Origin of the sequence: Flavobacterium terrigena (assembly GCF_900108955.1) — a bacterium.
GTDB classification, from domain to species: Bacteria; Bacteroidota; Bacteroidia; order Flavobacteriales; family Flavobacteriaceae; genus Flavobacterium; species Flavobacterium terrigena.
The window spans coordinates 1-57,671 of the sequence record NZ_FNYA01000005.1; the positions used below are offsets into that span (position 1 = coordinate 1).

The 57,671-nt window shown below is 32.5% G+C and carries 46 protein-coding genes (1 of these 46 running past the window's edge); 8 read left to right on the forward strand and 38 right to left on the reverse strand.

Features of this window, described 5'->3' with window-relative positions; translation table 11 throughout:
- On the reverse strand, nucleotides 1-2,567 hold a 2,567-nt coding region (locus BMX42_RS09090; protein ID WP_177169151.1), incomplete at its 3' end, for a choice-of-anchor L domain-containing protein.
- A 129-nt stretch (nucleotides 2,568-2,696) separates the two neighbouring features.
- Between BMX42_RS09090 and BMX42_RS09095 the strand changes: the two genes are divergently transcribed.
- Complete coding sequence (locus BMX42_RS09095) at nucleotides 2,697-3,593, forward strand: NifU family protein (RefSeq protein WP_091312673.1); 897 nt, start codon at nucleotides 2,697-2,699, stop codon at nucleotides 3,591-3,593.
- A 158-nt stretch (nucleotides 3,594-3,751) separates the two neighbouring features.
- Here the strand turns inward: BMX42_RS09095 and BMX42_RS09100 are convergent, their stop codons facing one another.
- On the reverse strand, nucleotides 3,752-4,363 hold the full coding sequence (locus tag BMX42_RS09100; protein WP_091312678.1) for a hypothetical protein: 612 nt from the start codon (nucleotides 4,361-4,363) through the stop codon (nucleotides 3,752-3,754).
- A gap of 188 nt (nucleotides 4,364-4,551) precedes the next feature.
- Between BMX42_RS09100 and BMX42_RS09105 the strand changes: the two genes are divergently transcribed.
- A complete protein-coding gene (locus tag BMX42_RS09105; RefSeq protein WP_091312681.1) occupies nucleotides 4,552-5,313 on the forward strand; it encodes a mechanosensitive ion channel family protein in 762 nt (253 codons plus the stop codon).
- Here BMX42_RS09105 and tsaB read toward each other — a convergent pair.
- From tsaB to BMX42_RS09120, 3 genes are all read right to left on the reverse strand, one after another.
- A complete protein-coding gene (gene tsaB, locus BMX42_RS09110) occupies nucleotides 5,310-5,978 on the reverse strand; it encodes a tRNA (adenosine(37)-N6)-threonylcarbamoyltransferase complex dimerization subunit type 1 TsaB (protein ID WP_091312685.1) in 669 nt (222 codons plus the stop codon). The two genes, BMX42_RS09105 and tsaB, sit on opposite strands and share 4 nt — an antisense overlap.
- Before the next feature lie 81 nt (nucleotides 5,979-6,059).
- Nucleotides 6,060-7,385: an efflux RND transporter periplasmic adaptor subunit gene (locus BMX42_RS09115; protein WP_091312688.1), complete on the reverse strand. Its 1,326-nt coding sequence runs from the start codon at nucleotides 7,383-7,385 to the stop codon at nucleotides 6,060-6,062.
- A gap of 4 nt (nucleotides 7,386-7,389) precedes the next feature.
- Complete coding sequence (locus tag BMX42_RS09120) at nucleotides 7,390-8,757, reverse strand: TolC family protein (RefSeq protein ID WP_091312690.1); 1,368 nt, start codon at nucleotides 8,755-8,757, stop codon at nucleotides 7,390-7,392.
- Between the two features lie 159 nt (nucleotides 8,758-8,916).
- Between BMX42_RS09120 and BMX42_RS09125 the strand changes: the two genes are divergently transcribed.
- A complete protein-coding gene (locus BMX42_RS09125; RefSeq protein WP_091312693.1) occupies nucleotides 8,917-10,308 on the forward strand; it encodes a DUF4403 family protein in 1,392 nt (463 codons plus the stop codon).
- 70 nt (nucleotides 10,309-10,378) lie between these two features.
- On the opposite strand, the gene BMX42_RS09130 is transcribed toward BMX42_RS09125, so the two are convergent.
- The 19 genes from BMX42_RS09130 to ruvB all read right to left on the reverse strand — a co-directional run bounded on the left by BMX42_RS09130 (nucleotide 10,379) and on the right by ruvB (nucleotide 35,860).
- Nucleotides 10,379-10,627, reverse strand: coding sequence for a hypothetical protein (locus BMX42_RS09130; RefSeq protein WP_245748280.1), 249 nt, complete (start codon nucleotides 10,625-10,627; stop codon nucleotides 10,379-10,381).
- Complete coding sequence (locus BMX42_RS09135; protein ID WP_091312696.1) at nucleotides 10,617-11,198, reverse strand: DUF420 domain-containing protein; 582 nt, start codon at nucleotides 11,196-11,198, stop codon at nucleotides 10,617-10,619. The genes BMX42_RS09130 and BMX42_RS09135 overlap by 11 nt, the downstream gene beginning before the upstream one ends.
- A gap of 70 nt (nucleotides 11,199-11,268) precedes the next feature.
- A complete protein-coding gene (locus tag BMX42_RS09140; RefSeq protein WP_177169152.1) occupies nucleotides 11,269-11,898 on the reverse strand; it encodes an SCO family protein in 630 nt (209 codons plus the stop codon).
- A gap of 48 nt (nucleotides 11,899-11,946) precedes the next feature.
- Nucleotides 11,947-12,642 (reverse strand): hypothetical protein, encoded by a 696-nt coding sequence (locus BMX42_RS09145; RefSeq protein ID WP_091312702.1) that lies wholly within the window; start codon nucleotides 12,640-12,642, stop codon nucleotides 11,947-11,949.
- Between the two features lie 77 nt (nucleotides 12,643-12,719).
- Complete coding sequence (locus BMX42_RS09150; RefSeq protein ID WP_091312705.1) at nucleotides 12,720-13,070, reverse strand: cytochrome C oxidase subunit IV family protein; 351 nt, start codon at nucleotides 13,068-13,070, stop codon at nucleotides 12,720-12,722.
- Nucleotides 13,071-13,092: 22 nt separating this feature from the next.
- Nucleotides 13,093-14,073, reverse strand: a complete 981-nt coding sequence (locus tag BMX42_RS09155; RefSeq protein WP_091312707.1) for a cytochrome c oxidase subunit 3 — start codon at nucleotides 14,071-14,073, stop codon at nucleotides 13,093-13,095.
- Nucleotides 14,074-14,117: 44 nt separating this feature from the next.
- Nucleotides 14,118-14,702, reverse strand: coding sequence for a cytochrome c oxidase subunit 3 (locus BMX42_RS09160; protein WP_091312711.1), 585 nt, complete (start codon nucleotides 14,700-14,702; stop codon nucleotides 14,118-14,120).
- 27 nt (nucleotides 14,703-14,729) lie between these two features.
- Complete coding sequence (cyoE, locus tag BMX42_RS09165) at nucleotides 14,730-15,623, reverse strand: heme o synthase (RefSeq protein ID WP_245748281.1); 894 nt, start codon at nucleotides 15,621-15,623, stop codon at nucleotides 14,730-14,732.
- A 144-nt stretch (nucleotides 15,624-15,767) separates the two neighbouring features.
- Nucleotides 15,768-17,447 (reverse strand): S8 family serine peptidase, encoded by a 1,680-nt coding sequence (locus BMX42_RS09170; protein WP_091312716.1) that lies wholly within the window; start codon nucleotides 17,445-17,447, stop codon nucleotides 15,768-15,770.
- 658 nt (nucleotides 17,448-18,105) lie between these two features.
- Complete coding sequence (locus BMX42_RS09175; RefSeq protein WP_091312719.1) at nucleotides 18,106-18,837, reverse strand: hypothetical protein; 732 nt, start codon at nucleotides 18,835-18,837, stop codon at nucleotides 18,106-18,108.
- A gap of 282 nt (nucleotides 18,838-19,119) precedes the next feature.
- On the reverse strand, nucleotides 19,120-20,043 hold the full coding sequence (locus tag BMX42_RS09180) for an AlbA family DNA-binding domain-containing protein (RefSeq protein WP_091312723.1): 924 nt from the start codon (nucleotides 20,041-20,043) through the stop codon (nucleotides 19,120-19,122).
- A gap of 489 nt (nucleotides 20,044-20,532) precedes the next feature.
- A complete protein-coding gene (locus tag BMX42_RS09185; protein WP_091312726.1) occupies nucleotides 20,533-22,617 on the reverse strand; it encodes a gliding motility protein RemB in 2,085 nt (694 codons plus the stop codon).
- Nucleotides 22,618-22,744: 127 nt separating this feature from the next.
- Complete coding sequence (gene deoC, locus BMX42_RS09190; RefSeq protein ID WP_091312729.1) at nucleotides 22,745-23,488, reverse strand: deoxyribose-phosphate aldolase; 744 nt, start codon at nucleotides 23,486-23,488, stop codon at nucleotides 22,745-22,747.
- A gap of 52 nt (nucleotides 23,489-23,540) precedes the next feature.
- Nucleotides 23,541-23,918: a VanZ family protein gene (locus BMX42_RS14660; protein ID WP_091312733.1), complete on the reverse strand. Its 378-nt coding sequence runs from the start codon at nucleotides 23,916-23,918 to the stop codon at nucleotides 23,541-23,543.
- Nucleotides 23,887-24,267 (reverse strand): glycine cleavage system protein GcvH, encoded by a 381-nt coding sequence (gene gcvH, locus BMX42_RS09200; protein ID WP_091312736.1) that lies wholly within the window; start codon nucleotides 24,265-24,267, stop codon nucleotides 23,887-23,889. The genes BMX42_RS14660 and gcvH overlap by 32 nt, the downstream gene beginning before the upstream one ends.
- 166 nt (nucleotides 24,268-24,433) lie before the next feature.
- Nucleotides 24,434-31,606, reverse strand: coding sequence for a T9SS outer membrane translocon Sov/SprA (gene sov / locus BMX42_RS09205; protein WP_091313382.1), 7,173 nt, complete (start codon nucleotides 31,604-31,606; stop codon nucleotides 24,434-24,436).
- Nucleotides 31,607-31,658: 52 nt separating this feature from the next.
- Nucleotides 31,659-32,240 (reverse strand): Holliday junction branch migration protein RuvA, encoded by a 582-nt coding sequence (ruvA, locus tag BMX42_RS09210; RefSeq protein WP_091312739.1) that lies wholly within the window; start codon nucleotides 32,238-32,240, stop codon nucleotides 31,659-31,661.
- A 129-nt stretch (nucleotides 32,241-32,369) separates the two neighbouring features.
- Nucleotides 32,370-34,670 (reverse strand): NADP-dependent malic enzyme, encoded by a 2,301-nt coding sequence (locus tag BMX42_RS09215; protein WP_091312742.1) that lies wholly within the window; start codon nucleotides 34,668-34,670, stop codon nucleotides 32,370-32,372.
- Between the two features lie 167 nt (nucleotides 34,671-34,837).
- Nucleotides 34,838-35,860 (reverse strand): Holliday junction branch migration DNA helicase RuvB, encoded by a 1,023-nt coding sequence (gene ruvB / locus BMX42_RS09220; protein WP_091312745.1) that lies wholly within the window; start codon nucleotides 35,858-35,860, stop codon nucleotides 34,838-34,840.
- A 422-nt stretch (nucleotides 35,861-36,282) separates the two neighbouring features.
- Here ruvB and BMX42_RS09230 point away from each other — a divergent pair, with 422 nt between their 5' ends.
- The 3 genes from BMX42_RS09230 to mgtE all read left to right on the forward strand — a co-directional run bounded on the left by BMX42_RS09230 (nucleotide 36,283) and on the right by mgtE (nucleotide 38,803).
- The gene (locus BMX42_RS09230) at nucleotides 36,283-36,609 is read left to right on the forward strand and encodes a DUF4286 family protein (protein WP_091312752.1); all 327 of its coding nucleotides are present in this window, start codon (nucleotides 36,283-36,285) and stop codon (nucleotides 36,607-36,609) included.
- A gap of 75 nt (nucleotides 36,610-36,684) precedes the next feature.
- Nucleotides 36,685-37,461, forward strand: coding sequence for a 16S rRNA (adenine(1518)-N(6)/adenine(1519)-N(6))-dimethyltransferase RsmA (gene rsmA / locus BMX42_RS09235; RefSeq protein WP_091312757.1), 777 nt, complete (start codon nucleotides 36,685-36,687; stop codon nucleotides 37,459-37,461).
- Nucleotides 37,451-38,803, forward strand: coding sequence for a magnesium transporter (gene mgtE, locus BMX42_RS09240; RefSeq protein WP_091312759.1), 1,353 nt, complete (start codon nucleotides 37,451-37,453; stop codon nucleotides 38,801-38,803). The genes rsmA and mgtE overlap by 11 nt, the downstream gene beginning before the upstream one ends.
- Nucleotides 38,804-38,924: 121 nt before the next feature.
- Here the strand turns inward: mgtE and BMX42_RS09245 are convergent, their stop codons facing one another.
- The 9 genes from BMX42_RS09245 to BMX42_RS09285 form a co-directional block, all read right to left on the reverse strand.
- On the reverse strand, nucleotides 38,925-39,320 hold the full coding sequence (locus BMX42_RS09245) for a hypothetical protein (protein WP_091312762.1): 396 nt from the start codon (nucleotides 39,318-39,320) through the stop codon (nucleotides 38,925-38,927).
- A gap of 189 nt (nucleotides 39,321-39,509) precedes the next feature.
- Nucleotides 39,510-41,276: a cytochrome c oxidase subunit I gene (locus BMX42_RS09250; protein WP_091312764.1), complete on the reverse strand. Its 1,767-nt coding sequence runs from the start codon at nucleotides 41,274-41,276 to the stop codon at nucleotides 39,510-39,512.
- A gap of 29 nt (nucleotides 41,277-41,305) precedes the next feature.
- Nucleotides 41,306-42,472 (reverse strand): cytochrome c oxidase subunit II, encoded by a 1,167-nt coding sequence (locus BMX42_RS09255; protein WP_091312767.1) that lies wholly within the window; start codon nucleotides 42,470-42,472, stop codon nucleotides 41,306-41,308.
- A 23-nt stretch (nucleotides 42,473-42,495) separates the two neighbouring features.
- A complete protein-coding gene (locus tag BMX42_RS09260; RefSeq protein WP_091312770.1) occupies nucleotides 42,496-44,061 on the reverse strand; it encodes a quinol:cytochrome C oxidoreductase in 1,566 nt (521 codons plus the stop codon).
- A gap of 27 nt (nucleotides 44,062-44,088) precedes the next feature.
- Entirely contained in the window at nucleotides 44,089-44,649 is a 561-nt protein-coding gene (locus BMX42_RS09265; protein ID WP_091312773.1) for a c-type cytochrome, read from the reverse strand.
- Between the two features lie 6 nt (nucleotides 44,650-44,655).
- On the reverse strand, nucleotides 44,656-45,180 hold the full coding sequence (locus BMX42_RS09270) for a DUF3341 domain-containing protein (protein ID WP_091312777.1): 525 nt from the start codon (nucleotides 45,178-45,180) through the stop codon (nucleotides 44,656-44,658).
- An 11-nt stretch (nucleotides 45,181-45,191) separates the two neighbouring features.
- Nucleotides 45,192-46,631 (reverse strand): NrfD/PsrC family molybdoenzyme membrane anchor subunit, encoded by a 1,440-nt coding sequence (nrfD, locus tag BMX42_RS09275; RefSeq protein ID WP_091312780.1) that lies wholly within the window; start codon nucleotides 46,629-46,631, stop codon nucleotides 45,192-45,194.
- A gap of 26 nt (nucleotides 46,632-46,657) precedes the next feature.
- Entirely contained in the window at nucleotides 46,658-49,723 is a 3,066-nt protein-coding gene (locus BMX42_RS09280) for a TAT-variant-translocated molybdopterin oxidoreductase (RefSeq protein ID WP_091312784.1), read from the reverse strand.
- 31 nt (nucleotides 49,724-49,754) lie between these two features.
- Entirely contained in the window at nucleotides 49,755-51,098 is a 1,344-nt protein-coding gene (locus BMX42_RS09285) for a c-type cytochrome (protein ID WP_091312786.1), read from the reverse strand.
- Nucleotides 51,099-51,305: 207 nt separating this feature from the next.
- Between BMX42_RS09285 and BMX42_RS09290 the strand changes: the two genes are divergently transcribed.
- Nucleotides 51,306-51,698, forward strand: coding sequence for an SPOR domain-containing protein (locus tag BMX42_RS09290; RefSeq protein ID WP_143055626.1), 393 nt, complete (start codon nucleotides 51,306-51,308; stop codon nucleotides 51,696-51,698).
- Between the two features lie 56 nt (nucleotides 51,699-51,754).
- On the forward strand, nucleotides 51,755-53,962 hold the full coding sequence (locus BMX42_RS09295) for a TonB-dependent receptor plug domain-containing protein (protein WP_091312789.1): 2,208 nt from the start codon (nucleotides 51,755-51,757) through the stop codon (nucleotides 53,960-53,962).
- Between the two features lie 78 nt (nucleotides 53,963-54,040).
- Here BMX42_RS09295 and BMX42_RS09300 read toward each other — a convergent pair whose 3' ends face one another.
- From BMX42_RS09300 to BMX42_RS09320, 5 genes are all read right to left on the reverse strand, one after another.
- Nucleotides 54,041-54,331 (reverse strand): chaperone modulator CbpM, encoded by a 291-nt coding sequence (locus BMX42_RS09300; RefSeq protein ID WP_091312792.1) that lies wholly within the window; start codon nucleotides 54,329-54,331, stop codon nucleotides 54,041-54,043.
- A gap of 7 nt (nucleotides 54,332-54,338) precedes the next feature.
- On the reverse strand, nucleotides 54,339-55,232 hold the full coding sequence (locus BMX42_RS09305; protein WP_091312795.1) for a DnaJ C-terminal domain-containing protein: 894 nt from the start codon (nucleotides 55,230-55,232) through the stop codon (nucleotides 54,339-54,341).
- Between the two features lie 96 nt (nucleotides 55,233-55,328).
- A complete protein-coding gene (locus BMX42_RS09310; protein WP_091312798.1) occupies nucleotides 55,329-56,075 on the reverse strand; it encodes a maleate cis-trans isomerase family protein in 747 nt (248 codons plus the stop codon).
- 64 nt (nucleotides 56,076-56,139) lie between these two features.
- Complete coding sequence (locus BMX42_RS09315; protein ID WP_091312801.1) at nucleotides 56,140-57,048, reverse strand: fumarylacetoacetate hydrolase family protein; 909 nt, start codon at nucleotides 57,046-57,048, stop codon at nucleotides 56,140-56,142.
- 51 nt (nucleotides 57,049-57,099) lie between these two features.
- Nucleotides 57,100-57,671, reverse strand: partial view of a cupin domain-containing protein gene (locus BMX42_RS09320; RefSeq protein ID WP_091312804.1) — the 3' portion only. Its footprint extends 535 nt past the window's final position; the window shows 572 of its 1,107 coding nt (coding positions 536-1,107); the start codon falls outside the window, past its right edge — the gene reads right to left on this strand; it ends in the stop codon at nucleotides 57,100-57,102.

Consider the following 57,671-nt stretch of genomic DNA (forward strand, 5'->3'; position numbering starts at 1 on the left):
GGCGTTCCAATTCCTGTTGCTCCTGTTGTAGTATGAGTAATAGGTGTTAACAAAGTATTCTCACATAATGTTGGAGTTGATGAAGCTGCTGTAACAGTATTAATTGGATTAACAGTAATAGTAACACTTCCTGATGCAGGATTTGTACAACCTGGAGTTCCAGTTGTAGCAATACTTACCAAACTATATGTTGTAGGCACAGTTGGAGATACTGTAACTGTTGCACTTCCTGTCGCCCCTAACAGCACTCCAGGTTGAGTAGTTGTACCATCTGTATATGTAATTGTTGCATTTGGTGTTCCTACAAAATTTAAATTAGTTGAATCACCAATACAAATCGCAGTAGTTCCTGTAAAACTAGTTACAACAGGTTGAGCAACAACATGAAGTTGAAATGATTTACTAGTATCAAAAACAGAACTATCAGAATTTTTTACAGCTCTTATATATATTGTTTGTGGATTTGAAATATTAGGATATGCATTATTAGGTGTAATTGGAAAAGCCCCACTTATTGCATCTGCGCTACTCACATGATAAGATATCGTATAATCAGTACTACTCAAAGAACCTAAAACAGTTGCATTTTGAGATGATAAATCAAAAATCTCTATACCATTGTTACTACTATCGTCACAAAGAAACATGTCTGGTGGCGTTTGCACACCACAAACCGCAGCAATATTAACATTTAATAAACTAAAATCTACAGGACAACTAACACTAGAACTCACAGTATATTGAAGAACATAATTTGCTGGAGCATTATTAGAAGAAATAGTACCCGCAGTTAAATCTACGTTTGCGCCTGAACCAGACACAATTGTCCAAGTTCCACCAGCTTGCTCACCAGTAATATAATCAAACAGATTGAATACAGTTGTATCCGTCATACAGAAATTCAAATCCCCATCTGCACCTGCAATATTTGATTGATTTGCTTGAAGCGAAAACTGAGTAAATTGTTTATTTAATGGCACAGCATTTTCCCAATACCTTACATATATTTCTTCTGGATTTGAAGTAAGTATATAAGCATTCTCTGGAGTAATTGGAGCAGTTCCAGCTACAGCAGAAGGCATATCATGGTGAAAACTAATAGAATATTTTGTAGGATCAAAACCATTAAGTATAATTGGTTTTCTTGTTGTTAAATCGAAAACTGCAGAACTAGGATTTGGGCTACAAACAAGATCATCACAGTTAACAAATTTTAATTTAAACTCCATCACAGAGCGACAAACATTACCTGTTAAAATTATATTAGATACACCTAAAAATATAGATTGATTATCAACACCTGTAAAATTATGCCAAGTTGCAGGCGAAATAACATTTGTATTTGCTATCGCATCTTCTTTTGTATGAAAGAAACCCAATTCTTCATAATCAGAATTATAACCTGGAACTATATTATTAATTTGCATATTTAAATCAAAAGAACCAGTTGCTGTTGCAGGAGTATCTGAACACAAGGTCAATGGTGGCGCTACGTTTAAAACAGGCCCATATTGATACTGAATAGTAATTTCATCTTGAAAAGTACAATTTTGTGCAGGATAAGGTTTAACAATAACTTTTAATATTCCATCGGTGCATGTTGGATTAATAAAATCAAAAACGTTGGAAGTTGTAGAAGTATAAATTAAAGAACCATTAAAGTACCAATCATGTACTGCACCAGGATAATTAGTTGGATTAAAAGGAGTACTAAAATGTAATATTTCACCACAACAAGCCTTACTTGGCCCTACCATGTCACCACCTAAATCTACTCTAGGAACTGAGAAACTACCTTCTTTAAAAAAAACAGCTGAATCAAATGCTGAATCGCCAACATCTGCTAAGGCTAACTTTATATGATAGGTTTGCCCACATTGTACTTCAGATTTAGCCGTTAAAACTGTAGTAAACCCATCATATTGAATGGATGTTCCTCCAGCATTACTTACATAGTAAGAACTATTTAAACCACCGTTAACATTATTAATCGATATTGGCGTTGTAGTATTTGGTATTAAAGCGATATTTTTTGCTCCATTAAATGGACCACTAACACCTGGACCACTTAGAAAGAATCCAAACACATCATTAAAAGTTGAACCAACATATTCTGGATATTCTTCAGAAGCAAAAACATATTCAAATTTAACTTCAGGTCCTAAAGGAATAAAATCGAATTCTAAAATACAAATATTATTTATTGACAAAGGGGTAATCATTGCCAAATCTGGATCACCATTTTGAGGACTTGTTGAAGTTGTAGTACTTCCACTTGCATTATTTGGACCAATAGCACCAGTAGCAGAACCATTTGTCATTAATAACCCACTTGAAAGTCCTAAATTAGTAGGAGTTACACCTGTTGTATAAAACCCTAATTGATTATTTGTAATCAAAGCATTAGGAGCACTTCCATTATATTTCACATTTGAAACCGAAACACCTTGACCAATTAATTTACTTAAAACTAAATCCGCTGGAGAATAAAGCGTATTGTTTACATTTAATTGTGCATTCGTTATCAATGAAAATAATAAAATAAAAGATAAAGTAATTTTTTTCATTTTTATGTTTATTTAGTAGTTGTTTGATTTTGCGTTAACTAATTTAATCTTGTGTTAACAAAATTATAATGTTCAAATATATAACTTTACTTAATGTAATGTTTGTATCTTTGCGAAAAAAGGATCAAAATGGGCAAAATATCGATAAAAATCACAAATAATATTTCAATTGTTAAATTTGAACTAGACGAGTTTATCACTAGAAATCAAAACTTTGAGTTTAAAAACATTGACGAAACCGCTAATTCTCCATTAGCGAAACAGTTATTCTATCTTCCGTTTGTAAAATCGGTTTACATCTCTGGAAATTTCATTGCTGTTGAAAAATTTTCAATTGTGGAATGGGAAGATGTACAAGATGATGTAGCAAAACAAATTGAAGACTTTATTGAAAAAGGCGGTAAAATTATTTTGGAGGAAACTACAACTAAGAAAAATCCAATCACAATTTACGCAGAATCTACACCAAATCCAGCCGTAACTAAGTTTGTAGCGAACAAAAAACTTACAAACACAGCTGTTGAATGTAAGAACATTGACGAAACGAAAGCATCGCCATTAGCTAAAGATTTATTTAGTTTCCCATTCGTAAAAGAAGTATTTATTGATGAAAATTACATTTCAATTACGAAATACGACATTGCAGAATGGAACGAAATTACGTTAGAATTACGTACATTTTTAAAACAATATTTAGAGCAAACCGATGTAGTTGTTGACGAAAGTTTAATTGAAAAAACAGATAACTTCAAAATTAAACAAGAAGAGTTTTTTGATAATTTAGATGTTACTTCACAAGAAATTATCAATATTTTAGAAGAATATGTAAAACCAGCCGTTCAAAGTGATGGTGGAAATATAACTTTTAATTCATACGATGAAACAACTAATGTGGTAAAAGTAACTTTACAAGGTGCTTGTAGCGGTTGCCCTTCATCAACATTCACATTGAAAAATGGTATTGAGAATATGCTACGTCAAATGCTTAGCAACAATACAATTGTTGTGGAAGCAATGAACGGATAATAGTAATTTAAAGTTAAATTAATCAATAAAAATTAGTTAAAAAGCGTTCATAATAATGAGCGCTTTTTTATTTTAGAATATTATATAAAATAAGAGAGCTGTTATAACCCAATACAGCTCTCTTAACATCCTAACCAATCAAAGTATTATAACGAGAGTTAAAATAAGAATTTTACTCCAAGTCTTAAACCACCCACGCTTCTTGAACCTGGATTTAAATCAAATGGATTTGCGTTAAAACTGAAGTCGCTTGTACTATCTCCAACATTTGGATTTCTTGTTGTAGAAGTTACATTTATTAATGAAAATGAAGTCTCAACTGTCATCCATTTGTTAACTATAAAATCAAATCCTGGCGCAACATCTAAACCAACTGTACTCGTTTTATCACTTGACAATTTGTCTTCACCAAAAGTTAATGGTAAAGAAGCCTGTCCGAAAAAGAAAAATTTCCCTCCAATTCCCCAATATTTTCTTACTAATGGTTGAATAATTACAGCAGAAGATTCATCTGTTGTAGCACCACCCAAATTTGTAGTAGTTGTAGAATTAATTACACCTACACCTAAACCTATTGTTGTTGTTGGTGCAATAAAATACCCAACTACTGGAACAATTGTGTTTGATTTTGTTTCACTTACTCCATTATCTGTTGTTGAAAATGCTAATTGACCAGCAACCCAAAAAGTTCCTTCTAATCCCTTGTTTTCTTCTTGCGCGTTTGCGTTAAGTCCTAATAATGCAATACTTGCTAAAAATAATTTTTTCATAATAAGTTTTGTTTTAAAATTATAAGGCAAATTTATTAGCATAAAACAAGAAAAAAACTGACATAAATCATAGTTCAGTTTTTTTATTTGTCAGATTTAATAGCTTTTATTAAAAGCTAGAAGAAATATTTTTTTTCTAAAAGAACACCAATAAAGGGAACACTTCTTTATTTTTGCAAAAAAAAGTTATGGAATTTCAAAACTATTTAGAGACTATAAAAAATCTAATATTCGATTATTCGCCAAAAATTGCCACCGCATTAATTATCTTATTTGGTGGATTATGGTTTACGAGTTTTATTACCAAAACAGCAAAAAAAATAATGATAAAAAGAAACGTTGAAATTACGTTAACTAACTTTTTAGGAAACATTATTTTTTGGACGTTAAGAATAATGCTTTTCATCACTGTAATTTCAAAATTAGGCGTAGAAACTTCTTCTTTTGTGGCTATTTTAGGAGCGGCTGGTTTAGCCGTTGGTTTGTCATTACAAGGCTCATTATCTAATTTTGCTGGTGGAATTTTAATTATTTTATTCAAACCTTTCCGAGTTAGCGATACGATTGAAGTTCAAGGTGAACAAGGAAAAGTTGCCGAAATTTTAATTTTTTCAACCAAAATCATAACTTCAAACAATCAAGTAGTTTACATTCCGAATGGAATTTTATCAAACGGAAAAATCAAAAATTTCAGTCAGTTAAGCACAAGACGTGTAGATATTGAAATTATTACGAATTATACTTCTGACGTTACTGATATTAAAAGTAAAATCGGAAAGATCATTAATCAACATCCATTAGTTTTGAAAGACCCAAAAGCGGATGTGTATATTAATAATTTCACAGAAACTTCCATTCATTTTAGCGCTAGAGTTTGGACAGAAAGCGCACATCACATGCAAGTGAAATCAGATATTTTAGAACAAAGTAAGAGCTTGGTGAGTATTTAGGACTTCTTCGTAAGCATCACAAAATCTTTCAAGTAGAAAGGTTCAAAATATGCCACATCTTCCAATTGGTTGTTTTGGAATTTTTGGAAAGAAACTTGTGCCATTTCGTTAGAAGAAGGAAATTCAATTTCTGGATAATAGTGAAATTTCGCATCTGTTAACACCTCTTTGAATTTCATTGCACCATCACCAATTAAATGCATCGTTTCAGAAATATCTTGATAACTGGTTTCATCAATGACTTCCGCTTTAGTTTCTCCTATTTTATTGTAATTACTATCGAAAAAAGCACAGAAAACTTCCATTCTACGTGCATCAATCATTGGAACGATAATACCATCTGTAATTGAAATTTTTCTCGCTAATAATTCTAAAGTATCAACCGAAATTAACGGAACGGATAAAGCATAACACAAGCCTTTTGCTGCCGAAACGCCAATTCGTAAACCGGTATAAGAACCTGGTCCTTGACTAACAGCTATCGCATTTAAATCTTGTAATTTCAAATGGGTTTCTGCAAAAAGCTCTTCAATAAAAACGTGCAACTTTTCAGCATGAGAAAAATTTTGCGTTGCAATTTCTCTTATCGCTAACGTTTTCCCATCTTTCGCTAATGCAACTGAACAATTTTTAGTCGCAGTTTCTATATTCAGAATTAATGCCATTTTTAATAGTAATTTATTACGCAAAGAAACAAAAAAAGACACAATTGCTTGTGTCTTTTTTAAATCAAAATCAATTCATAACTAACTTTTTTCCTCTTTAGCCTTTTTGTCTTTATCCGATTTTGTTTCCAATCGAACTTTGTCATTAGGCATCAACTCTTTTGATACTAAAGTATAAGGACCAGTAATTATTTCGTCACCTTTTTTCAATCCTGATAAAATTTCAATATTTGTATCGTCTTGAATTCCAGTTTTTACCACTCTAATTTTAGCTTTATCGCCAACTTTAACAAAAACACATTCGAATTTTACATCCTTTTTAGGTGCTTTTCCTTTTTTCTCTGCTTCTTCTTTTTCTAATTCAGCAACTATATCTTTTTTAGTTGAAGTCGTGTCATCTTTAATTACAATCGCACTAATTGGCACTCCTAAAACATTCGTACTTCTTTTTGTTTCAATATCAACTGTAGCCGTCATTCCTGGACGGAAAGGTGAATAACTTACAGGTTTTCCATCTAATAAATCTTGATACGATTCTTTTACTAATCTTACTTTTACTTTAAAATTAGTTACTTGATCTGCAGTTAAACCTGTTGTTGCCGAGTTAGAAATACTCGTAACCACTCCGTCAAATTTTCTTTTTAAATACGCGTCAACTTCAATTTTAGCCGAATCACCAATGCTTACTTTTACGATATCGTTTTCATTTACATCCACTTCAACTTCCATATTGTTTAAGTTGGCAATACGCATCATTTCTGTCCCGGCCATTTGTTGTTGCCCTAAAACTCTTTCTCCTAATTCTACATCTAACTTAGAAATTGTTCCATCTGCTGGCGCGAAAATTGTCGTTCTTTTTAAATTATCACTTGCTTCTGTTACGTTAGCTGATGCAGATTTCATTTGGTAATATGCAGATTGTTTACTCGCAACAGCAACTTCATAAGCTGAAACAATTTTGTCCCATTCTGAACGAGAAATTACACCTTTGTCAAATAATTTTTTATTTCTATCGTAATTCGCTTTTGCTTCTTTTACTTGAGCATCAGCCTGACTTACACCAGCTTTTGAAGTTGATAAAGACGCAACCGTTCTATCTACACCAGAAGTATAAATATCTGGGTTGATTTTCACCAATAATTGTCCTTTTTTAACTTCTTGACCTTCTTTTACATTTAAGGCAATAATTTCACCTGAAACTTCTGGCATAATTTTAATTTCAACTTCTGGTTGAATTTTTCCAGTTGCCGAAACCGTTTCAACAATTGTCATTGTTTCTGCTTTAGAAACTTCAACTACTTTACCGTCGTCGCTATTTCCAATTTTTCCTGATTTTTTCAGAACAATTAATAGTGCAATTACTGCAACTACACTTCCTAAAATGATAAATAATTTCTTTTTTGACATGGTTTTATTGTTTTTCTATAAGTGGAATTCCGAAATAAAATTCTAAAATTTTAATTCTAAAAATATAATCATACTTGGTTCTTAATACTTCTGATTGTGCGTTTACATAAGCCGTTTGAGATTGGTTGTAATCGAAAATATTCATCATACCAATTTCGTATCTGTCTTTTGCATATTGCATAGCTAATTCACGTGCTTTTTCAATTTGTAAAGCCGCTTCATAACTTTCTTTAGCTGCTTTTGTATCGGTATAAGCTGTAAAAACATTACGCTCAATATCTAATTCTTGTTGTGAAACGTTCAGTTTTACTTTTTCATAGTTAACTTTATTTCTTTGCACATTATTTCGAGTGGCAAATCCGTTGAAAATTGGAATATTTAATGACAATCCAATATTTTGTCCGAAATTATTATTCATTTGTTCAAAAAACGGACTGGCTCTGTTGTAGTCAATCTGACCTGTCGATTCATTAAAACTTGGGATTTTATTATAACTAATATTAGAGTTTAAACCGTAATTAACACTCAATGAAGGCTGATAAGCACCTTTAGCAATTTGAACGTCTTTATTTGCAATTTCTAAATTAGCCTTTGCTAATTTCAACTCAGTTCTACTTTCTTTTGCTTTAGCAATTACTGCTTCTGCCGATTCGTTTAAGATAGCTGACAACATAGTCGGCATATCTTCATTTGAAACATCAAAGTTTTGAAAATCTTGAATTTGAAGCAATTGTGCTAAACTTAATTTAGACAACATTAAGGCATTTTCTGCTACAATTTCACGTTGTTTTCCAGATGCCATCGTTGCTTGAATATCTAACAAATCGCCTTTTGGTACATTACCAGCATCTACTAATTCTACCGTTCTGTCATATTGCTTTTTATCCAATATATTTTGTTCTTTTTGGACTTTTAAATTCTCTTTATTGAACAAAATTTGCAAATAGGCATTGGCAACATTTAACGCCACATCTTCTTGCATTTTTGTCAATTGATATTGAGAAGCAATAATTGATAATTTTGCTTTTCTAAATTGATTTACATTTTGTAATCCTTTATAAATATCCATACCACCGTTTAAACCAAAACTAGAAAACTGATTGGTTTGATTGGTTCTATCGTTAGTAATTGGGTTAATACTAAATCCAAAATTCCATCCGTGAGAAGCACTTCCGTTTAAAGTTGGCAAAAAATTACCAATTGCATCTTTTTTAGTAATGGCTGTGGTTTGTAAATCTAATTCCGATTGTTTTATAGAAATATTATTTTTAATCGCGTGATTGATACACTCTTTTAATGTCCATTTTTTTTCTTGGGCAAAAGAAGTAACACTCACAAAAAATAATACAAATACTAGTTGTACTGACTTCATTATTATAATTGTTTTCCTATTTGACCAATTTTTAAAAAAAATGTTACACTTTACAATTAAAATTTTACTTTTATGCCTGAAAAACGCTGAATCTAAAGATTTTTTAAAAACAATATTTTGAATTTCTTAGCGTTGTCATCGTAATATATTTTTAACAACATGAATTTAAAAATTAAAATTTTGCTTTTCGGAATCTTAAATATCGGACTTTTTAGTTGCAGTTCCACTAAAAGAATTGACACGATAAAACCGGAACCAACCGATAATGCACCAATTGTTTATAGCAACAAAACTTCCTTAATTTCCATGCCAATGGAAGTGAGTATGAAAGAAATCGAATACCATTTAAATAAAAACTTAAAAGGTTTAATTTACAACGATTCCATTTTAAATGACGACAAAACCGAAATGAAAATTTGGAAGACATCCGATATTAAATTAGTTGAGAAAAATGGCGAAATTGTTTCTGTAATTCCATTAAAAATTTGGGCTAAGATTAAATACGGAACAGAGTTTATGGGTTTAAACGATACGAGGGAAATTAATTTAAACGGAACGATTACGTTAAACAGTAAAGCCAATTTTGCGAATTGGAAATTAAACACCACTTCTAAAATTGAAGATTTTGAATGGAGCGAAAGTCCAAGTATTCTAGTTTCAGGAAGAAATGTCCCGATTACTTACATTATCAATCCGACGCTATCAATTTTTAAAGGAAAAGTTGCTAAAATGATTGACGAAGCAATTAATAAAAGTTGTGATTTTAAAGAACAAGTTTTACAAGTTTTAGAAACGCTTTCTACTCCATTTATGGCTAATGAAGCTTATGAAACATGGTTTAAATTAGTGCCAACCGAAATTTATAGCACGAATGCGGTTTTGAGTAATTCGAAAATTACCATGAATTTAGGCATGAAATGTCAGATGCAAACTTTAATCGGACAGAAACCTAAAAACGGATTTGATAAAACTAAAATTGTTTCAAAAGCGGTAAGTAAAATCCCATCTGATTTTAACGCTTCTGTTGCAGCGGTTTCTACATACGAAAGTGCAAGCCGAATTATGACGAAGAATTTTTTGGGTCAGGAATTTGGTTCTGGAAAAAGAAAAATCACCGTTCAGAAAGTCGATTTATGGTATAAAGATGGCAAAATGATTATTGCTTTAGACATGTTAGGTTCGGTAAACGGAACTATTTATTTAGCTGGAATTCCGAAATACAATTCGGAAACAAAAGAAATTTATTTTGACGAGTTGGATTATGTTTTAAACACAAAAGGCATTTTGACAAGAACAGCCAATTGGTTGTTACAAGGTATGATTTTAAATAAAATTAAAGAAAGTTGTAAATATTCTATCAAGCCAAATTTAGATGACGGTAAGAAAAACATGTTGCCTTATTTGACGAATTATTCACCAATGAAAGGTGTTTTTGTAAACGGAAAATTGAACGATTTTGTATTTGAGAAAATGGAACTTACTGAAAAAGGAATTGTAGCGTTTATCACTTCTTCTGGAACGATGAAAATTACAATTGACGGAATGGAATAATCTTAGTAAAAAGTGAATAGTAGTTAGTGAATAGCAAAATCCCGTTCCGATAATTCGGAACGGGATTTTTTTATACTGTAGTAACTTTTTCTTTCTTCTTTTGTTTTAATCTATAAACGGCGTAAAAAACACCAGCAACTAAAATGTAAGGTATTGCCATTAAATAAACAATTCCGTCGTTTACACCTTCTGCAGCGGCTTTATTCGCTTCGTTTTGAAGCGAAGCACGACACATAGCGCATTGTCCAATTGAAGCAAAAGGCATAAGGTAAAAGGCAAAAGCTAAAACTATAATTTTATTTGAAACTTTACTTAACATAATATGGAGAAATCATTACATATACTAAAACTCCTGTAATGGCTACATATAACCAAATAGGGAATGTAATTTTTGCTATTTTTTTGTGCTTATCAAATCGTTGTGATAAAGCTTTCACATAAGTAATTAACACTAATGGGATAATAATTACAGAAAGTGCAATGTGTGTAAACAAGATAACTAAATAGCTAGATCTCGTATTCCCAACTGCCAATTTTTCTGTTTCTTCTAAAATTGAATTATGGTTAGCATCACCATACACAGCTGAAATAGATGTCATATGATACGCAACATACATCACTAAAAAAGCTATTGAACAGGCAATTGCCGTTTTCATTAAGTTTTCGTGTAGTTTTCTTTTACCATTTTTAATTGCTAAAACCGCTGCAACCAATAAAACTGCAGTAATTCCGTTTATAGTAGCATAAATTGGAGGCAAGAAATTTAATGGTTCTACATCATAACCTAACTTTCTTAAATTGACTCCAAACAAAGCGGCAACCGCTAATGGAATAATGATTGATACGGCTGTAATTAACTTATTGTATTTTGTTTCTATGTTGTTTTCCATTTTAATAATTGTTTTTTTGGGCACGCAGATAAAACGGATGCTTCGCATCGCGGATTAAACTGATTTAAATTTATTCTTCTAATAATAATTTGATATCTTCTTTGATGGCGTCAATACCTGATTGTTCTAAACCATCATAATATAAAATTGGATTGCCAAATTTGTCTTTTCTACAACGGATATTCCCTTCTTTATCCACTAAAGCGAATAAACCTGAATGTTCAAATCCGCCTTGAACCTTATCATTTTTTCCTGCAAATATATTAAATCCTTTGTTGGCTAAATTCATAATATATTCGTAATCACCAGTTAGGAAATGCCAATTAGAATGTTTTACACCTAATTTTTTCGCGTGTTCTTTTAATGCGTCTGATGTGTCGTTTTCTGGATCAATAGTTATAGAAGCAATTCCGAAATTTAAATCGCCATAAAACTCTTCTTGTAGTTGCAACATGTTTTGATTCATTCTCGGACAAATAGTTGGGCAAGATGAAAAGAAAAACTCTACCACATATACTTTTCCTTCGTAGGTTTTGTTCGATATTTTTTTACCATTTTGATCTGTCAATTCAAACGAAGGCACTTTTTTATCTAGGTTCACTAGACCATTATCTTTGAATTTTTCGGTTAACTCTTTCACTGTCCAGATTCCGAACAATAAAATAATAAATGATATTCCGATGTATGAGTTTTTTTTCATTATATATTTTGTTTTACACTTAACTGAATACTAAAAACTGCTAACTTATTACTTCTTCTTAATTACTTCTTGTTCAATTTTATCCCTGAATTCATCTTTACGTTTGTTCTTTTTTAAAGCTAAACGGTATTCACGAAGTAGAATTTTTACATCATCCGACATTTCGTTGTGTAATTCGGCAGCAGAAATGGTATTGTAACATTCTCTGTATTCTACTTTCCCTTTGATTTTTTGACCTTTTCGTCCACGTACACTTTTTTCTTTATCAATAATGTACACGAAAGAAGTTCCTGATTTATCGTTTAAAGTATTTTTAAAATGGAAAGAATTAAAATAGGTTACGATGTCTTCCGGTTTTCCGAAAAGGAAATGCCAGTTTTTTAGGTCGTTAGACAATCTCCTGAACTCTAACATGATGGCTTTGATTTTTTCTTGATTTCCATCAGGTAAAATCATTACCATTTGAAAATCTTTGAAACCGCCGTATTTATTGTAAATTTTCTGATTCAAGTTGAATAAATTCGCTTTCACTTCTTCGATATCACTTCCAGGAAAGCCTAAAACCGTAATATTTTTATCTAAAGTAATTTTCTCATTGTTTAATGAAACGAATTGACTTGGAATATCAGAGTGGTTTTTTGAAATAATCGGTAGAAAAAGTGAGTTATGAGATGCGGTTGCGAAAAACATATAAGCCACTATAGGCAAGATGAATAGGACTGATAATACTAAATATTTTTTCACTATGATAAGATTAAATTTCGAAAACAAAGGTAAAAAAAAATCCCGACGTTAGTCGGGATTGATTTATATAAATTTTGTTAAAAAATCCATGTATAATAAGAGTTATTAAACACTTCAAAAATATAGTCAGCTTCTACTAAAACGATGAAGCATAAGTATAAAATTAAGAATACTAATGGAGCAACAATAGACCAGCGTAAACTTTTCTTTTCACCTTCTAAGTGCATAAATGCCCACATAATGTAGTATGCCTTAATAACTGTTAAGATGATGAATATCCAGTTAAGGAAACTCATACTTAATAATGTTTCTTTAAATAAGAAGTCTGGTTTAGTAATACCTAAATAAACCTCAACTGTTGTTATGATAGATAAGATTCCGAAAACCGTCCAGATTCTTTTCATGTTAGATTCATGTGCGTGTGCCATAATATTTTCTTTTTACTAAAAATTAAACTAAATAGAAGAATGTAAATACAAACACCCATACTAAATCGACAAAGTGCCAATATAAACCAACTTTCTCAATCATTTCATAACTTTTTCTTCTTTCGTAAGTACCTAATAATACATTAAAGAAAACTAAGATATTAAGCATTACTCCTGAGAATACGTGGAATCCGTGGAATCCAGTAATAAAGAAGAAGAAATCTGCAAATAATTTATGACCGTATTCGTTTCTAATTAAACTTGCACCTTCTACAACAAGAACACCATCGTTTAATTTTTTAACAGACTCTTCACGAGAAAGAACTGTTTTTTCTTTGTCTTTGATAAACTCTGTTCTTACTAAAACTTCAGGATGTGCTGCAAAACCAGCTTTTACTTCTTCAATTGAATAAGTAGGAATAGAAGACTCTTCCATGAACCAAACACCTTTGTCTCTAGTTAATTGCTCTCTTACTTCTGGTAAAGTTGCCGCAAATTCTTCTAATTTCACTCTTGCATATCCGTTCTTTTGAGTTTTATCTACTTTTACGAATTGTAAAATAGATCCTCCAGCAGTTTCAACAGCTCCATACTCACCTTTGATAAAGTTTTTCCATTCCCAAGCTTGTGAACCTAAGAACATAAAACCACCAACGATGGTAAGCAACATGTATACAGCTACTTTTGATTTTTGCAATTTGTGCCCAGCATCAACAGCGATAACCATTGTTACTGATGAAAAGATAAGGATAAACGTCATCAATGCCACATAGTACATTGGTGCGTTTACACCATGTAAGAATGGAAAGTGGGTAAATACCTCATCGGCAATTGGCCAAGTTTCGATAAATTTAAATCTAGAAAATCCGTAAGCAGCGATAAAACCTGAAAAGGTTAAAGCATCTGATACGATGAAGAACCACATCATCATTTTACCGTAAGTGGCTCCCATTGGTCCTGGACCTCCGTCTAAAGCGTGTTCATTATTAACCGTAGCGCTCATAAAATAGTTATTGTTAAAAAGTTCCCAAATTTATTGATTTTTTTCTATTTGAAAAAATAGAAAAATAAAAACAAGTAAACCCAAATAAAATCCATAAAGTGCCAATACATGCCACTTAGCTCAATACCAAGGCATTGCGAGGAATTGTATTTTTGTTTATAATGATTATAAATTACATAAATCAACGAAATCATACCTCCAAACAGGTGAGCAACGTGCACAAACACGAAAGCATACAAAAAAGAGACCGTAACTTTACTTGAAGAACCGAAAGGAACTAACCCTTGATTGAACAATAAATCGAACCCTTTGAATTGAAGATAGACAAACGTTAAACCCAAACCTAAAGTAATTAACAAATATACTGTAGTTAAGGATTGATTATTTGCTTTTATTGCTTTTTTTGCTAAAAAGAAAGTAATACTACTTACTATTAAAACAATTGTACTGTATGTAAAAGTATCAGGGATAGCTAAATCTTTTAACCAATCTGGGCGTTGTTTACTTACTACGAACGCACTTGTTAATCCTGCAAAAATCATAATAATACTAATCATACCGAAGTATAACAACATTTTATATGTTTTTGATTTTTTATCGTAAGCTTCTTGTATTGAAATGCTTTCCATTTTTTAATTTATTTATATTCTATGTGTTTATACAAATTTATCAATCACATAAACAATTTGCAGCAAAGTTATGTAAGTTACGCTAACTAACATCAATCTTTTAGCAGTTTTTGCATCCATGTTTTTATAAAGCTGAACAGCGTGATACATCATCCAACAACCTAATGCGAAAACTATCACTGCTCCAACCACTGATAATTGCAATTTTCCTGTAAAACCAAAAGCTGGCAATACCGAAGCTACAATTAACCAAAAGGTGTATAATATGGTTTGAATAGCGGTTTTCTTGTCGCGTTTACCTGTTGGCAACATAAAGAAACCTGCTTTTTCATAATCTTCAAATAAAAACCAACCGATTGCCCAAAAGTGAGGAAACTGCCAGAAAAACTGAATTAAAAATAACGTTCCCGCTTCAATACCAAAACTTCCTGTAGCAGCTACCCAACCTAACATAAAAGGAATGGCACCTGGAAAAGCTCCAACAAAAACTGATAATGGTGTTAATGTTTTTAATGGCGTGTACAAACTTACATACATAAATATGGAAATCGCACCAAACATAGCAGTTTTTGGGTTGATGGTATATAAAACGACTAATCCTATAAAAGTTAAAACAAAACCAAGAGTTAAAGCTTTGTTGACCGACATTCTACCAGATGGCACAGGACGGTTTTTAGTTCGATCCATTTTCGCATCTAAATCTTTTTCAATAACCTGATTGAAAATATTTGAGGCACCTACCATACAATACCCACCAACGGCTAGTAACAAAAGTGTGGTAATACTAAAAGGATGAGATTCTGAAAAACCCAATAAATAACCAACAATAGAAGAAAAAACCACGCTTATAGCTAAGCCTGCTTTGGTAATTTCTTTAAAATCTAAAAAGATTGATTTTAGGGTTATGGTATTTGTTTCCAAAAGTGAATTTTTAATCGAGGGCAAAGATAGTAAGAAGATGTGAGTTTTGTATACTGAGTTTTATTTTTTTTAATTAATAACCCTCTTAGGATTCAAAACCCTAAGAGGATTATTAATAACTCTATTATCGTGCAAATTCTTTCTTTATGATTTTAACTGACTTACTTTTTCAGCCAACTGCATTGCATTATATACATTTAATACACTTCCAGATTTAGATAATTCCGAAAATTTAACTTTTTTATCAGTCGTTCCCGGAACAATCACCTCCACATCGTATTTCGTACCTGATTCTAAAATAATATCTTTGACTTGCTTCGCAGTTAATTCTGGATAATACAACCAAATTAAGGCCGCTGTTCCAGAAACCATAGGAGAAGAAAGAGAAGTACCACTATCAAATTTATATTTATTATTAGGCATACAAGTATAAATATTATCCCCAGGAGCAAAAATATCTACATTAATTTTACCATAATCTGAAAAAGAACTCACTAAATTTTCATTCACTTTGTTAGTAACAGCTCCTACATTTATAAAATTTGAAACAAATTCTTCTTTTCTTTCATAAGAGTAATCATTTGGAAAAAGCGTGAAAGTATCATCTATAGACATACTATAATTCCCTGCAGAATGAACGATTAAAACATTCTTTTTTTCTGCATATTTAATTGCTTCTTCTACAACATTTTCATGAAGTGAGAGCCACTTACTGAATGACATATTTATAATTTTAGCACCATTATCTACTGCATAATAAATAGCGTTAGCAATATCATAATCGTGTTCATCACCTGAACAAGAAGTAACAACTGGCATAATTTTAATATTATTATGAACACCATTAATTCCAATGTTATTTCCTCGAGTAGCTGCTAATGTTCCTGACACTTCTGTTCCATGCTCATTTATACTTGAGAAACCCTTAATTTTTTCGGAAACATTATTATTACCATATCCTTTTTCAAAAAGACCTTTATAGCCTTTTATGAATTTTCTATCATTATATTCTTCACTTAAATCATTCTTTAGAACCGAATCAAGATCCTTTCTTCGATTTTCAACATCCTCAAATGAAAACATTTGAGTTTCAAAATCAGAAATCATATAGCTTATTAAGGCACCAAAATCTTTATCTTTATCTCTTACACGTTCATGAAATGATTTATCGTTTATCTTTTTTTCTTCGTAGAGTTTTTTCAAATCGGTTAAAGAATAGCTTTTATCTTTAAAATGGCTTTTAAGAGAATCTTCAGCTTGTTTAAAGACACTATATTCAAAATCTATATTATTATACCAATTTTGATAATAGGCAATATGATTTTTCTTTATTTTTTTAGCTCGTTCGTATTGTTTAAATTCATATAAGTCTTCAGCTTTGACATCCTTTTCTGTTTTATTTTCAAATATGGATTTCTTTTCTCTTAGAATCCTTACAAAATCAAAATTAGCCGAAACGTTATACCCTTTATTTTCATGCCCGATAAAGCACCAACCATTAGTATCATCTACGTATCCATTATTATCATCGTCAATATTATTATTGGGAATTTCCTTTTTATTGATCCAAATTTGATTTTTTAAATCTTCATGATTTATATCAATTTGCATATCAATAACTGCAACAATTATTTGCTTTTGCTTAGGTTTCTTTTTGTTTTCAAGATTCCATTTTTCTAAAGATATTCCAGGAATTTTATCGTTTTGATAATCTTTCATGTACCAAGAAACAGAATCATTTGAAACGGTTAATTTGTTAGATGTATTTGTTTTTGTTGTTTTACAGCTAATACACACAACAAATAGAAGTAGTAATTTCTTCATAAATTTATTTTATTCTCAATTTTCAGCCAAAACTACGATTTAGTGAAATTTAATCCTATTGTATATTTATATAATCTGATTTTTTTTAGTTTATTAACCCTCGGAGGGTTTTGAACCCTTCGAGGGTTATTAAAACAAGATAACGTGAATTACGAATTAGCTTTATCGACAGCATAAGACAAAGTATTTACCTTCTTATAAAAACAAGTTTTATAATACCTAAACAAATGATCATAAATTACCGTTTCGTATTCTCTTTGGCGAGAGGTGAATTGACGTTTTACCATCATATAGTTGAAACTTGCATCGATTATTTTTTTTTCGGAAAAATGAAAATTTTCAAATAAAGCAAGAAGATATATAAGTCGGGATAATATAAATCTAAATTAGGATGAGATAAGTCTAAACTAGGAAGCCATAATTCTAAATCGGGAAGATATAATCCTAAACTTGAATAGTATATACCTAAACCGTGAAAATATAATTCTAAATAAGGAAGGGATAATTCAAAACTGGGATAGAATTAATCTAAATCAGGTAGGTGTAATTCTAAATAGGGAAGGTATAATTTATAATTTGGCCGGGAGCTACTTAAATTATTTAAGTTATTTTGTGTTTTTGGGGTTGCCATGTATTTTTGTTTATACTTGTAATTGTATTATAATTTAGGTTTAGTAAATTCTATTCCTTTTACTTGCGCATATTGTGGGCTTGTTGCACCAAATATAGACTTAATGTACTTTTTTACTGCTAGAGCCGTTTCTACTAAACCTGTGTTTGTTGCATAAAGGGTTTCGTTTCTTGCAATTCTAGAATTACTAACATTAGTATATGCAGTAGCAACAGCAGTATTTTTAGCTGTAAGTTCTGTAATTTTAGTTTGAATTGCCTCTACTTTTAATTCGGTTTCGTTTGGTGTGTAACTAGTTTCTGTTTCTAAAACAGCTTTTATACCAAATAAATGTTGAATTAATTGATCATATGATTGTTGACTTGTAGAAATTGTTCTTGGAGCAGGTTCGTTAGGATCGATTTGAGCTTGTGTTGATGATGCTTTTTTACCTTGCAATTTAGTATTGAATGTTTTTGCATTTTTGATTGTTTCGGGGGTTGCATCGGTAGTTTGCAAAGCATTGATTAATCGTGTACCTAATGATTTTATATCACTAAAAGCAATAACTCGTTCATTTACTTTCTTGTTGTAATTTGTGTTTTTTGTAACTACATCTGCCAATTTACCATCAGCATCGGCTTTAAGTTGAATTAGATTTGCTAATTGCAAACTGCTTTTTGATGGATTGTACATTGCCTCATAGCCTGTAACGAATTCGATTAGGTCTTGGAAGTTGGCACTGTTTTTTGCGTGTCCGCTCTCGGATGTTGACGCCATAATTTAAATGTTTTTAATTGTTGTTAATAAAAAATTATGGGTGCGAATGTAAAAAAACAATTGCAATAAATGAAAGATTTTTATTACAAAATATTACAATGAAGTATTACATATTAAGTTTAGGGAATCAGGATTGTCGATATCTTTAGCGTTCCGGCGCTTGGCGAGGTAGCGAACTTCGGAACCGATTATTTTCTGTTAAAGGTAAAATTTCTTGCGAAATGTAAACGTGATTTTACTACAAAATTCGCAATCTTGCCAAACGCCTGTTGTGAACAGTTATTATATTACTTCTTTTAATTTGTCATTGTAATAATCAATCAAATTTGTTTCAATTATATCTTCACCATTTGAAAAGTATAATCTAAATTCAATTTTTAATTTATTTAGAACTTCTTCAATTTCACTTTTTTTGATATCAAAATTAAATCTAATAACATTAACTGTTTCGTTTGGAAAAATTGTCGATATTCCAATGTTTGAAATTTTTACTCTGTTATTTCCAAGCATTGTGTAATCATAATTTCTACCGACTCCATCAGCTCTCCAATGAATCTTTATATTTGAACTGTCAAAATTTTCAAAGTATACATTTACTTTGTAGTCTGATTCAGCGATTTCTCCCTCGTTAAAAACTCCACTTTGACACATAAATTTCACATCATCACCTTCAGTTTCTATGTAAGAAATATTGTAACCAGATAAAATTAATTTAGATTTCAATTTTTTCCCGTAGAGATTTCTAACCTCATATTCTTCCATTGCAACTGATTCAAAATTGTAGCGTTTATAAAATTTTTTATCTTTTGCGATATGTGGAGCTTCAAAACTTTCAGGAATCTGAACAACATAAATTGTATTTTCTATTTTACCACCTTTTCTAATTGGAAAAATTTTTAGATCAGGAATATTACGTTGAATAGTTGAACTTATGACTTGTTCTAACCATTCTTTGGTAAATTCATTTCCATTCACAAAAGACAATTCCGAAGCCTTATGATTTATCTCATTTACACCATAAATGATAATACCACCATTTGAGTTTGCAAAAGCAGAAACATCTTTAGAAATCTCTTTCTTTTTTGCATCTAATTTTGATAAAGCGTCGGCAGATTTGAAATCAACATTTATTGATTCTTCAATCTCATTCTTGATTAAAGATTCAATAAATTCAATATCATAATTTTCTAATTTATGTAATTCCATTTTAAAATTGTCTTAGATTTTTGAGTCTGCGGTATAATTGCTCACAACTTGTATATACTCGATACTTTATAGCGTATATACATCTATTTTGGGTGTTTACTCGCTATAAAAGCTTATTCAAATATAATTAAATATTCTTTTATTAATCTTAAAAGGTATTAAGTTATATTAACTTTATTTGGTTTTATATTAAAAATTTCAACCACAAAAAAAAAGCAGTCGAACTTTTAAACAGTATTGGCGTACTTAAGTTGACTGCAATTAATTTTAAAAAAAACAAATGTAATAAAAAAATGTTATTTAAATAAACTCCCTTCAGAATACAAAAAATTAAAAACGGATATTGATATCGCTATTGATAAATTCAATATTGCATACAAGCCAGTAGAAATTAATGGCACTAAAATGAAAGAGATTTTATATGGTTTAAATGAGTTTGATTAGCAACCCTCTTAGGGTTCAAAACCCTAAGAGGGTTGTTGAATTCTATTAATAATCAAAATACCAGTTAAACAAATCAGTAGAAATCCCTACAGAAACCCAAGTTGTGTTCGATTTCTCGAAAGTTGGGGATGCTTTGGTTGGGTCGAAACTTCTGTGAATTATATTAGCAAATACTTTCAAATTCGAACTTGGATTGATAATGTATCCCGCTGTGAAATCGCCAATTAAAATAGTGGTTGTATTCCCTTGTCCGGCGAAAGCACCTTCATCATAAGGTCGTGGATTGGTATCGCTATCGTAAGGAATAAACAAATTGCCTCCATAGTTATAGTTGTTAGTTCCGTCCGTATAATCGAATCCTTTTTTACCATAAATTAATTTTGCTTGTGCAAAATATCTGTTCTTGCTGTAACGTGCAATTCCAATTAACTCTTTAAAGTTGGCACCCCAAGCATGTCCCATACTTTGGTTATTGTGCGTGTAATTGGTAAGTGTTGCGCTGTGAGAATACACGTAAGGACGAACAATATTATATTCGGCTTGTAGTGTTAAGTTTTCAATATTGAAGGCGTTGAAGTATTTGGCTCCAATTTGGTAACCAAATTTATTTTTCCAACTTTTATTTCCTTTTGAAACATCGCCAACAGAGAATTCATCAATTAGAAACTGTCCGTAAGCACTAAATTTACTGTTGAATTTATATTTAGAGGTGATTCCTAATAAGGCATTCCCCGATTTTGGTGAAGAAGCAAATTCTACGGCTCTGTAAAAAATAATTGGGTTAATAAAGTTCGGATCGAAACCTCTTCCGTTGGTATTAGACCAAACAACGCTTTCAAACAAACCTAAATTCCATTTTTTAGTTAAGTTATAACTCAAATAGTGGTTAGCCATATATTTTGATGCGTAGGTTCCTTCCGCAGTGTTTTCTGGTGTAATATCGCGCAAAAACATATAGGTGTTGGTGTATTTTATTTTCCAGAAAGTAGTGTTGAATTTTATAAAAGGATACGGACTTGTGGCGTCTCCTTGAATTATTGAACGGTAACCATCTCCAATAAAGTTTCTTCCGTAACCTAATTGTACATCGAAAAAGCGAGAAGCTGTAAATTTGATATTGGCTTCAGCCATTGGGAAATCGAAGGCATCAGTTCTAAATTGTTTGGCAATTCCAACTCCAGGAACTGTTGCTGGGTTTCCACCTGATGGTTTCAAACTAACTGCATAGGCATTATAATAATCGGCAAAGCGACCTTGACTTTCGTAAATTGAAGTGGTAAAAGTGATGTTTTTCCCTAAACCTGCTTGAATGTTAAGTCCTCTAGTGTTTACGAATGTGTTTTGTAATTCGCTATCAAAATCTTTTCCGCCACGCATGTCTAAAATTAGATTCATCAAAAACCAATAGCCATCACCTTGCATTTGCACTAAGTTTTCGTTCCAAATTTTTCTACCAAACCACGAAGTTTTTTTCATGGCTTTTGCTTGAAAATTCTTTTCAAAATCATAATATCTAGCAACATCTTGATATGAATATGGTTTTTCAGCGGTGTGATTATTCGCGCCAACTTGATTCATATAGGCTTCAAATTCGGCATATTTTTGATGATTAAACGGAATGTTTAAACCACTTTTAAATTGTGGATTTTCGAATTTTTTATAAACGATATCGTCAAATTCTTTTAATTCTGTTTGAGCAGTAATTTTTTCTGTATGATATGCGTTTTCAGCAATTTTCTTAGTTCTATCATCATCAGAAAAAGGAAAGTTTACTTTTAAAGTATATTTCGCATACACTTTCTTTCCGTTGTAGGTAGCAGGTTCCACAGTTGGAAGTAATGAAAAAACGCGTTTGGTTTCGTTTTTAATTTCATCTGAGGCTGCATCGATATATAAAAGATCAAATTTTCCTAAAGTATCCACGGCAAAAAGTGCGATGATAGTCGATTTTTCAGCAGTATATTGTTTGTTGAAATTTTGCTTGAAATTATCTTGAATAGTTGCGAAAAAGCAAGTGTCGTCTTCTGGTTTGGCTTTGCAATTTTCAAAGATTGGTAATTTTTCTGAATTGTTTTGTGAAAAAACAGATAGAGAAAACAGAATAACGATTGTACTTAATATTTTTTTCATATCATTTCGAGGCACGAAGCGATCTTTTTAATTTGCCGCGAAGGCACAAAGTCACTAAGTTTTTTTATTAATTATACTTGATTCTTTTTACTTGGCTCTTTTGCCTTTTTACTTATGCCTTTAGCTTTTAATAACTCCCCGAAGTTTCTATTCCTTCAGAAATGGCTTTCGCCGATGATGTTCCTATTCTTTTCACACCTAATTTTATCATTTCAAGTGCTTCTTCTTTTGTTTTGATGCCGCCAGAAGCTTTTACGGGCAATGGAAATGCGTTTTCTAACATGGCGATAATAGCAGGAAATGTAGCACCATTTGGCGAGCCGTCTAATGTTTTATAAAACCCAGTTGACGATTTTACAAATACGTTTTCAAATTCATTTTCCTTAAAATTTGCCACCACCACATTTTTAATTAATGCTGTCAGTTGGATAATTTGTGCGCCATTTAATGCGGCAATTTCAATAATCCATTTTACGGTTTTATTGTGTTGCAATGCTAAACTGGTGCCTAGCAAAACTTCTTCTTTAACTAAATTAATTTCGCCTAATTTAAACGCTTCAAAATTAATAACAAAATCTAATTCGTCTGCGCCATCTTTTATAGCTTGTTTGGCTTCCATTAACTTTTCTTCGATAGTATCTGTTCCTTCAGGGAAACCTATTACGGTTCCAATTAAGACTTTCGAGTTTTGAGCTGTAATTAGTTTTTTAGCTAATGTAACTTTATCTGGCCTTATCATGACCAATTTGAACATTTCATCAATAGTTTTTTGCACAAAATTTTGAACCAAAACAGTGTTTTCTTTTTCAGAAATTTTTGCTTGCTTCGCTGTTTTTAAATACGTTGAATCTAAATAGTTCTTGATGTTCATTTATTGAAATATTGGTAAAAATAAAAAAATCTCACCAAAGTGAGATTTTAATTTAGTTTTTTATTGCATAAAACTTTTTGACATATATAAAACTTGCTATTGCACCAATTGAATTTGCTAAAATATCATACCAATCGAACGTTCGATGAAGCGTGAAACTTTCTTGCATAAACTCTATTGAAATTCCCATCACTAAAGCCAAAAACAAAACAGTTAGAATATAATTTAACGTCTTATTCTTTAAGCTTTTTGTCCAAAAATAAACGAATATAAAGTAGAAAATAAAATGGACTACTTTATCTTTATATTGGAACGTAATTTTAGGAACATTTGGCACATCATCTAAACACAAATAAAAAATTAAAAGTGTCCAAAAAATTGCAAGAATCTTAAATAAATTATGCACCAATAAGTGATGTGTATGCTTCACTTGATAATAATTCTTCTACTTCAGAAGGATTAGAAATTTTAATTTTAACCATCCATCCTGCTCCGTAAGGATCAGTATTTACAGTTTCTGGAGTGCTTTCTAATTCTTCGTTGAATTCGATAATTTCTCCACTTAATGGTAAAAATAAATCAGAAACCGTTTTTACAGCTTCCACAGTTCCAAAAACCTCATCTTTATCTAAAGTTTGGTCTAAAGTTTCTACTTCAACATAAACGATGTCTCCTAATTCTTTTTGAGCAAAATCGGTAATTCCTACTGTTGCTACATCTCCATCAATTGAAACCCACTCGTGGTCTTTTGTGTACTTTAAGTTTGCTGGTATATTCATTTGTATTTATTTGTTGTTTTTTATTTGGTCAAATGGTATCGCTTTATTTTTATTTGAGTTTGTTTGCAACAAACCTTTTATTATTAGCGAATTCATCTTATTAATTGTGTTTATTTTTTGGCAAATGTAAATTATATTCTTAAAATTTACTATTAATTTTTATTTTTTAATTTCCGAAATTATAACGTAACGTAAATCCTGAACGGATGTTTGTTAACGGGAAAGCAGTTGAAATTACGGCTTTAGAAAACTGATGATCGTAGAAGAAAATAGCTGTGAAATTCTTACTAAACGAATAATCGGCTGTTAATTTGAACGTCCAAATATTTTGCCCACCTCCTAATTGATTGTTGTTATAATCTAAATATCTAACAATAGTCATGTTTTTACGAAGTGTGAAATCGGCTTTTATATTAATGTCACTCTTAATCATTCCTTGCGCATTATCTGCTAATCTTGAATTAATTTGCACTCCTTTAATTCTATAACCAATTCCAAGTGTATAATCGTTTCCTTGAACTTCAGTTAATAAATTATTATCGAAACTCATGTTTAAACTTCTGTCTTTTTTAACTTCAGCTAAGATTTTCAATGAGTTTTTCAATTCAAAATCAAAACGTGCTAACGGGTTAAATTGCTCCGTTAAATTCACATTTGATGTAATAATATCTGCATAAATATTATCATTCTGATCTCTCACCTCTGGATTCAAATTACTTCTAAATGAGTTCACACTATAACTAGAACGGTAACCGTGTTGTATAGAAAAACGTTTGAAGTTATCTTTAAACCAAGCTAATTTCATTAAACCTGTATACTTAATTGTCCAGTTTGGTAATGGAAAACTAGAGAACAATCCTTTTTGTACAGATGATGTTTTTGTTCCTGTATAGGCAGATAAAAATGCTGGTACTAAAACTTGTTGACTGTTTTTTCCAAATCCGTCAGGGTAACCATCTAAATCTACTGGGAAAGATGACGTTCCATAATATTCAGTTGCCAAACGAGTTGCCATAGCATATCTGTTTTTACGGAATCTGTCGAAAATTTCAGATTCATTTTCATCACTAGCTTTGAAAGCCGTTTTAATCATGATGGTAGAAATACTATAATTTCCAGTGCTATATGGCGAAAGGGAATGATATTCTCCACCAACAGCATCAAACTGTTCTGAGTAATTTTCAGTAATATTTCTTTCTGCGTTGATATCAATTTTTAAATCTGGAATAAATTCTACTTGAGCCGTATAATCTAATTTTTTCGATTTAATTTGAGTAAAACTCTGGTTGAATTCTGGATAACTTGTTAAGTAACCTCTTTTTGCAGCTTCGTATCTAATATCCGATTGATCTCCGAAAACGAATCCTAACGTTGGACGTGAAGAACCAAAGAATCCTAATCCTGGTAAATATCCTGGCAATAATGTTCCTCCAGATTGTGAATAATTAACTTGAATGTTTTTTATTGAAGTTAATAAGCCTATTCCAAATTTAGATAAACCAGAGCGCTCTTCTTCAATTACTTTTGGAGCAGTATTCACTACTTTTTCACCTGGTTTTGGTGGTGCTTTTTTAGTGGTTACTGGTTGTTTTTTCTGTTTTTTAGCTGTTAAACCAATATATTTATAAAACGCATTCATATCCAATGCGGCATTTATTTTATGCGAGTTGGCATTTTGAATAGTATTTCCTAACTGATACGTTGTTCCGTCTAAAGCTACAAAAGTTGCAAATGCATCTGAAGAACGTTGCCAACTATAATCTCCTGTATAAACGTAAGAAGATTTAATAAAACTTAAAGCTGGAATTTTATTAATTGGTAAATCGTAATTAGCTGTTAATTGTTGGTTGTGCGTGTTAGCAGTTCCAAAATTCCAGTAATCGTTCCAAATATCTAAGTCGTTAATTGGATTGTTTTGTGCATCGAAATAATTACGAACAATGTTATTATTTGCAGCCGTATAATTTACTTTTAACGATTTTGTAATTGGGAAATTAACTCCGTATTGATAGTTAAAGAAATAATTTCTTCTGTATAACGGATCTAAACCAATACCTTGAACATCAATTAATCTGAATTGTTGACGGTTAAATTGTCTGACAATATTAGAATTGAAAGTAATATTACTCGGGAAGAAATTAAGATTAAAGTCGCTAATCGCTTTATAATATCCATTTTTCTTTAAAAACTTACTCTTTTTAAACGGTTCAATAGACATTGGTTTAAAAGAATAGGCATAATCAAAAGATGATTTTTGTTGTTGATCAACTAAGTTTTGAACTTGGAAATCATGGTGTAACATCTCATTAAATGAATACGAAAGCGTAACGTTTTCAACATCATAGAAACGTTGTTTTTGTTTTTCGCCACGATCTTTTTTCACACCAATAAAGTTTACACTTGTACGTTTCGTGTAATCGATTGCACGATTTTCAATTTCTCCTTTTTTATCTTGATCTGATTCTGCAGCAATAACTTCTTTCAACTCTAAATCTTGGTATAATGGATCGTATTTTGGTGTAATAACTTGTTCTCCAACTGCATAATTAAATGGTAAATTTATTTTCCATTTTTTAGGTAATAATTGACCCACATTAAAATTAGAAACAACATCATATTGTTTTACATCTTCTCTACTTCTTTCGTTTGGACCTTCTTCTAAAGCTCCAAAACCAATTGTACTTAAACGACCAGTTGCTGAGAAAGTAGCGAAGTCAGCTAAATTGGTATCTAAATTGGCAACAGCAGCATAACCACCTTTGTTGTCAATTTCAGACATACGAAGTTCATTAAACCAAACTTCTCCTCTTAATGGACCAACTGAAGGATTTTCAGGTGATGGCGTTGGATTTTTAAGTCCGACCATTAAAGTTCTTACTTGTCCGAAATTTGGATTCCCTTTAATACCAATTCTCATTCTGTCATTAGCAGAGCCCAAAGCTTTTTCATTCTTAAATGCAATTCCATTAGCATCATAAGTAAGTTCACCTGCGATATTTAAACTCTTAATTCTTGCTAATAATGCTAGTGGTAATTCAATTTCGTTTTCAGCCAACCAAATATCTTCAGGTGTACGAGCGTTTATATCACTTACCTTTAATGGCATTTCTATTTGATAGAAGTTATCGGTAAAATCATTTCCTATACGAATAAAGGCAATCAATTCTTCATCTTGAAGTCTGTCTCCAACTGCATCTGACAATAAAGGTTCTGCGTGTAAAAACATACGTAGTTTTTTATACTGACGCATATCTACATTCACATTTTTAAACACTGCTTTTGAATCTCCATCAATTAAACCACCTTCACATCCATCAGTATTATCTTTTTCATAAACTCTTAATGATAAAGATTGTTCATTCTGATTGATAACCGTATTGTTATTATATAATTGTTCTCTATCTACACCTGGTGGTGGTTTGTAAGGAATAGGCTGTCTTTGTCCGTTCTCCTGAACATTTACTGCAACCACATCAAAACTCACGTCTTCTTGACAAGAATCTGAATCACCTGGCGTTAATAAATCTCCATTATATCTTCTCCATTCACCACGAACTAAATCTAATGTTCCAAAACGAAGCGTTACTTCTTCGCTAAAACCAGATAAAAACATTCTCATGAAACGAATACTTCTAAAATCAGAAATTGGCCCTTCTTTAAGTGCTGGATTATTTTCAGCCTCTTGAATTGGAATTTTATATTGAATCCATCTTACTTGTGTCGATTGACCGTTTGCCATTGTTTGAGTTGTGGTCATTATATCTGTAACATAATTTTGACCTACAACAACAGTTGGAGAAATTGGAATATTAAATTTATAATACGCATTAATAGTATTCATGGTATTATCTCTATTTAAATCTTCCACATCTGGAATAGTAGAATTTCCTCTATTAGTATCTGTAACCGTAATAGGTGAGTTTTTCTCTAAACCGTTATAGTTTTTATATCGATCTAAAACTGTTCCGGTAGCATTTAAATAGTAATTGTAGTTATCCGCAGATGCATCACCTAAAGCAGCAAATGCAGGATGTTTTATCTTTTCTTCATCATCATTTAAACCATTTAAACCAACGTCTTGTACATTTCTATTCGCTTCGTTAGTATCATATGCATAAATTAAAGATTGTGAAGCAGGTACTTTACCCCATTTATTTGAGTATGTTGGTTGAGTTCCGCCGCTTTCTGGCAAACCATTTTCATATTGTTTTCTTCCATCTTTTAAGACATCTTCACTAATTTCTCCTAAGTTCAGGGTTAATGTTCCTGTATTAGTCGTATTTGCAGTATCACCAATATTTCCAGTATATGGATCCATCATCCAAAACTGTACATATTCTACATTTGATTGCTCAAAATTGGTAGTATTAATAGCTCGCATAATTCCACCCCAGTTATTTGGCGCATCAATTGCTGGGAACTGATTATTTGATGACGTTACTGGATTGTAATTGTACGGACCACGTTCTCTTGGATAATACGTTAAATCTAAAGTGCTAATTACATTAGATTGTCCTTGTGGAATATCAACATTCGGGAATAACTCTTGACTAAAAATTCTTCTTGTTTTGTTACTTGATAAATCGTTATCATTAATCCCAGATGGTGGATCCGTATAAAAAATAGGATCAATATTATACCAAGATATTTTTGCTCTTTTAAATCCATATCTCCAAACCAAATCTTGTTCAGGATCATCATTAAACTCACCACCAAAACCAATTGGCGTACTCGCTAATGACCAAGCTAATGGTGATTTTAAATCGACGTTAGATTGCGAACCTTCAAAATCATCTATGTATGCAGTTGGCTCACCATTAAAGTCTGCCGCTTTTGGTGCATTTGGAAATAAGTAAGCAAATTCTCCTCTAAAAGATAAATTAGAAGGTGCTTCTGTTTCAATATTAGGTAATTTGTTTACTAATCTTGTGAAGAAGGGAACTTCAGTAGAAAAATTAGTATTAATCCCTACAATTGTATTGTTTACTGATTCTTGATTGTAATCTGCTTTTTGAGTAAAAGGTCTTTCTGTCATTTTCAAGAAAGTAGCCCCAACCAAAAATTTATCATTGAATTTATGCTCTACATTTAAACCATAAAAACGTTTAGTTTGTTGTCCGAAAACAGAATTATTTTCAAGAGAAACGTTAATTGGAGTGTTTGATGCTAATAAAGAAGGATCTAAAATTTGAACTCGACCAGCTTGATAATTTACGGTATAATCTACACCTTCCACTAAAATTCTTCCACCTGCAGAAACAACAACACTTCCTTGTGGCACATTGAATGCACCTAAAGAAATTCCATCACCACCTGAAGATTTGAAACTACCTTTTAATTTGAATTTATTTTTAGCACTTTCTTGTAAAGCAGCTGCTTGTGTAGATTTATATAACGTTCTGAAAACGTATTTTGTTTGATTGGAGTTATATAACAATGGGTCGTTATAATCATCAGGACCAATACTTAATTTATCAAATAAATGTTCTCCAAAAGGCTCCACTGTTGTGAAGATAATTCTTCCGTATTGAGCATCTACCGTAATACCTGGATAAAAATCGAAAAATCCATCACCATTTGGTTGTGGGTCATTCGTAAAGTTTAACTTATCTAAATTAAATACTTTTAATAACGGTGTATTGGCAACATCTGAAGGCAAAGTATCAACACCAGATTGTGTAATATAATTTAAAGGTGAAGGATCTTGGTATAAGATATTAAATTTGAAATCTTGTTGTTGTAATTGATTTCCACCTGGAATTTGATAGATGTTTTTCATCATTAAATCCCAACTTGGCTCGCTTATATTAACTAAACTTCCTTTTAACATTTTTAAAATCAAAGCCTGAGTTGTTGGCACTCCAGCATTATCAACTGTTGTAGATTCCACACCATCATTTGCAAATTCCCCAACTTGAAAAACTTCACCACCAACTGTATATTGATAAGCTACCGCTAAAACTTCATCATTTTGTAATTTCTGATTTAATGAAATGTATCCTAATTGTGGATGAAATGTATATTCTGAAGGTGATAATTTTCTAGCGTTTTCTAATTTCGAATAATCGATACCTTCCGAAAAAGTACTTGTAGGAGCTACAACTACATTAAAACCTGACGACGCTGTAGCTATTTCTCTAATATTTGAATTTAAGAAACTTCCAGCATCACCAATTGCTAAAGGATCGAATTTATTGTTTTTATTATCTGTTGGTGAGTTCGTTGGCGCACTAAACAATGTTGGATTTAAAGTTAAATCGGTACCAACTATTTCACTATCTGGAATTGGAGTTAGTCCATCCGTTAATCTTGACTCTCCTAAATCTTGTAAAGCAATAATATTTCTTAAATTATTGTCTGTTGTAGTAACTCTGTTTTGTTTGTTGGTTACCCAAACTTCAATTCTAGTGATTTGTGCACGAGAATCGATAACTGGATAATTTCTTAAGGCATTATCATAGTTATTTCTGAAATATTGAGATAAGAAATAGTGTTTGTCTGAATCATATTCTAATGCAAAGAAATCAAACTCTTGAATAGTTCCTCCGCCTTGTGAAGTAATCGATTTGGATTGTGATTTTTGTTCAGAGAAAACCCCTGTGAATGTAGTTTTTCCAAACTGAAATTGCGCTTTAACTCCAAATAAACTTTGTGCACCACGAATTAAAGAATTCGAAATTGGGAAACTCACATTTCCGACTTCAATTTTCTGTAAAATATCATCTTCCGTTGGTGAATAGTCAAGCTTTATTAAATTCTGAAAAGCAAAAGTAGATTGCGTATCGTAATTGATATTTACATTCAAACGGGTTCCTACTTTTCCTTGTAAACCCATGGAAATTCGCTGATTGAAATCGAAGGCTGTTGTTTTTCTATTTCTTGGTGAAAACGATGGATTGTCTTGTTTGGTAAATCGGATTCCTAAATCAATTTCGACAGAACCACTTGGTTTTACATCAATTGTATTTCCTCCAAAAATGGCTTCAAAAAACTTATTGTTTACGTAAAATCTTGGTAATAAATTCTTCCTTGCTTCTTCAGAACCTGCTTTTTTCCCATCAACTGCACTTGATTTTTCTTGAAAATACTTACGCATTGTTTCTTTTCGTACAAGCTTCTCGTATTCTTCTGGAGTTAAAATTAAAGGATAATCTATATTAAACCCATCAACTGAAGCGGTATAAATATATCGATTCGTTACTGGATCATAGGTATAAGCATCAATAATGCTTTTAGGATTTGGCAAAACAATTTGCCCAACGCTATAACCCGTTTTGGTTGAATCTTGTTCTTTTACTGGAGTTTCTTGTGCAAATGAAAAAACACTTGCAAATAGCATGAAAAATGAGCTACTAATTTTTGAAACTATATTTTTGAATAATTTTCCCAAGTTATAATACTTTTAAAGCTTGTTTGATTAAATCTTCCACTGTTGCAGTTGGACTATTTGTGATAATTTTTTCTAATACTTTTTCTGCATTTTTTCTAATGTAACCTAAAACTTCTAATGCAGATAACGCTTCTTCTTTGTTTGTATTGTATGAACCACCAGAAATTTCTTCAATGGCATATATTTTTAATACTTTGTCTTTCAAATCTAAAATGACTCTTTGAGCTGTTTTTAATCCGATTCCTTTTATCGATTGAACCGTTCCAACATCATTGGAAGCAATTGCTTGAATAATTTGTTCTGGATTTAAAGATGAAAGCATGGTTCTGGCTGTATTGGCACCAATTCCTGAAACAGAAATTAATAGCTTAAACAATTCTCTTTCTTTTTTATCTGCAAATCCAAATAAGGAATGTGAATCTTCTTTTACTTGTAAAAAAGTAAATAATTTGATGTTTTCAGATTCAGGAATTTGAGTATAGGTATGCAATGAAATATGAATTTCGTAGCCAACGCCATTGCATTCTATCACCACTTCAGTGGGTGTTTTTTCTACTAATTTTCCTTGAATGTGTGCAATCATATATTTTCTTAACCGCTAAGCTCGCGAGGTGTTCGCAAGGTTCGCAAAGTTTTTTGTAATTATTATTAAATTATAAATCTCGTAAATCGTAATTCCAACTTCGTAAATTACTTTTTACTTGGCTCTTATTTATTTTTTCGCTTTTACCTTTAACTGGTTTTTCTTCTTTTCTTGTGCATCAACTACAGCAACTGCAGCCATATTCACCATTTCTTCTACACTTGCACCCAATTGGAAAATATGTACCGGTTTTTCTAATCCCATCATAATTGGTCCGATTGAAACCACTTTATCTAATTCTTTCAGCATTTTGTAAGTAATATTTGCCGCATCTAAATTAGGAAAAATTAAGGTATTAACCTTTTTATTGGCTAATTTTGAAAAAGGAAACTTACTTTTTAGCATATCTGGATTTAAAGCGAAGTCGGTTTGAATTTCTCCATCAACAATTAATTCAGGATAATTTTCATGTAAAATATTAACCGCTTGTCTCACTTTTATAGCACTTTCATTTGAAGAAGAACCAAAATTTGAAAACGAAATCATCGCAATAACAGGTTCAATTCCAAACATTCTTACCGTTTTAGCCGTCATCAAAGCAATTTTTGCTAATTCTTCTGCCGTTGGGTTTGGATTAATCGCTGTATCCGACAAAAATAATGGACCGCGCTTGGTGTTCATGATATTTGCTGTAGCAATTCGGCTTACACCTTGTTGTCTGTCGATTAATTCCATTACCGGTTTTACAACTGTAGGATAACTACGAGAATATCCAGTAACCAAGCAATCAGCATCACCTGTATTTATCATCATTGCCGCGAAATAGTTACGCTCACGCATCCATTTTTGAGCATCTAATAATGAGGTTCCTCTACGTTGTCTGGTTTTCCAGAAATACTGAGCGTATTTTTCTCTGGTTTTATCTTCATCTTTAGATTTCGGGTCGATGATTTTTAATTCTGCATCAAAACCAATTTCTTCTTTTAATTCTTGAATAATTTCTAAATTTCCTAATAAAATCGGAATTCCAATTCCTTCTTCATGTACAATTTGAGCGGCTTTTAATACATCTAATTGATCAGCTTCTGCAAACACAATTTTTTTAGGGTCGGTTTTCGCTCTATTGAAAAGTAATTTTACAATTTTATTATCACCACCTAAACGTTCTTGTAAATCATCGGCATATTTTGCCCAATCTGTAATTTCAATATCGGCTACACCACTTTCCATTGCTGCTCTTGCTACTGCTGGAGAAATGGTTGAAATTAATCGTGGGTCAAATGGTTTCGGAATGATATAATCTTTACCAAAAACCAATTTCTTTTCGCCATAAGCTATATTTACTTGTTCTGGTACAGGTGTTTTTGCTAATTGTGCCAAAGCTCTAACGGCAGCCATTTTCATCGCTTCATTAATTTTTCGAGCTCTAACATCTAAGGCGCCACGGAAAATATATGGAAATCCTAATACGTTATTTACTTGGTTTGGATAATCAGAACGACCAGTTGCCATAATGATATCTTCACGTGTATTAATCGCCACATTATAATCAATTTCCGGTTCCGGATTGGCCATAGCAAACACAATTGGATTCGGCGCCATGGACAATAACATTTCTGGTTTTAAGATATTTCCAACCGATAATCCTAAGAACATATCGGCATCTTTTATTATTTCAGATAATGGTCCTGGCTCACAACCTTTTGCATATCGCATTTGTAATTCGGAAACATCATCTCTACAAGTTGTTAGCAAACCATTTACATCAAACATGTATAAATTTTCAGGTTTTACACCTAATAAAACATACAAATTTGCACAAGCTAAAGCAGCTGAGCCTGCTCCTGAAACGACCACTTTTATTTTAGTTATGTCTTTTTCTGCAATTTCCAATGCATTTAAAAGTGCTGCTGAAGAAATAATTGCTGTTCCATGTTGGTCGTCATGCATAACAGGAATATTCAATTCTTCTACCAATCTTCTTTCAATTTCGAAAGATTCTGGCGCTTTGATGTCTTCTAAGTTAATCCCACCAAAAGTTGGCGCAATCGCTTTTACCGTTTCTACGAATTTATCAATATCTGTCGCATCGACTTCAATATCAAAAACATCAATATCTGAAAATATTTTAAACAGTAAAGCTTTTCCTTCCATTACTGGTTTTGAAGCTTCCGGACCAATATCTCCTAAACCTAAAACGGCGGTTCCATTAGAAATTACGGCAACTAAATTTCCTTTAGCTGTATATTTATAAACATTCTTTACATCTTTTGCGATTTCCAAACACGGCTCTGCCACTCCTGGTGAATAGGCCAAAGACAAATCTCGTTGGGTTGCATATTTTTTAGTAGGCACCACCTGAATTTTTCCAGGCGTTGGTTTGGCGTGATATAGTAGGGCTTCTCTTCTTTTATTATTACTTTTAGACATATGTAATCATTTGCATCAACTTACAAAGATAAAAGAAGCAATCAAATAACAATAGCGATTATTTAAAAAATTACGATTTCTTTTGTGAATTAATTTATAATACTTTAAAAAGAATATTCTTACGCTACTGCGCGAATTAATTAAAGATTATATTTTCAGAAAAAGAATTAAAAAAGTTCTCCTTGGTTTAAGCCTTTAATTCGTCCTAAATGTTTGTAGGCTTTTTCAGTAGCTTCACGGCCACGAGGCGTTCGCATTAAAAATCCTTCTTGAATTAAGAATGGTTCGTATACTTCTTCAATAGTTTCTCCGTTTTCTGATACAGCTGTGGCTAAAGTAGTTAGTCCAACTGGCCCGCCTTTGAATTTATCAATTAAGGTTGATAAAATTTTATTGTCCATTTCGTCCAAACCATTTGCATCTACATTTAGGGCTTTTAGGGCATAACGAGCAATTTCAATATCAATTTTTCCGTTTCCTTTTATTTGTGCGAAATCTCGAACTCTTCGTAACAAAGCATTAGCGATACGAGGTGTTCCTCTACTTCTACCTGCAATTTCAATGGCTGCTTCTAAGTCGATAGGCACATTTAAAATTCCAGAACTTCTTTCTACAATTGTCGCTAATAATTCGGTGTTGTAATAATGTAAACGACTTTGAATTCCGAAACGTGCACGCATTGGAGCGGTTAACAATCCAGAACGAGTGGTCGCTCCGACTAAAGTAAACGGATTTAAGTTGATTTGAACCGAACGCGCATTTGGTCCTGATTCAATCATGATGTCGATTTTATAATCTTCCATGGCGGAATACAAGTATTCTTCCACAATTGGTGATAAACGATGAATTTCGTCAATAAACAAGACATCTCGTTCATCCAAATTGGTAAGTAAACCTGCTAAATCGCCTGGTTTATCTAAAACTGGACCTGATGTAATTTTGATTCCCACACCCAACTCGTTCGCTAAAATACTTGCCAAAGTTGTTTTTCCTAATCCGGGAGGACCGTGAAAAAGGGCGTGATCAAGTGCTTCGCCTCGCTGATTAGCAGCAGCAACAAATATTTTCAAATTTTCAAGCACGTGGTCTTGCCCTGCGAAATCGTCAAAACTTAACGGTCGCAATGCTTTTTCAATATCTATTTCTTGCGGTGTAAAACGCTCTTTGTTGGGATCTAAATTTTCATTCATGTTACAAATATAATATTAAGTTAGGAGTTGGAAGTTGGGAGTTGGAAGTTTTTTTATTTTAACATATAAGTGATATAAGTTTTAAACACATAGACACATAATTTAGATTGTGGATAAAGTCACTCCGCTCAACATAGAGCATTTAAGTTTTTGAACACAGATTGGAGAAATTTCTAAAATTTTAATAATTTCTCCAATCTGTGTTGTTGCTATTTAGTTGAGGATTTTGTAATTGAAATGCGGATGCTCGCATGAGGGATTGCAGTGGAGCTCTTTTTTGTTCCGTTTTTCTCGGGACAAAAAAAGCGGGAACGGAAAGCCCGACCCAAAGGGGCACGCCCAAATAATATTGATTTTTTCTGAAATTGTTATAGATATTGAGTTTTGACATTTAAAAAGTATCTTTGTAAAAAATTAAGCACATGATTATTTATAATGTTACCATAAACATTGACGAAAGCGCGCACGACCAATGGTTAAATTGGCTGCAAACGAAACATATTGATGAAGTTTTAGCGACGGGTTGTTTTTATAAAGCGAAACTTTCTAAAGTTTTAGTGGAAGAAGAAATGGGCGGAACTACGTATTCTGTTCAATATTTTGCGGAAAGCAACGAAAAATTACAAGATTATTACAAAACATATGCGGCTAAATTGAGAGAGGAAGGTATGCGTTTGTTTGGCGATAAAATGTTAGCGTTTAGAACGGAATTAGAAGTCATTAACGAGTTTTACGGTAACGGAAACTAATTAGATTTACGAATTACGATTTCGGATTTACGATTTGGGAATTGCAAAATTGGAAGAATAAAAAAATAAAAATATATGTCAGTTAAAGCCAAAAAACACTTAGGTCAGCATTTCCTTACGGATGAAAATATTGCGCAACAAATTGCAGATTCGTTAATTGGTTCTAACTATTCTAAAGTTTTGGAAATTGGTCCAGGAATGGGTGTTTTAACCAAATACTTATTGGAAAAACCATACGAAACGTATGTGGTAGAAATTGATAAAGAATCAGTGGACTATTTACAAGCGCATTATTTAAAATTAGCGAACAATATTTTCTCATTAGATTTTTTACGACACGATTGGCAAACGGCTTTCAAAAACGAACAATTTGCTATCATTGGGAATTTCCCTTATAATATTTCGACACAAATTGTGTTTAAAACTTTGGAATTGAGAGATCAAATTCCAGAATTTTCTGGTATGTTTCAGAAAGAAGTTGCGGAACGTATTTGTAGTAAAAAAGGAAGTAAAGTCTACGGAATTTTATCTGTATTAGCGCAAGCTTTTTACGATGTAGAATACTTATTTACGGTTCCACCGACGGTGTTTAATCCGCCACCAAAAGTAGATTCTGGTGTGATGCGAATGACTCGAAAAGAAAACTACGAATTGCCTTGTGATGAAAAACTATTGTTTAAAGTCGTAAAAACGGCATTTCAACAGAGAAGAAAAACCTTACGAAACAGCTTAAAAAGTTTAAATTTATCTGAAAAATTACAAGAAGATACTATCTTTGCACAAAGACCAGAACAATTGTCAGTTGAGGAATTCATTGCCTTAACTCAAAAAATAGCTGCCGATGGAATTTAAAATCAGTAAAGAACTTATCACGCAAATAGAAACTTTAGTACAACAAAATAATATTGTTGAATTAGAGAGCATTTTGCATGAAATTCACTTTGCTGATATAGCGGAAATTATGAATGATTTGGATACTCCCGAAGCCATTTATATTTTCAACTTATTAGATTCTGAAATTACCGCAGAAATATTACTAGAATTAGATGATGAAGTTCGTGAAAACATTTTACGAAGTTTATCAGCTAAAGAAATTGCAGAAGAGCTTGACGAATTAGATACGGATGATGCGGCAGATATTATTGCCGAATTACCACAATCTAAAAAAGCACAGGTAATTTCTGAGCTGGAAGATGTTGAGCATGCTAAAGATATTGTTGACCTTTTACGTTATGACGAAAATACCGCTGGTGGTATCATGGCGAAAGAGTTAGTAAAAGTGAACGAAAACTGGAACGTATTAACTTGTGTGAAAGAAATGCGTTTACAAGCAGAAAACGTGACTCGCGTTCATTCCATTTATGTGGTGGATGACGAAGACCGTTTGAAAGGACGTTTATCGTTGAAAGACTTATTAACGACTTCTACCAAAACACAAATTAGCGACATTTACATTAAAAAAGTGGACTACGTTAGAGTAGAAACCAAAGATGTAGAAGTAGCCAGAATCATGCAAAAATATGACTTGGAAGCCATTCCGGTTATAGATGAACTAGACAGATTAGTCGGTCGAGTTACGATTGATGACATTATTGATATTATTAAAGAAGAAGCCGATAAAGATTACCAGCTAGCAGCCGGTATCTCGCAAGACGTTGAAGCGGATGATAGTATTTTAGAATTAACTAAAGCGCGATTGCCTTGGTTGGTTTTAGCTTTATTTGGTGGATTTATTTCTGTAAGAGTCTTAGGTGTTTTTGAACCGATGATGCACAGTCACAGAATGTTGTTGTTTTTTACACCACTTATTGCGGCAATGGCTGGAAATGTAGGTGTACAATCGAGTGCGATTGTGGTACAAGGTTTAGCAAATAATTCTATTACAGGAAGTTTATGGAACCGACTACTAAAAGAATTATCGTTAAGTTTATTAAATGGAAGCATATTAGCCATTATTTTAATACTAGGCACACATTTCTTACTTGGTTACGAATTTATCATTGGTATAACCGTTTCAATAGCTTTATTAAGCGTTATTGTAATTGCTTCACTTATTGGAACATTCATTCCGATAGTTTTAGACAAATATGGTGTTGATCCAGCATTAGCAACCGGACCATTTATTACAACTAGTAATGACATTATGGGAATTATCATTTACTTCTCTATTGCCAGAATGGTTTTGGGAATTTAAATTTACTTTTCAGAATATTTAATATAAAAAAACCAGTGAGAGCTGGTTTTTTTGTTTGGTTAGTTTGTGGGCTCAGATTGTAAATCTCCTGTATCAGGTTTAACATCCATTATTTTTTTGATTATTTCAAAACTTGATAATTAATACCTTTTGCTCTTATCATAAAGTCAGATTCACTATTTAATTTCAAACCTTCATTAAATATATCAGGAAAAAAATCAATAATAATAAAATCATCTTGTTTTATTAATAAAGCTGAATTCACAACTAAAGCTGAAAACGGATTATTCTCAATTAATCTAAATTCTATAACATCTGTTAAAACTAGCTTAATTGACTCAAATTGATAATCATTATAAGCATTCATACACCTGATAAAAACCTCAATCTTACCATCATTCTGATTAGAACGTTCATAACAAATTTTACTAATTAATGAATCAGAAAATGATTCATATCTATTTAATATTTCTTCTATCATATAAAAACTATTACCAATATTTTTTGGAGCTAACATGACAAAATATGACTACCTCGATATCCTGAATCTTAAGAACCAAATATTGACATTTAATATCAAAGACCCACTTCCAAAGTCTTCACATTTACAACGCATCAACAATAATGTAAATCCAAATATACAAAACGCACCACGATTCATTCCACAAAAAAAGTCCCAATTTTCATTGGGACTTTTTTTAATATCTTAGTGATGTAACTCTACTTCACCTTCTTTCATTGGTGTTGTTTGCGGTACGAAATCTTCATCATGACCAGGCTTACTGTAGTCATATGGCCAACGGTGTACAGCTGGGATTTCTCCTGGCCAGTTTCCGTGCATGTGCTCTACTGGTGCAGTCCACTCTAAAGTAGTTGAACGCCATGGGTTCATTGGTGCTTTTTTACCTTTGAAAATGCTATAGAAGAAGTTCCAGAAGAAAACCAATTGGAACGCTGCTCCAACAATAGCGAACATAGTAATTAATACGTTTGTATCTGCTAACTCATCAAATAATGGGAAGTTAGAGTTGGTATAGTATCTTCTTGGTAAACCTGCCATTCCAATAAAGTGCATTGGGAAGAAAACTCCGTAAGCACAGATTGCAGTTACCCAAAAGTGGATATAACCTAATGTTTTGTTCATCATTCTTCCGAACATTCTTGGGAACCAGTGGTAAACCCCAGCGAAGAATCCGTATAATGCTGAAATACCCATTACTAAGTGGAAATGCGCTACTACGAAATACGTATCGTGAACGTTAATATCCAACGTACTGTCTCCTAAAATGATTCCAGTTAAACCTCCAGTGATGAAAGTAGAAACTAAACCAATTGAGAATAACATTCCAGGGTTTAATTGTAAGTTACCTTTCCAAAGTGTAGTAATGTAGTTAAACGCTTTTACAGCAGATGGAATTGCAATTAATAATGTTGTAAATGTAAATACCGAACCTAAGAATGGATTCATACCTGAAATAAACATGTGGTGACCCCAAACGATTGTAGATAAGAATGCAATTGCGATGATAGAAGCAATCATGGCTCTATAACCGAAAATTGGTTTTCTAGAGTTTGTTGCAATTACTTCAGATGTAATACCTAATGCAGGTAATAATACAATATATACTTCAGGGTGACCTAAGAACCAGAATAAGTGCTCGAATAATACTGGAGAACCACCTTGGTAATGTAAAACTTCACCTTTAATAAAAATATCTGATAAGTAGAAAGAAGTTCCGAAACTTCTATCGAAAATTAATAATAATGCCGCAGAGAACAATACAGGGAATGAAATAACTCCGATAATAGCCGTTACGAAGAAAGCCCAAACTGTAAGTGGCAATCTTGTCATTGTCATACCTTTCGTTCTTAAATTAATAACAGTTACGATATAATTTAACGAACCCATTAATGAAGACGCAATAAAAATAGCCATAGATACTAACCATAAAGTCATACCCATCCCAGAACCAGGAATTGCTTCAGGTAATGCAGAAAGTGGTGGATAAATTGTCCAACCTGCAGATGCAGGACCAGATTCAACAAATAATGAACTAATCATAATTACACATGAGATAAAGAACATCCAAAATGATAACATATTCATGAAACCAGATGCCATATCCCTTGCTCCAATTTGCAATGGAATAAGTAAGTTACTAAAAGTACCCGATAATCCCGCAGTTAATACGAAGAATACCATGATAGTACCGTGAATAGTTACTAAAGCTAAGTAAATATCATTTCTCATAACTCCACCTGGAGCCATTTTTTCTCCTAAGAAAATTTTAAAAACTTCAAAAGATTCTTCAGGCCAAGCAATTTGCATTCTGAAAAACAAAGATAAAACTACCCCTATAATTCCCATTAATAACCCTGAAATTAGGTACTGCTTAGCAATCATTTTATGGTCAATACTAAAAATATATTTAGTAATGAAAGTGTCTTTATGATGACCGTGATCGTGTGACATAATAATTATATTATTTTTTGAATCTTAATTTATTTTTTTGCTACTACTTCTGCAACCTTTTTAGTAGAATCTACTACAACTGTTGCTGCCGCTTCTGGAGTTACAGCTGCTGGATCAACTTTAGGAGCATTTGCTTCTTTTACTGCATCAGCAATTGTTTTTTGAGAGGCTAACCATTTTTTGTAATCTGCTTCAGATTCAACAACAATTTTCAATTGCATGTTATAGTGAGAAGCTCCACAAATTTTATTACATAATAATAAGTAATCAAATGTATAAGGTTCTAAAGCTGGTTTACCTTCAGCTATTAAAGCTTGAGATTTTTTAGCTCTGATTTTATTAATTCCATTTACTTTTTTCATCATCATTGTAGTACCACGCATTTCAGCTGTAGTAAGGGTTGGGATGAAAGCGAATTCAGTAACCATACCAGGAACACAGTTCATTTGTGCTCTAAAGTGTGGCATATAAGCTGAGTGTAAAACATCTTGAGAACGCATTCTGAAATGAATCTTTTTACCAACTGGTAAGTGAATTTCAGCAACAACTTTATCATCTTGTGAAGCAGGATCAGACATATCAACACCTACAGTATTTACATCTTTAATGTAACGTACATTGGCTTTACCTAATGTATTGTCTTCACCAGAATAACGTGCTTCCCAAGCAAATTGCTTAGCATATAATTCAACGTTGATCACTTCTTCATCTTCGTCAACATACATAATTTGATTCCAAGTGTATAATCCGTAAAGGATTAATACTGCCAAAACAATAACTGGAATAATTGTCCAGATTGCTTCTAACTTGTTGTTATCTGCAAAGTATAAAGCTTTCTGACCTTCTTTACCTCTATATTTAAAAGCAAAATAGTGTAATAAGAATTGAGTAAGAGTTTGTACAATAAAGATAATAACCATCGAAATGTTCATTAAACTATCAACTTCTTTTCCATGTTCAGAAGCAGGTGTATCTAACACGAAACTTCCACATTTTATAAAAGAAAGAATTGTAACTATGTATATAAATGCTACAAACGCAAACATTAAATATCCATTTATATTGTTGTCTCTATCATTAGCAACACCAGAGTCGTCTCTTTTTGTTCCTAATTGTGTTAGACTAAATATCTTAGATAATTGCCATGCTGCAACACCTAATAAAACTATGATTAAAAGTATCAATAAACCGTTCATTTGTTTATTTCGTTAATTAATTATTAATAATGAAAATGCTTGCTTTCTTCTATATACGGATTACCATCAGATGCTAAAGGCGCTTTTGTTAATGCAGTGAACACAACAAAAATAAACAATCCAGCAAAGAAAAGTATCGAACTAATTTCTGACACACCAATATACCATTGATCACCAACAGTTGCAGGCATAATCATGTTGAAGAAATCAACATAGTGACCTGCTAATATTACAATACCAGCCATAACAACAACCCAATTAAGTCGTTTAAAGTCTGCATTTATTAATATTAATATTGGGAATACGAAATTCATGACAACCATTCCAAAGAAAGGTAAATTATAGTTTTCAATACGTGTTACGAAATAAGTAACTTCTTCAGGAATATTTGAATACCACATTAACATAAATTGAGAGAACCATAAGTATGTCCAGAATACACTGATACCAAACATAAATTTAGCCATATCATGTAAGTGAGATTTATTTACTTCTGGCAATAAACCTTTATTTTTTAAGTAAATAGTAGTTAAAGTAATAACAGTAATACCACTTACGAAGAAACTTGCAAATACATACCAACCGAATAATGTACTGTACCAGTGAGGGTCTACAGACATAATCCAATCCCAAGACATCATAGATTCTGAAACAATAAAGAATACTAAGAATATTGCAGCTGCATTATAGTTTTTTCTAAAGAAAGACATATCTCTAGTTTGATCTAATTTGATAGAATTTTTTCTAGATACATATCTGTATAAATTCCAACCAAATAAGAAAATAACTGCTCTAATTAAGAAAAATGGAACGTTTAAAAATCCAGTTTTACCAGCAATAATGTGATCATAGTTTGGACTTTTAGGATCAGCAATACCTTCTCCCATCCAAGTAAACATATGATTATAGTGGAAACCAGCTAATAATAACAATACGAAGAAAATAATAGATCCAGGTAATAAGTAGCTAGAAATACCTTCCATAACTCTAAATAACATTGGAGACCAACCTGCTTGTGCTACCCATTGAATAGCGTAGAAAGCTAAAGCACCAACTGCAATTAACATAAAGAAGATACAAGCAACATACAAAGCAGACCAAGGTTTGTTTTGTAATTGGTGTTTCACGTGTTCAACGTGTTCTTTGTGTTCCGCTGCATGATCCACATCGTTTTTATGGAATTTACTTACGTAAATATCACTATCATGTTTAGCAACAACAGGAGCAATTAGTACAGTAGTAGAATCTCCTTCTGCATGTGCAGCAGTATCAACTGCTACGTGAGCAACTTCATGTTTTAAAGTGTCAACACCTTCTGTTTCATGAGTTGTAGCTTCGTGAGAAGCATGCTCTTCAACTTTTGCATGTTCATCGCCTTTTGCATGTTCATCATGAGTAGCTTCAGAATGTGAGGCTGCTGCATGAGTATCGTGGTGTGCTCCACCATGATGAGCTTCTTGCTCTTTTAAAATTGCTTCAACATCTTCACTAGTTTTAGGTGCAGTCCAGAAACCGTAACCGATTCCTAAAATACCTAATACCATTAAGGCGAATGAAAAGCTTTTTAATCTACTAGAAAACTGGTACATATTTATATTTTTTTCAAAAAAGTAATACTATTTTAATTCTGATTTAAGTTTCATAACATAATCAGCTACTTGCCATCTTTCTTCTTTTGACAACTGATTTGCATGAGAACCCATTGAGTTTAAACCGTAAGTAGCAACGTGAAATACACTACCTGTAGTAATTTCTCTATCTTTATAACTAGGTACACCTAGGAATTTTTCTCTTTTTACCAAATTTCCTTTTCCATCACCACCTTCACCGTGACAAATCGCACAATAAATAGTGAATAATTCTTTCCCTCTTTCTGCATCAATTTGGTCAGCAGCTAAAGGAGATACATTTGCTTTAGAAGCAGCATAACCTTCAGGAGTATTTGGAATTTCGTAAGGTACAAAACCTTGCTTAATTGTGCCTGCTGGTGGAATTTGACTTACCTTACCTTTTTCTCCAGTTGGCGAATTGAAAACATTAGATTCTCCATAAGTTTCATATGAAACTGGTTCGTACATGTTTGGAAAAAACTGATAATTAGGCGCAGATTTATCAAAACAAGATGTCATTAGCAAAGATGCCCCAACTAATGTCAATATATTTAAAACACTTTTCATATTCTCTTAATGCTTATCAATTACTTTAACTTCTACTGCTCCCGTGTTTTTAAAGAAAGAAACTAATTCTTCTTCGTTACCGTTAACTCCAACTTCCATTAAAAAATGGTCATCAGTTGTTCTTACATCTGGATTTTCCGCTTGTTTGAATGGCCATAATTTACTTCTCATATAAAAAGTGATAACCATTAAGTGAGCTGCAAAAAATACAGTTCCTTCAAACATAACCGGTACAAATGCAGGCATATTTTGGTAAAATGCCATACTTGGTTTTCCACCGATATCTTGAGGCCAATCACTAATCATGATAAATTTTAACATGAAACTATAGATAGTAAGTCCTGTTACTCCAAATAAGAATGCACAAATTGCAAGTCTTGTTCCTACTAACCCCATAGCTTTATCTAGTCCGTGAACTGGAAATGGAGTATAAATTTCTTCAATGTGATAATGTGCGGCTTTAGTTTTGTGAACTGCAGCTAACAAAACATCATCGTCGTTATATATAGCGTGTACTACTTTATTACTCATAATTCTTTATATTAATGATGATCGTGTCCTTCATGTCCATCATGTCCGTGATTGTCATGATGTGGTTTACTATCTCCTCTTTCTCTTTTGAAGTTATCTCCAGATGATTTTAAGATTGTTTTTACTTCTGCTTGAGCAATAACTGGGAAACTTCTAGAATATAATAAGAATAATACGAAGAAGAATCCGATAGTTCCAATAAAAATACCTGCGTCAACAAAAGTTGGCTGGAACATTGTCCAAGATGATGGTAAGTAATCTCTATGTAATGAAGTAACGATAATTACGAAACGTTCAAACCACATTCCAATGTTTACCACAATAGAAATAATGAAAGAGAATGCAATACTTGTTCTTAATTTTTTGAACCACATGAACTGAGGAGAGAAAACGTTACAAGTCATCATTAACCAATATGACCACCAGTAAGGTCCAGTTGCTCTGTTTAAGAAAGCATACTGTTCGTATTCTACTCCAGAATACCAAGCCACAAATAACTCAGTGATATATGCACAACCTACAATCGAACCTGTAATCATAATAATGATGTTCATCAATTCAATATGTTGTACTGTAATATAATCTTCTAAACTAGATACTTTACGCATTACAATTAATAACGTATTTACCATCGCGAAACCTGAGAATACCGCACCAGCCACGAAATATGGAGGTAAGATAGTTGTATGCCAACCTGGAATTACAGAAGTTGCGAAGTCAAATGATACAATTGTGTGTACAGAAAGTACTAAAGGAGTTGCTAAACCAGCTAATACTAAAGATACCTCTTCAAAACGTTGCCAGTCTTTTGCTCTACCGCTCCATCCAAATGAAAGGATAGAATAAACTCTTTTTGTAAATGGAGTTACAGCTCTATCTCTAAGCATTGCGAAATCTGGTAATAAACCTGTCCACCAGAACACTAATGACACAGATAAATACGTAGAGATAGCGAAAACGTCCCATAATAATGGAGAGTTAAAGTTTACCCATAATGATCCAAATTGATTTGGAATTGGTAATACCCAATATGCTAACCATGGACGACCCATGTGAATAATTGGGAATAAACCTGCTTGAACTACTGAGAAAATTGTCATCGCCTCTGCAGAACGGTTAATCGCCATTCTCCATTTTTGACGGAACAATAATAATACAGCCGAGATAAGTGTACCAGCGTGACCAATACCTACCCACCAAACGAAGTTGGTAATATCCCAAGCCCATCCAATTGTTTTATTTAATCCCCAACTACCAATACCTGTAGTGATTGTATATACCATACAACCTAATCCCCATAGGAATGCAGCTAATGCTATTGAAAATACTGTCCACCATAGTTTGTTTGCTCTTCCTTCAACAGGGCGGGCCACATCTACAGTTATATCGTGATAAGATTTATCACCAATAACCAAAGGTTTTCTAATGGGTGCTTCGTAATGAGACATAATCCTTTATATGTGTTTCTTATTAATAATTATTTATCGTTTCTAACTTTAACATGATACATCACGTTAGGTTTTGTTCCAATGCTTTCTAGTAAATGATACATTCTATCGTCTTCCAATAATTGAGCAACGTCAGATGCTGTATTATTTACATCTCCAAATTTCATTGACCCTGAAGAACAAGCAGCTGAACATGCAGTTTGGAAGTCATCTTTACCAACTTCTTTACCTTCTTTTTTCGCTTTTAAGATTGTAGCTTGAGTCATTTGGATACACATAGAACATTTTTCCATAACCCCACGAGAACGAACGTTTACGTCTGGATTTAATACCATACGACCTAAATCATCATTCATATGGTAATCAAACTCATCATTCTTGTTGTACAAGAACCAGTTGAAACGACGTACTTTATACGGACAGTTGTTCGCACAGTAACGTGTACCAACACATCTGTTGTATGCCATATGGTTTTGACCTTGACGAGAGTGAGATGTAGCAGCAACTGGACAAACTGTCTCACATGGAGCGTGGTTACAGTGCTGACACATTACAGGCTGGAAAACAACTTGTGGATTAGCTGAAGGATCTTCCATTTCTTGTAATGTAGAAATTGTTCCAGATAAACCTGTTGAACCTTCTTTCTTTTCGATATCTCCAGAGAAAGTCTCTTCAGATGAATAATATCTGTCAATTCTTAACCAGTGCATATCACGGCTTCTTCTAACTTCTGCTTTACCAACTACTGGTACATTATTTTCTGCGTGACATGCGATAACACATGCTCCACAACCTGTACAAGAATTTAAATCTATAGATAAGTTAAAATGGTGACCTGAAGTTCTGTCAAATGAAGTCCATAAATCTACTGATGTAGCAGCAACTTCTTTGTGATCTAATGAAACAACTGGAGTTGGATTATAAATTTCTTTATCACCAGCTTCATTTGCTTTATTGAAAATAGACAAAGTTGTATCTTTAACGATATCACCTCTACCCATTAATGTTCTTTGTAATTGCACACAAGCAAATTCATGTTCACCATCAGCTAAAGTAACTGTAGCGCTTTGATTTGCATTTCCGTTAGCGTATAAAGTATATGCGTTAACCCCTGTTTGCATTTCTTCTTTTAATGCTTCTTTTCTTCCGTAACCAAAAGCTAAACCAATTGTTCCAACAGCTTGACCTGGTTGAATAATTACTGGTACTTTTTCTAAAGTAGCATTTCCAACTTTAATTGTAGCATAACTTCCGTTTAAACCTCCGTTAGCAACATTGAAGTTTTCTAAACTTAATTTTTCAGCATCAGCTTTAGAAACAGTTACATAGTTATCCCAAGACACTCTAGTAATTGGATCTGGAAACTCTTGTAACCATGGGTTATTAGCTTGTTGACCATCTCCCATTCCAGTTTTACTGTACAATACTAAGTCTAAACCGTTAGATTTAGCAGCAGCTAATTTAGAAGCAGAACCTCCGAAATTACCACCTTGTGCAACTAAACTTCCAATAGCCGTCACAACGAAACCGTCATGTACTGCTTGATTCCAAGTTTTACCACCTAAATTAGCAGCAGAGAAACCTTTTAAGAAATCGTAATATGGAGTTGCATTATCATTCCAAGTTAATAAAGCTTCTTGAAATTGTTTTGTATTGAATAATGGTCTGATTGTTGGCTGCGCAATACTATAGTTAGAACGTGTAATTGACACATCATTCCAAGACTCTAAATAGTGACTTGATGCAGCAGCAATTGTAGTTTTAACAGCCGTTTCATCTTCTTTAGTAGAGAATGATACTGATAATTTTACTTTACCTAAACCAGCAACAAATTCTTTTGAGTTTGCTAAAGTATAAACTGGATTCACGCCACTCATAATTAATGTGTGAACTTTTCCAGCATTCATATCTGCTACTAATTGAGCAACAGCTTTTGCATCACCTTTTCTAGTTAATTTAGCATCAGAAGGATTGAATGCTTCAGATTTTAAAGCTAAATTGATACCTAAAACTAAATATTGTGCATCAAAATCATCTAAACCTGTAACAACAACTCCTTTAGAACCAGCTGCTTTTAATTGTTGAGCTGCTTTTTCTACTTCGCTATCTAATTTACCAATACTACCTACTGAAACTCCAGCACCAGTAACGGCATTATATAATTTAACTAAAACTAATTTTTGATTAGCAACAGTTAAAGGAATTCTTTTGTCTGCATTAGCACCAGCTAATGACATATTAGCTTCGATTTGAATATGCTTAGACATTTTTCCGTTTTTCGGAACACGTCCTTTAGCATATCCTGCATCATAACCTCCACCTTGCCAATCTCCTAAGAAATCTGCACCAACAGAAACGATAGTATCTGCATTTTCGAAGTTATAATTTGCTAAAGCTCTAAAACCGTAAACCGCTTGAAAAGCATCTAAAGCATTAGAATCAGAAATTGCATCATATACAACATGTTTTACGTTTGTATATTTTGTTGCTAAATCTGAAATTAATTTATCAGTCGAAGGACTTGCAGTAGTATTTGTTAAAACAACAACTTGACCACCTTTAACCTTAGCATCAACTAAACTAGCTTTAACTTTTGCGTTTACTTCATTCCAAGAAGCCTCTTTTTTGTTAATTTTAGGACTTTTCAGTCTTAAATTATCATATAAAGATAAAACCGAAGCGTGTACTCTCGCATTTGCTCCCGTTACTGAACCTTCAGTAGAATTATTTTCAACTTTAATTGGACGACCCTCGCGAGTTTTAATTAAAATATTCGCGAAATCATAACCATCCGCAATTGTAGTAGCATAATAGTCTGCTACACCTGGGATAATCTCTTCTGGTTGAACCACATAAGGAATTGACTTAATTACCGGCCCTTCACAAGCCGCTAATGATGCTGCAGCTGTACTGAAACCAACGTACTTTAAAAAGTCACGACGCGAAGTAGATGAATTAGAAAGATTTTCTTTATCACCTAAAAACTCATCAACAGGAATTTGCTCTACAAATTCGTTGCTTTGTAACGCCTCAACAATAGAACTATTTTCATTTAGTTCTTCAACACTTTTCCAGTATTTTTTGTTTGATGCCATTGTATATAGATATTAACTTCTTATATTATTATTAATAGTGACATTTACCACACTCTAAACCACCCATTTGAGCAGCTGTCAACTTAGTAACACCCAATTTCTTAGCTAATTGGTCGTGGATTTTTGCGTAATAACCATTATCTTCAACTTTCACATTTGTTTCTCTGTGACAGTTAACACACCATCCCATAGTTAAAGGTTGGTCTTGTTTCATTACTTCAAATGATTCTACTTTACCATGACATTTTTGACATTCGATACCACCAACAGTTACGTGTTGAGAGTGATTGAAATACACGAAATCTGGTAAATTATGGATTCTAACCCATTTAACTGGTTTAGTTTTTCCTGTATATTTTTGAGTTGCTTTATCCCAACCAACTGCATCATATAATTTTTGAATTTCCGCAGTGTAAAATTCTTTAGTATAATCTACATAAGTAGAATCTTTAGAACCTTGGAAATCAGAAATATTTTTGTGACAGTTCATACAAACATTTAACGAAGGAATACCCGCGTTTTTAGAAACTCTTGCAGATGAGTGACAGTATTTACAGTCAATACCGTTTTCTCCAGCGTGAATTTTATGCGAATAATGAATTGGTTGAATTGGCTCGTAACCTTTATCTACACCAATTTGCATAAAATACCCATACATGAAGTACGCAGAAGTTAGCAAGAACAATATAGCTGTAACCACCATTATAAACTGGTTTTTCACATAAGCTTTAGCGAAAGAAACAACAGCATTAGCAGGACTCTTATCTTCAGGAACATCAACACCTTCTTTTTTAGCAAGGTTTCTCATTAATTTGTTCACTGAGAAAAGGACAAAAATCAAAGCACCTAATATAAAAGCTAAAACTCCTAATATTAAATTGTTTGAAATCCCACTTCCGGTTTTTTCTGAACCTTCAGCTACTGCAGTTTTTGCTACTTCAGGCTCTGGAGCCGGTTCCATTGCATAAGCCACAATATTATCAATGTCTCCATTAGATAATTGCGGAAAAGCCGTCATATTTGCTTTCGCAAATTCTTCGTACACTTTTACTGCTTTAGCATCACCAGACTTAATAAGGTCTGAACTATTTTTGACCCATTTGTACAACCATTCCTTGTCATACTTATCGCCAACACCTCTCAATGCAGGACCAGTCATTTTTGCATCTAATTTGTGACAAGCTGCACAATTAGTGTTAAACAATTCTTTTCCTTTTACTGGATCACCCGAACCAGCGGCTGGCGCAGCAGCCGCCTCAGCAGGTGCAGCAGTTGCTACAGGTTCTTGCGCAGAAACGCCCACTGCAAAGATTGCAGAAAACGCTAAAGAAAAGATAGTTTTTGAAAACGATTTAGGGTTACCCAACTTTTTCATATTAAAAATTAATTATCAAACTTATTTTTGGTATGGTTTTAGCTAAAGCTTAGTCATACTTTTTAAAAACTTGGACAAAAATACAACATTAGAATAATTATCAAAACCTTAAATTTATCTTAAAATGTAATTTATTTTAATTCTAAATAAGATTAAGACTAATAATTTAATTCTAAAATAATAAATTTGCAATAAATACCATTCATTATGAAGACATTAAAAAAAATTACATTATTATCATTTTCATCAGTTGCGCTATTAACAACTGGAAATATTTTTTCACAAACTAAGAAAAGTAACATCGAACAAGATGAAAAAATAGAAAAATTACTAGTTGAGAAGCGAAAAAACAATTCAGCAATCACCATAAACGACAAATTTAAAATTCAAATTTTCTATGGAAACATAGAAGAATCGAAAAAAGCACTTATAGCATTTAAAAAAGACTTTTCTCAAACTGACGGAACTATCATTTTTGGTAATCCATCTTACAAAGTTTGGGTAGGTAGTTTTAAAAGTAAAATTGAAGCTGAAAAGGCACTTATTACTATAAAAAAGAAATACCCAAGTTCAGTAATTATTGAACCTAACAAAAAGTAATTTTAACATTTTTTTGGCATAATTTTTGCTACAGTTTTTCTTTAAACTTAACCAACATGAAGAAGGATTACTTATGCCTATTTGGGTTACTGGCACTAACTACCCAATTATCTTTTAGTCAAGAAGTTACCGACACGATTAAATCCCAAAACATCGAAGAGATAAAAATCAACTCTAAGAAATTTACAATTAATAAAAATCAAACCCCATCACAAATTGAAATTTTTTCAAAAGAAAAGATAGAATTTCAAAATTTTCAAACCACTGCTGATATGTTGGCAAATTCAGGTTCTTTATTTGTTCAAAAATCACAACAAGGAGCCGGAAGTCCAGTAATCAGAGGATTTGAAGCAAGCAGAGTATTACTTTTAGTAGATGGAGTTCGCATGAACAACTTAATCTTTAGAGCTGGACATTTACAAAACATCATTACAGTAGATGAAAATTTCTTAGAAACAGCTTTAGTACAGTATGGCCCAACCTCATCATTATATGGTAGTGACGCGTTAGGTGGTTCTGTAAATATGATTACAAAAAGAGCCAAATTCGGTGATGGATTTACTGGAAATGTAAACACAAGGTATTCATCAGTAAACGAAGAAAAATCAGGATATTTTGATATTAATTATGGTACTACAAATTTCGCATCGTTAACCGCTTTTTCATATAATGATTTCGGTGATTTGAAAATGGGAAGAACCAAAAATCATAATGGCGAATTCTTTGGAGAAAGAATATATTACGCTGAAAACAACTATAGCAACGCTACAGATGTTAATATCTTAAATCCAGACAAATACACGCAAGTTGGAACTGCTTACAAGCAATGGAATTTCATGCAAAAATTTATGTATGAAACTAAAAGCAAATTTAAGCACAGTGTAAACTTTCAATATTCAAACACAACAGACGTTCCAAGATATGACAGACTTACTGAAAGAAGCGGCGGAAATATGACGTTTGCTGAATGGTATTATGGTCCACAAAAAAGACTTTTAGGAGTTTACAGCTTAGAAAAAGATAATTTTTTTGGGAAAACAAATTTCAGACTAGACGCTTCATATCAAGATGTTGAAGAAAGCAGAAACGACAGAAGATTTAACAATGCAAAATTAAGAACCCAATTAGAAGAAGTAGCTATTTATAGTGTAAATGCACATTTTAATACACCGTTATTAAAAGGTAACTTATATTATGGCATTGAAAATTATTACGAGACATTAAATTCATCTGCAACAAGAGTTAACATTTACACTGGAGAACCTTCAGAAGTAAGCACAAGATACCCAGACGGCAACAATTCTTTATTAAGAAATGAATTATATGCCTCTTTTTCAAAAACTAAAGAAAAATGGCATTATAATATAGGTGGTAGAATTGGTCAAACAAATTTAAAAAGTCAAATTGTAAACAACTCGGCATTCAATTTCCCTTTTACAGAAATCAATCAACATAACATAACTTATAGTGTAAATGCTGGATTAGTTCATAATACTTCAGAAAATTTCATATTAAAAACAAATATTGGAACAGGATATAGAGCACCAAATATTGATGATTTAGCAAAAATATTTGACACATCTCCAAATGCTATTTTAGTTATTCCAAACAACGACTTAGGTCCAGAAACTACAGTTACATCTGACTTTGGATTTGTACTTAAATCTAAAAACAACAAACACAATTTTGAAGCTACTTATTATTATACAGCAGTTAACAATGTAATTGTTACTAAAGAATTCTCTTTAAATGGTGCGACTCAAATTGACAATGATAACGATGGAATAATGAGTACTATTTTCGCAAGTCAAAATGACGGAAAGGCTTTTATTACAGGTTTTAATGGAAATATAAAAACAACATTAGCTAGAAACTTAGAATTTAATGGTTCTTATAATGTAACTTTAGGAAGAGTTACAGCTTCAGGAAACAGAAGACCTTTAGATCATATTCCTCCTTATTATGGAAAAGTTGGATTTAGCTATGTCCCAAAATGGGCTGTTTTTGAAGCTTATATGTTATTTAATGGTAAAAAACACTTAAAAGATTATTCTACAAGTGGTGAAGATAATTTAGCATATGCACCAGCGAACGGAATGCCAGCTTGGGAAACTTATAACTTCAAAGCTTCTTCAAAACAAATATTTGGATTCACTTTATATGCTGGTATGGAAAACATCTTAGATACACAGTATAGAAATTTTGCATCAGGAATTAACGCTGGTGGAAGAAATATTTATGGTGGAGCTAAGTATAGTTTCTAAAAACTGGAAAAACATTATAATAAAAATGCGTTCTGATATTCGGAACGCATTTTATTATTATTATTATTTCAAACAAAATCACTCATATAAACCTAAACGATTTTTTAAATATTTGATTTCTGAAAGCAATTGATTTTCTTTTTCGAGAAGATTTAAGATAATTTCAATACCTTCTTTATTAATATTTAAATCATTGTGTAAACGGATTATTTTTTCAACATGAACTAATTGATTTTTGTCCAAATATTTATTATCGTTATGCACAATAACTTCAATCAAACCAAAGGATTCTAAATCATTAATTAGATTTATTTCAATTTGGTATTCCTGACAAAACACATCTACTATGATTAATTCTTGACTTTCCATAGTTGTTTTATTTATTTACTGAATTTGCTAATTCTTTGAATAACGCTATTTCCTTCTCTGATAGATTTGTCGGAATCAAAATATTATAAGTGATATACAAATCTCCAAATTCACCTTCTTTTTTATAAATAGGAAATCCTTTCCCTTTCAATCGGACTTTTGTACCATTTTGAGTTCCAGCAGCAACTTTTAATTTTAATTTAGCATGATTAAAATCAGTAATTGTAATATCTCCACCTAAAACAGCAGCATATAAATCTAAATCATGAGTTAAAAACAAGTCATTTTCAACTCGTTTAAACAAACTAGAATTTGAAATTGAAAAAGTAATATACAAATCTCCGCTTGGGCCATTATTTATTCCTGGACTACCATAACCACTTATTTTTATGGTTTGCTGATCTTCAATTCCTGCTGGAATTGTTATTCGTATGTTTTTCCCATTAACAGTAAATTCCTTTTTATGGGTTGTATATGCTTCTTTAATATCTATTTGAAGCTTGGCTTGGATATCTTGACCTCTATATTTAGTTTGAGTTCTTCCGCTACGTTCTTGATTTCCGAACATAGAAGAGAAAAAATCCGAAAAATCTTCTCCATTAAAATCAGCATTAGCTTGTCGTTGTCTACCTGAATTGGTCCTTTGCTGTTGTTGGTATTTTTCATACTCTTCACCATTTTCCCAATCTTTACCGTATTTGTCGTATTTTTTCCTTTTTTCAGGATGGCTTAAAACTTCATTAGCTTCATTAAGTTGCTGAAACTTAGCATGCGCATCTTTATCGCTAGGAATAATGTCTGGATGCAATTTTCTAGCTAATTTACGGTATGCTTTTTTTATTTCATCACTTGTTGCGTCTTTAGACACACCTAGTACTTTATAATAATCAATAAATTCCATAATAGCAATGAATTAAACAAATTAACAGTTGGTAGCTTTTAGTAAATTTACGAAAAACAGATGACTTTTCTTAAAAAACTATTGCAAGATTTTTTACTAATATTTCCCACTTAACAACTCTCCACCAATTGCCGATTTTGGCTCGATGTTTAATTTTTTCATCATTTCATATGTCGTGCAAACTGCTGCAGAAGTTACAGGAATTCCACATTCCGCTTGGATTAAATCAATCGCTTCTAACGATGGCATTTGCACACAAGCCGAAGCAACCAAAACATCTACATCAGTTAAATCTAATTGCTTATAGATTTCCAATAAATTCAGCGGGTTTTGAGCCGCTACTTCTAAATTATCTGGAATTTCTAATGCAATACTTTGTTTTACTTTTATGCCTTGGTGTTCGATATAATCGACAACCATATCTGTTAAAGGACGCATATATGGTGTAATTATCGAAATTTGTTTCGCGCCTAAAACCTTTAAACCATTGATTAAAGCACCAGCCGAAGTTACAATTGGAGTTGGAAAATCATTCGCAATGGTTTCTTGATGTAAATTCACTTCAGAAACGCAATGATAACCTCTTCCCATACTCATAATAGCAACCAAACATGCATAACCCATCACATCAACATGAGCATCTGATAATTCTTGAGCGCATTTTAAACTCATCGCATCCATCGCTTCCAATTCTTCTTTGGTTACTTTCTTCATTCGCATTCTACTACTGTGAAACGTAAAACGTTCTGGTAAAATGGTTTCGCGTGAACGAAAAATGGCTGGTATTTCGGTTTCCATCGTTACATTTGATGATGGAACTATTTGTCCTATTCTGTATTTCATGGTTTTTATAGTTTATAGTCTCAGTTAACAGTCTGAAAACTGAAAACTGAGACTGAACATTTTTTTAAATTTCCTTAATCGTATTCACAATCGTTCCAATTCCTTCCACAGTAGCTTCTACCACATCACCATCGTACATCCATTCTTGTGGATCTCTTCCGGCTCCTACTCCAGCCGGAGTTCCTGTTGCGATGATATCTCCTGGTTCTAAAGTGAAAACAACACTTAAATCTTCAATCAAATCGTTAATGTTGAATAATAAGAATTTTGTATTCGAATTTTGTTTCTCTACTCCATTTACTTTTAAAGATAAATTCAAGTTATGTGGATTCTCAATTTCGTCTCTCGTTACTAAAACCGGACCCATTGGCGCAAAAGTATCTTGACCTTTAGACACAATCCATTGTCCTTCTCTACGACAATCACGCGCAGAAATATCGTTAATTACGGTATATCCGAAAACATAATCTAATGCGTCTTCTTTAGCTACATATTTTCCTTTTTTACCAATAACCACAGCCAATTCACATTCCCAATCTAATTGAGAAGTCAATTTTGTGTTTTTAATAATGTTTGTATTTGTTGCTGTAACTGTTGTTGGTGGTTTCGAAAAAATAATTGGTTTTGCAGGTAATTTCCCTGTTGTATCTAACGTTCTTGCACTTTCCGCAACGTGTTCCGTGTAATTTAAACCAATTCCGATGATGTTTTTTCTTGGTTTTTCGATTGGCGCTAAGAAAGTCACTTCGTCTAATTCATAAGAGATTTCTTCGAAGAAATTTTCTTCAGTTTCCGAAATTAATTCTGTGATTTCAGCAATAATTTCAAATCCCATATCAATTAAATCCAACATATCATTTGGTAATGGAAAATTAGAAATTTCTCCAAAATCTTCCATATCAACAACCTGATTGTTATGTAAAAAACCTAATCTTGGTTCTGAGTCTTGTGTTTTGTAAGTAAGTAGTTTCATTATTTATATTATTAAACCCTCGAAGGGTTTTGAACCCTTCGAGGGTCGTTATTAAATTATTTGTTGTCCGTTATTTTCTTCTAATTCTCTTGATTGGAATAAACCTAAACTTTCAATTACTGGTAAATCGTTGAATTGAAATAAGCAAGCGTCTTCCGTTTCCGATAAGTTGTGATGTTCGTGCCAAGCCCAAGAAGGAACACAGAAAATATCTCTTTCTTTCCAATCATATCTTTTCCCGTTAATGATAGAATATCCTTTTCCCTTCGCACATTGATATACGATTGAACCTGTGTGTTTATGCGCTTTTCCTTTAAAACCAGCTGGCAATAGTTGCATAGCTGCTCCCATTGTTTGCATTACATGTCCGCCAGTTAATGGATTCGAATATTGCATAAAAATCCCATCAAACGGATTCACTTCAGTAACTTTTTGTGCTTCTAAAAGCGCTGGATATACATTTTTCCAAGAATATTTAAATAATGGCGAATACGGTTTGTCCCAAGTTTTATCTGCAGGAATTAATCCAGCACAACCATAAGCAATTGGAGAATAATTCAAGGGTTGCTCTAAAGGTTGTTTCCCATCATACACCGCATAATCATTTGCTTCCAAAGCATTGA

What these genes read in the sequence shown, in the direction of transcription:
- BMX42_RS09245 (WP_091312762.1), bottom strand. Translation starts at nt 39,320, where the DNA reads ATGTTAGCTCCAAAAAATATTGGTAATAGTTTTTATATGATAGAAGAA.
- mgtE (WP_091312759.1), top strand. Translation starts at nt 37,451, where the DNA reads ATGGAATTTAAAATCAGTAAAGAACTTATCACGCAAATAGAAACTTTA.
- deoC (WP_091312729.1), bottom strand. Translation starts at nt 23,488, where the DNA reads ATGAACATCAAGAACTATTTAGATTCAACGTATTTAAAAACAGCGAAG.
- BMX42_RS09125 (WP_091312693.1), top strand. Translation starts at nt 8,917, where the DNA reads ATGAATTTAAAAATTAAAATTTTGCTTTTCGGAATCTTAAATATCGGA.
- BMX42_RS09280 (WP_091312784.1), bottom strand. Translation starts at nt 49,723, where the DNA reads ATGGCATCAAACAAAAAATACTGGAAAAGTGTTGAAGAACTAAATGAA.
- BMX42_RS09305 (WP_091312795.1), bottom strand. Translation starts at nt 55,232, where the DNA reads ATGGAATTTATTGATTATTATAAAGTACTAGGTGTGTCTAAAGACGCA.
- BMX42_RS09255 (WP_091312767.1), bottom strand. Translation starts at nt 42,472, where the DNA reads ATGAACGGTTTATTGATACTTTTAATCATAGTTTTATTAGGTGTTGCA.
- sov (WP_091313382.1), bottom strand. Translation starts at nt 31,606, where the DNA reads ATGCTATTTGCAAGTGTTTTTTCATTTGCACAAGAAACTCCAGTAAAA.
- ruvB (WP_091312745.1), bottom strand. Translation starts at nt 35,860, where the DNA reads ATGAATGAAAATTTAGATCCCAACAAAGAGCGTTTTACACCGCAAGAA.
- ruvA (WP_091312739.1), bottom strand. Translation starts at nt 32,240, where the DNA reads ATGATTGCACACATTCAAGGAAAATTAGTAGAAAAAACACCCACTGAA.
- BMX42_RS09155 (WP_091312707.1), bottom strand. Translation starts at nt 14,073, where the DNA reads ATGAGCGCTACGGTTAATAATGAACACGCTTTAGACGGAGGTCCAGGA.
- BMX42_RS09265 (WP_091312773.1), bottom strand. Translation starts at nt 44,649, where the DNA reads ATGAAAAGTGTTTTAAATATATTGACATTAGTTGGGGCATCTTTGCTA.
- BMX42_RS09270 (WP_091312777.1), bottom strand. Translation starts at nt 45,180, where the DNA reads ATGAGTAATAAAGTAGTACACGCTATATATAACGACGATGATGTTTTG.
- BMX42_RS09115 (WP_091312688.1), bottom strand. Translation starts at nt 7,385, where the DNA reads ATGTCAAAAAAGAAATTATTTATCATTTTAGGAAGTGTAGTTGCAGTA.
- BMX42_RS09185 (WP_091312726.1), bottom strand. Translation starts at nt 22,617, where the DNA reads ATGAAAAAAATATTAAGTACAATCGTTATTCTGTTTTCTCTATCTGTT.
- BMX42_RS09315 (WP_091312801.1), bottom strand. Translation starts at nt 57,048, where the DNA reads ATGAAACTACTTACTTACAAAACACAAGACTCAGAACCAAGATTAGGT.
- BMX42_RS09175 (WP_091312719.1), bottom strand. Translation starts at nt 18,837, where the DNA reads ATGGCGTCAACATCCGAGAGCGGACACGCAAAAAACAGTGCCAACTTC.
- BMX42_RS09285 (WP_091312786.1), bottom strand. Translation starts at nt 51,098, where the DNA reads ATGAAAAAGTTGGGTAACCCTAAATCGTTTTCAAAAACTATCTTTTCT.
- BMX42_RS09260 (WP_091312770.1), bottom strand. Translation starts at nt 44,061, where the DNA reads ATGTACCAGTTTTCTAGTAGATTAAAAAGCTTTTCATTCGCCTTAATG.
- BMX42_RS09100 (WP_091312678.1), bottom strand. Translation starts at nt 4,363, where the DNA reads ATGAAAAAATTATTTTTAGCAAGTATTGCATTATTAGGACTTAACGCA.
- BMX42_RS09250 (WP_091312764.1), bottom strand. Translation starts at nt 41,276, where the DNA reads ATGTCACACGATCACGGTCATCATAAAGACACTTTCATTACTAAATAT.
- BMX42_RS09230 (WP_091312752.1), top strand. Translation starts at nt 36,283, where the DNA reads ATGATTATTTATAATGTTACCATAAACATTGACGAAAGCGCGCACGAC.
- BMX42_RS09290 (WP_143055626.1), top strand. Translation starts at nt 51,306, where the DNA reads ATGAAGACATTAAAAAAAATTACATTATTATCATTTTCATCAGTTGCG.
- BMX42_RS09150 (WP_091312705.1), bottom strand. Translation starts at nt 13,070, where the DNA reads ATGGCACACGCACATGAATCTAACATGAAAAGAATCTGGACGGTTTTC.
- BMX42_RS09180 (WP_091312723.1), bottom strand. Translation starts at nt 20,043, where the DNA reads ATGGAATTACATAAATTAGAAAATTATGATATTGAATTTATTGAATCT.
- BMX42_RS09295 (WP_091312789.1), top strand. Translation starts at nt 51,755, where the DNA reads ATGAAGAAGGATTACTTATGCCTATTTGGGTTACTGGCACTAACTACC.
- BMX42_RS09135 (WP_091312696.1), bottom strand. Translation starts at nt 11,198, where the DNA reads ATGGAAAACAACATAGAAACAAAATACAATAAGTTAATTACAGCCGTA.
- gcvH (WP_091312736.1), bottom strand. Translation starts at nt 24,267, where the DNA reads ATGAATATACCAGCAAACTTAAAGTACACAAAAGACCACGAGTGGGTT.
- BMX42_RS09105 (WP_091312681.1), top strand. Translation starts at nt 4,552, where the DNA reads ATGGAATTTCAAAACTATTTAGAGACTATAAAAAATCTAATATTCGAT.
- BMX42_RS09095 (WP_091312673.1), top strand. Translation starts at nt 2,697, where the DNA reads ATGGGCAAAATATCGATAAAAATCACAAATAATATTTCAATTGTTAAA.
- BMX42_RS09140 (WP_177169152.1), bottom strand. Translation starts at nt 11,898, where the DNA reads ATGAAAAAAAACTCATACATCGGAATATCATTTATTATTTTATTGTTC.
- BMX42_RS09300 (WP_091312792.1), bottom strand. Translation starts at nt 54,331, where the DNA reads ATGGAAAGTCAAGAATTAATCATAGTAGATGTGTTTTGTCAGGAATAC.
- tsaB (WP_091312685.1), bottom strand. Translation starts at nt 5,978, where the DNA reads ATGGCATTAATTCTGAATATAGAAACTGCGACTAAAAATTGTTCAGTT.
- BMX42_RS09215 (WP_091312742.1), bottom strand. Translation starts at nt 34,670, where the DNA reads ATGTCTAAAAGTAATAATAAAAGAAGAGAAGCCCTACTATATCACGCC.
- BMX42_RS09160 (WP_091312711.1), bottom strand. Translation starts at nt 14,702, where the DNA reads ATGGAAAGCATTTCAATACAAGAAGCTTACGATAAAAAATCAAAAACA.
- BMX42_RS09170 (WP_091312716.1), bottom strand. Translation starts at nt 17,447, where the DNA reads ATGAAGAAATTACTACTTCTATTTGTTGTGTGTATTAGCTGTAAAACA.
- BMX42_RS09310 (WP_091312798.1), bottom strand. Translation starts at nt 56,075, where the DNA reads ATGAAATACAGAATAGGACAAATAGTTCCATCATCAAATGTAACGATG.
- BMX42_RS09130 (WP_245748280.1), bottom strand. Translation starts at nt 10,627, where the DNA reads ATGTTAAGTAAAGTTTCAAATAAAATTATAGTTTTAGCTTTTGCCTTT.
- BMX42_RS09120 (WP_091312690.1), bottom strand. Translation starts at nt 8,757, where the DNA reads ATGAAGTCAGTACAACTAGTATTTGTATTATTTTTTGTGAGTGTTACT.
- rsmA (WP_091312757.1), top strand. Translation starts at nt 36,685, where the DNA reads ATGTCAGTTAAAGCCAAAAAACACTTAGGTCAGCATTTCCTTACGGAT.